Consider the following 56,805-nt stretch of genomic DNA (forward strand, 5'->3'; position numbering starts at 1 on the left):
GGCGTTGCGCGGCATGCCCGCAGTCAGCGGGTGCTCGGCCCGGCTGCGCGCCACGTCCCGCTCGTAGGCGTCGGCCGTGCGGGGCCAGGCGGCGTCGTTGCACAGGGTGGCGGCGCCGACCGCCGTGTAGTTCTGCAGAGCCTCCTCGGGCGGGGACGGCGGCGCCGGCGGCAGCGTGCCCTTGTGGGCCGCCAGGATCAGCTGCGCCAGGGCGGGGAAGTCGTCGGGGTCGTAGAAGCTGTCCAGCATGGTCTGGCGCAGCACGTTGCCGTTCAGCTCCGGCGGGTTGGCGCCCGGCCAGGGGATGGGGTCGCGGTCCAGCCGCGCGGCGAGCCGCAGGAACATCGGCCGCACCTCGGCGGCGGTGCCGGCCAGCCGGTAGGGGTTGCCGGGCGCGGCCGCCCACGCGGCGAACTCGGGGAAGGTGTCCTCGACGCCCCGCTCGAACGCGGCGAGCCAGACGCGCTCCGCCCGCACCGGGTCCGGGTGGTCGTTGCTGTCCAGCACGATCCGGTCGGTGCGGTGGGGGAACATCTCGGCGTAGGCGGCGCCGATGTAGGTGCCGTAGGAGACGCCCCAGGCGGACAGCTTCCGTTCGCCGAGGGCGGCCCGGATGCGGTCGATGTCCCGGGCGTTGTTCTTCGTGCTGATGTGCCGCATCAGCTCGCCGCCGTTGCGCGCGCAGGCGTCCGACACACGGCGCGCGAAAGCCATGTTGGCGGCGACCGACCCGTCTGGGGCGGGCCAGGGGAGCAGCTTGGTCCGGGCGAGGTCGCCGCGGTCCAGCCCGCAGCTCACCGGCGTCGACGGGGCGTTGCCGCGCGGCGCGAAACCGATCAGGTCGTAGGCGTCCCGCACCGACTGCGGCATCCTGCGGCCCCGCTCCGAGGGATCACGCAGGCTGTCGCCGCCGGGACCGCCCGGGATCATCAGCAGGGCGCCCCGGCGGGCCGACGGCTTCTCGCTGGGGATCCGGGAGATCGCGATGTCGACGGTCCGCCCGCCGGGGTCGGCGTAGTCCATCGGCACCTCGACGGTGGCGCACTGCTGGCGGGGGTCGAGACCGCTGCCCTGGCACGCCGTCCAGCGCAGCGCCCCGGCCCCGGCGGAGCCGGATGCGGACGCGGACACGGGCACGGCGAGAGCCAGAGAGGCGGTGGTCGCGGCGAGGAGGGCTGCGCCCTTCGTCATCTGCTTCATACGAGCAGCCTGGCCGCCCCCGACGCACCGTCACATCCGGCTGGCCGCCGGGCCGTTGCGGGGGATTACTCCACCGTCGGGGTACGGTTCACAGCTTGAGCGACATCAGCAGCCGGTCCCCGCTGGGGCCGAAGTACGCCTCGTGTACCTCCCCCTCGGACGTGAACCCCAGCGAGCCGTACAGCGCGATCGCCGCGGTGTTCGCCGGTTCCACGGCCAGGCGGGCCTCCTCGACACCCTCGTCGCGCAGCCGCTCCAGCGCCTTGAGCAGCAGCCGTCGGGCCATCCCGCGGCCACGGTGTCCCTCGGCGACGGCGAGGCTGAGGCCCCAGGCTGCCGAGTTCGTGCGGCTGGTGGCGAACAGGATGTAGCCGATCAGTTCCTCGCCTTCGTAGAGGACGAACATATGGTCGCCGTGTGCGTCGAAAAGCTGACGCAGGACGAAGTACGGATAGGGATCGAAAGAGAAGACCGCGTTGTCGAGGCGGACCACGTCCGGAAGATCTTTTTCGCGGGCCGTGCGGATGAGCGGGGTGGGGCGAAGATCGGGCATTCGACCAGAATTGCCCTCCGGAGCGGGGCAGTTCAAGTCGACAGCCTTTCCGATCTTGGTACGGTGAGGCATGCATCTGGGATCACCCGGGAACGTGTCGCAGTTGAACAGGGAAGCTCCCTGGGACGCCTTCGACCCACAGGCGTACGTCGAGCACAACTACAAGACCGTGATCCAAGAGGACCGGGAGATCGTTTCGATCGTCCGCGCCCACTTCGCCGACCATTTCCGCACCCGTCCCGACCGTCCCGCCCGGGGCATCGACGTCGGGGCCGGGGCCAATCTCTATCCGGCCTTCACGATGCTGCCCTGGTGCGACGAGATCACCCTGCTCGACCGGTCCCCGCGCAATGAGCTCTACCTGCGGGCGCAACAGCAGTCCTACGACCCCGGATGGGACGCGTTCTGGGAACTGCTGTGCGCGGACGCAGCCTACGCCTCGCTTCCGGGTGGGCCGAGGAAGAGGTTCAGCGAGGTCACCCGGGTCAGGCGGGGCGACCTCTTCGCCCTGCGGGACAGGCGGGAACACTGGTCCGTCGGCACCATGTTCTTCGTCGCCGAATCCCTCTCCACGAGCCGCGACGAATTCCAGGAGGCCGTCGAATGCTTCCTGCTCGCCCTCACTCCCGGCGCGCCGTTCGCCGCCGCGTTCATGGAGCACTCCAGCGGGTACGACGTCGGTGCCACACATTTCCCCGCCTGCAATGTCGGCGAGGAGGAGATCGAGGCGGCGATCGCGGTCGACGCCGTGGGGATCTCGATGTTCCGGGTCGGGCAGCCCGACGCCGTACGCCCCGGTTACACGTCCATGATCGTGGCTTGCGGATTCCGCGGCACGGGTAGGTAGACATTCCCGAAGGGGCGATGCGACGCGATCTGTGAGGGGGCGCAGAGATTGCGGATCAAGCCACGCCAGCACCTGCTGGACATCTGGCAGGCGATCGCCCGCCATTCCTTTCACCACGGCCAATGGACGGCAGGCACCTGGGACGGCGAGAACAGCGTCGCCGACGCCGAAGGCCTGCTCTGCCTGCTCTACCCGGCCACGGAGTTACGGGCCTTCCGCCTTGACGACCCCGACAACACGGAGGAAGACGTCCTGCAGGCCCTGCGCAAGGCCGGCGGCCGGCTCGACCTCCCCGCCGGTGTCGTCGACGCCGCCGCCGAGTTCATGCGCACCCACACCGGCGACGACAAGTCACCCACCTTCGCGGGCGGCTACTTCTGCCCAGTCGACGACACGGCCGGGGAGATCACCGAAGCGCAGCGGCGGCTCGGAGTCGTGGACTCCTTCTCCATGTCGGTCACCCTGTGCCTGGCCACGCTCGGCTTCCTCAAGGGTTACGAGGTCAAGACCCGGCGCGACACCGTCCGCGAGACGATCGCCGAACTGCGCGAGGCCGCCAGAGTCCGGCTGACGGCCGCCATGGTGAACCTGCTGCGCTCCTTCACCGTCAGCGTCTTCGACGCCGACTCCGTCCAGGGCCGCACCCTCACCGACCTGCTCGGCGGGGACCGGCTCTCGCAGCGGCACGCGCTGCAGAGGTTCCAGCACCGCTTCGGGCCGCTGCGGGCGACCGTCACCGAAAGCCTCCACCTCGGCATCGACGTGGAGGAAGGGCTGCGGGACGACGACCGGTTCTTCGAGATCGGCTGGGCCTGGAGCGTCGTCCGGGACGCCCCCGCCGTCCAGCTCGACGAGGCGGTCGCCGCACGGCCCTACGGCGTCGCCGAGACGGTCGTCGCCCAGCCCGACGGCGTCGCCGACCCGGTGCCCTCCCTGTACTTCACCGTCGTCGCCCTCGACGGCATCCAGGACCTGTTCTCCGAGCGCACCCTGACCCTGGGCCTGCTCGACGCCCAGCAGCAGCAGCTCGCCGAGGCCCTCCGGCTGCGCTGGGAACTCACCCAGCAGTTCTGGTCCGGCCTCGCCCGCTTCGACCCCGACCGCTGGCCGCTGGAGGACATCCCCTGGCGGGCGACCGGGCAGCGGCTGGAGTCCGAGTACCTCTCCCTGTCCGTCGCCGCCATCCTCGTCCACGACCTGATGCGCCGCCGCGCCACCGACGACGACCTCGTGCGCGCCGTCGGCGTCATGGAACGTCTTGCCGAACGCGGCCGCATTACCAGCCGCATGGCCCACGACGACCCCATGATCCGGCTGCACGATCCCGGCGTCACCGTGCCGCTGCAGGGCAGCGAACGGCTCGGACCGCCCTTGCACTGGCGCGTGAACGACTTCTCGGCCCAGCTGCTGAAGCGGACCGTCCAACTGCGCACGCTCTCCCGCGGCAGCGTCGCGCACGACCGGCTGCTGCGGCTCGCCGAGGACGTCTTCGACCACGTCTGGCGACGCCGTATCCGCGACGGAGAGGGACTCGGCCTGTGGGACAACGTTCAGGCCGTCCACCCCGGCCCGGCCACCGGCGTACCGGCCCCTTCCACATCCCCTCCCGTCTCCTGGAGCATCACCGAGCGCGTCGTCGAGGCGATGGTCCAGGCCCATCACATGTACCGGCAGCCCCCGATCCGCAGCACCGGCGTGGCAGTGCTCGCACAGGCCCTGCTCAGCGAGGCCGCCCAGCTCCTCGGCGCTGAGCAGATGGAACCGGCACCCCGCGACGACGGCAAGCGCGGTCTGCAACTGCGCAGCATCGAGGCCAAACTGGGCCGCGCCCGCGGCCTGCTGGACGCGCAGCCCGGCACCGCGTGCGCGCTCGCCCTCGACGTCCTGGGCCAGCTCGACGCACTCGCCCGGGCCCGCGAGGCCGCCGACAGGGGAGCGTGAACCGTGCTGATCTTCGCCGCCTCCGACAAGGGAGGCACGGGCCGCTCCGTCACCGGCGCCAACCTCGCCTACCGCCGGGCGCTCGCCGGCGACCACGTCTGCTACCTCGACTTCGACTTCGGCTCGCCCACCGCCGCGGCCGTCTTCGACGTGCTCGACGCCCGCGCCGCCGCCGAGGACCGCGGACTGCACGCCTACCTCGCCGGAGAGGCCGGCGAACCGGCCCGCATCGACGTCTGGGCCCGCACCGAGCACCCGGTGCTGCGCGACCTGCCGCCCGGCACCGGCCGCCTCGAACTGTTCCCGGGCGACCTCAGCGGCGGCGAGTTCGCCGCGACCGGCGAGAACCTGCACCGGTGCGTCGACCTGCTGCTCCGGCTCGACGGCGAGTACGACCTGATCCTGGTCGACCTCAGCGCGGGCCGAAGCTACGCCGTCGACATGGTCCTCGCGGCCACCGCCCGGCCCGAGATGCGCGCCGTCGTCAGCCGCTGGCTGGTCTTCCACCGCTGGACCCGCCAGCATGTGACCGCCGCCGCCCACCTCGCCTTCGGCCCGCGCGGCATCGTCGCCGGCGGCGTCGCCCGCGGTCACGACGAGGACGCGCTGCGCGCCGGCGTCCGATTCGTCCGCTCCGGCGTACCCGATCTGGAGTCCCCGCTGTGGTCGCAGGTCACCCCCACCCAGTCCGCGTGGATGCGCAGGACCGACGAAGACCTCCGGCAGCTCGCCTCCGTCCTCGGCGCCGGCCACCGCACGGTGCTCGGCACGGTCCCGCTGGACCCGGTCCTGCAGTGGCGCGAGCAACTGATCACCGATGAGGACGTGGTCGTCAGCCAGATCGCGAACCGGGAGACCTGGGAGGCACTGGGGGAGCTGGCCCACCGCCTCACCGACGACAAGTGCTGGGAGCAGGCGTGAGCGAGGCCGTCTACCGCGAGACCGGCGCGCAGCCGCGCATCCATGCCCTGCCGCTCGCCCACCTCTCCCTGGAGCTGGGCCACCTGTACATGGAGGACTTCGAGGCCGGTCCCGAACGCCTGCGCGCCCACTTCGCCGAAGTGCGGATCTGGGCCGAGGCCGCGCGCGCCGCAGCCGCCCGCCGGATCGGCGAACGCCGCCCCCGCATCAGCACCTGCTTCCTCATCGACGACTACTTCACCCGCTTCTCCACCCCCGCCGAGATCGTTCCCCTCGTCCTCGCCGAGGCGGACCGGGCCGGCCTGGTCATCGACTACCTGGCCCGCGAATCCGGCTGCGCGAGCGCCGACCGGCTGGAACTCGCCGAGTCCGTCAGCCACCGCCTCGTCGAGTCACCGCCGCCCGGCAGCCACGGCGCGCGCCCGCCCGTCAGCCGCACCGGCTGGCTGGCCAACGGGCAGCGCACCCCCACCGCCGCCCGCAGCGCGATGGCGGAACTCGCCGAGTGGCAGCCGCCGCAGGAGACGGCCGCCCGCAACCATTCCGTCTTCGTCGACGTCGAGCTGTGGTCCGACCGGGACGGCGGGCGCCTGTGGTCCTGTCCTTTCCTGGCCGCCGTTTGGCAGCTGGCCCGCCTCGGCCTGCTCCGCCACCTCGGCGAGCCCGTCCTCACTCCGGCCCCCTGGACCGGCCGCGACTTCCCGCACGACTGGGACCGCCTGCCCCCACTGCTCCGGCTCCGCGACTCCGCCGCCCCCTTCAGCGCCTACCGCACCTGCACGCTCCTGCCGAACAGCTTCCTCGCCGTCGAGGACGCCGTCCGCGTCGTCCTCGACCAGGTCGACGTCGATGCCGGCGCGCTCGCACAAGTCGCCGACCGGTCCGCACGCGAGGGCGTCCCCGTGCCGGAACAGATCGCCCAGCGTGCCACGTACGTCTTCTACGAGGACCCCGCCGACCCGCCGCAGGGGAACTGACATGACCGCACCAGAGCCCCCCGCGCGACCGGTCCTCGTGTGTGGCGAGGTGCGCACCGGACTGCTGCCGTCCCTGCACGCACTGGACGTCCGGGCCGCCACCCAGCTGCTCAGGCTGCGCTCCGACGACCACGTCCTCGTCTCCGAGCGGCCCGTCCCGCGCGTCCTGTCACCCGAGATCCTCACCGGCGTGGACTGCCCGCTGCCGGCCGCCGGCGGCGCCAGGAACCGGGCCGTCGGCACGGTCGCCGCCCGCGCCGCCCTGACCTCCGGGCGGGTGCTGCAGACCACCGCGTACGTCTCCCTTCCGGCCACCGGCCCCGACGCGCGCCGCCCCTGGGGGCAGTACCTGGTACGGCCGGGCCTGGCCGAGCCGTTCGGCAGGCTGCCGGTGCGGGCGGTGGCCGAGGGCGTGCTGCGCGGCGCCCGGCGCGGAGAGCTGGACCTCGGGATCATCGCCGAGAACCTGTCGGCCCGGCTCGTGCGTCACCCTCTGCTGGACCACAGGACCCCGTTCAAGTCCCGTCGCACCCGCATGCGCTGGGTCGCGCGGCGGGTGCCCGAGGGCGACAAGGCGGCACTGGAGCGGTTCACCCTGGCCGAGGACGGGCTGCGGACCGTGGAACTACGGCTGCCGGACGGCGTGGCGGCCGCCGCGGCGGCCGGGATGTGCGAGGACCTGGCGCTGCACGACTGGCTGCTGACCACCCTCGCGCACATGCTCGACGACAGCCGGCTCGCCGCGGCGGACGGACCCGCGGCGGTCCTGGCGCTGCGCCCGGCCGTCGACCACCTGCTGCACCTGTGGATGCCCCGAGCCCACGTGGACCGGTCCCTGACCGCTGTCTGGGATGCGCTGGAAGAGGCACCCGGCTTCACCCGCCAGTGGCAGACGCAGGTCCAGCGCATCCGCGACCAACTCGCACTTCAGGCAATCCCGTTGCTGCACCGGGCGCTGTCCCCGAGCTGACCCGGCGACCCGACGAACCCGGAAGAGGCAGGCATGGACGAAGAGCCGGGAACCCCCGGTCCCGCGGCGGGCGGTCTGCGCATACCGCCCGTCGTGCTGAAGATCCTGGTGACGGTGTCCGTGGGCACGCTCACCTATGTCCTCACCAACCTCATCGACCAGTCCCAGGAACAGCTGTGGCAGCTCGCCCTGGCCGTCGTCATCGGTGGCGCCGTGCTGATCGTCCAGTACATGGTCGACTTCGAACAGCGGCTGGGCACGGTCGAGGTGGGGCAACAGCGCAGCGGGCGGCACATGGCGCAGCTGGTCGACCGGGGCTTCAGCCGGGTCAGCGAGGTGACGGAGTTGTTCACGGCGCTGGACGCTGCCGGGATGCCGTCCCACGAGGTCGCCCGGCTCGCAAGGAGCGCCGCGCAGGTGGGGGCTCACGGCGACGGCTTCCTGGAGAAGTTCGTCCAGGCCGAGATCACCCGGCTCGCCCGCATGGTGACGGAGCTCACCTCGCAGAGCGCCGACTGGCCCGGCGAGAACAACGACCTGCTCATCGAACTCACCCGATCCGCCCGCAAAAGCATCCACGCCACCAGCAGCTTCGTCGAGACGGCCTTCTGGGACACCGCGACCGCCGCCTACTACCTGGAGGTGCAGCGCGACGCGATCCAGGAACACGGCGTGGAGATCAAGCGGCTGTTCATGGTGAAGGACCGCGAGGGGCTCAACGACAAGCTGCGGCACATCCTCGAACTCCAGCAGGACGCGGGCATCGAGGTCGGGGTGGTCGTCCTGCCCGAGCTGCCGCCTCGCATCAGCGCGGGTGCGACGCTCGACGTCGTCATCTTCGACGAGGAGCTGTACTACGAGATCACCCACGACGTGCAGGGGCGCAACCCCAGCGCCCGGCTCGACGCCCACGGGGCGCAGGTCGCCCGCCGCATGAGCCGGTTCGGCCGGCTCTGGGACGCCCGCCTGCGGACGGACGCGGACTGACGGGGCAGACCGGCGGCCGAAGCCCGCACACCGCACCCCGCCGTACGGGACAATGGCCCCATGAGTCTGTTCCGCGACGACGGCATCGTGCTGCGCACCCAGAAGCTGGGTGAGGCGGACCGGATCATCACGCTGCTCACGCGGGGGCACGGAAGGGTGCGCGCCGTGGCCCGCGGGGTGCGCCGGACCAAGTCGAAGTTCGGCGCCCGCCTCGAACCGTTCTCCCACGTCGACGTGCAGTTCTTCGCGCGCGGCAGCGAGCTGGTCGGGCGCGGGCTGCCGCTGTGCACGCAGAGCGAGACCATCGCCCCGTACGGCGGCGGCATCGTCACCGACTACGCCCGCTACACCGCCGGGACGGCCATGCTGGAGACGGCCGAGCGGTTCACCGACCACGAGGGGGAGCCCGCCGTGCAGCAGTACCTGCTGCTGGTGGGCGCCCTGCGCACCCTCGCCCGCGGCGAGCACGCCCCGCACCTCGTCCTCGACGCCTTCCTGCTGCGCTCGCTCGCCGTCAACGGCTACGCGCCCAGCTTCAGCGACTGCGCGAAGTGCGGCATGCCGGGCCCGAACCGTTTCTTCTCCGTCGCCTCCGGAGGCTCCCTGTGCGTGGACTGCCGGGTGCCCGGTAGCGTCGTACCGTCGCCGCAGACGCTGGAGCTGCTCGGCGCGCTGCTCACGGGGGACTGGCAGACCGCGGACGCGTGCGAGCCGCGGTACGTCCGGGAGGGGAGCGGGCTGGTGTCCGCCTATCTGCACTGGCACCTGGAGCGCGGGCTGCGGTCGCTCCGGTACGTGGAAAAGTAAGGGAGACGAGAAACACATGGTCGTACGCGGGTTCCTCGGGCGGCAGCGCCGGGAGTACAGGACGCCTGAGCCGCACCCGTCCGGCGCGCGGCCGCCGAAGCTCCCCGGCGAGCTGGTCCCCAACCATGTGGCGATCGTCATGGACGGCAACGGCCGCTGGGCGAAGGAGCGGGGCCTGCCCCGCACCGAGGGGCACAAGGTCGGCGCCGAGCGCGTCCTCGACGTCCTCCAGGGCGCCATCGAGATGGGCGTCGGCGCGATCTCCCTGTACGCGTTCTCCACCGAGAACTGGAAGCGCTCGCCCGACGAGGTGCGCTTCCTGATGAACTTCAACCGCGACTTCATCCGCAAGACCCGCGACCAGCTCGACGAGCTGGGCATCCGGGTGCGCTGGGTGGGGCGGATGCCCAAGCTGTGGAAGTCGGTCGCCAAGGAGCTCCAGATCGCGCAGGAGCAGACCAAGGACAACGACCGGCTCACCCTGTACTTCTGCATGAACTACGGCGGCCGCGCCGAGATCGCCGACGCCGCGCAGGCCCTCGCCGAGGACATCCGCGCCGGCCGTCTCGACCCGTCCAAGGTCAACGAGAAGACGTTCGCGCGGTACCTTTACTACCCGGACATGCCGGACGTCGACCTGTTCCTGCGGCCCAGCGGCGAGCAGCGCACCTCCAACTACCTGCTGTGGCAGAGCGCGTACGCCGAGATGGTCTTCCAGGACGTGCTGTGGCCGGACTTCGACCGCCGCGACCTGTGGCGCGCGTGCCTGGAGTTCGCCTCCCGCGACCGCCGCTTCGGCGGCGCCATCCCCAACGAGGAACTGCTGGCCATGGAGGGCCGCCAGGAGTCCTGACCGGGGCCTTCACGATCCCGCCTCATGGTCGTGGACATGGGGCGGGACCCGGCCGCCGCGAGATGGAGACGTTCCCGGGGCTGCGGGGGAACCGCGCCCCGCCGGCCGCCGGTCTGCTCGCGGTCGCGGTGACGGCGGCCGTCGGCGGGCTGCTGCCGGCGACGGGTACCGACCGGCGGTACACCCCGCCCTGAGCCGCGCCGGACCTTCTCCGCTCGGCTCTTCCTGGCCTCCGCTCGGCCCTCCTGGGCCGGCCGCTCAGTCCTCGGCCGCGGCCGTCGCGCAGTCCGCGCAGGTGCCGAAGATCTCCACCGTGTGGGCCACGTTGACGTAGCCGTGCTCGGCCGCGATGGCCTCGGCCCACTTCTCCACCGCGGGGCCCTCCACCTCGACCGCCTTGCCGCAGGTACGGCAGACGAGGTGGTGGTGGTGTTCGCCGGTGGAGCAGCGGCGGTAGACGGACTCGCCGTCGGAGGTGCGCAGGACGTCGACCTCGCCGGCCTCGGCGAGGGACTGCAGGGTGCGGTAGACCGTGGTGAGCCCGACCGAGTCGCCCTTGTGCTTCAGCATGTCGTGCAGTTCCTGGGCGCTGCGGAACTCGTCGACCTCGTTCAGGGCCGCCGCCACGGCGGCACGCTGCCGAGTGGCGCGGCCCTTCACGGGCGGTCCAGCGGTCGTCACCGATGCCTCCTCACGTCTGCGGCTTGCCGGGCCATTCTGCCAGCCCGGTCTGTGCCCGGTCAGACGCCGAGCTCGTCGCCCGCGCCCCGGCTGGCCGGAATCGCGCACTCCACCGGGTCCCCGGCGGGCCCCGCGGCGGCCGCCGCCCGGGCGCGGCGGCGGGCCAGCGGCGCGGCGAGCGCGGTCAGCACGATGAACGCGGCGATGGTCAGCAGCACGATCGTCGCGCCGGGCGGCACGTCCTGGTAGTACGACGTGACGGTGCCGCCGATGGTCACCGTGACGCCGATCGCCACGGCGATGGCGAAGGTCGCGGCGAAGCTGCGGCTGAGCTGCTGGGCGGCGGCGACGGGGACGACCATGAGCGCGGACACCAGGATCAGGCCCACGACCCGCATGGCCACGGTGACGGTGACGGCCGCGGTGATCGCGGTGAGCAGGTTCAGCGCCCGCACCGGCAGGCCGGTGACCCGCGCGAACTCCTCGTCCAGGCTGACCGCGAACAGCTGCCGCCGCAGGCCCAGGGTGACCACGACGACGAACGCCGCGAGGAGCGAGATCGCCGTCACGTCAGACGGGGAGACCGTCGACAGCGAGCCGAACAGGTACGAGCTGAGGTTGGCGTTGGACCCGCCCGGCGTCAGGTTGACGAACATCACGCCGCCGGCCATGCCACCGTAGAAGAGCATCGCGAGGGCGATGTCGCCGCGGGTCTTGCCGTACCAGCGGATCAGCTCCATGAGGACCGCGCCGAGCGCGGAGACGGCGGTGGCCATCCACACCGGCGAGGCGTTCAGCAGGAAGCCGAGGCCGACGCCGGTCATGGCCACGTGCCCGATGCCGTCGCCCATCAGGGGCTGGCGGCGCTGCACGAGGTAGATACCGATGGCCGGGGCCGTGATGCCCACCAGTACGGCGGCCAGCAGGGCCCGCTGCATGAAGGCGTAGTCGAGGAGTTCCATCAGCTGAGCAGTCCCGTGCGGATCGGTTCGGCGCCCGCCGGAGCGTGCGGGTGGACGTGGTCGTGGCCGGGCAGCGCGTGCTGGCCGACGGCCTTCGGGGGCGGTCCGTCGTGCAGGACGCAGCCGTCGCGCAGGACGACCGCCCGGTCGATGAGGGGCTCAAGCGGGCCCAGTTCGTGCAGGACGAGCAGCACCGTCGCGCCGGCGGCGACCTGCTCGCGCAGGGTCTCGGCGAGCACTTCCTGGCTGGCCAGGTCGACGCCGGCCATCGGCTCGTCCATGATCAGCAGCTCGGGTTCGGAAGCGAGCGCGCGGGCGATGAGCACGCGCTGGTGCTGGCCGCCGGAGAGCGCGTCGACGGAGTCCCTGGCGCGGTCGGCCATGCCGACCAGCTCCAGCGCCCGGCGTACGGCGGCGTGGTCGGCCTTGCGCAGCACGCCGAAGCGGGCGCGGGAGAGCCGCCCGGAGGAGACCACCTCGGTCACCGTGGCGGGGACGCCGCCCGCGGCGGTGGTGCGCTGCGGGACGTACCCGACGCGGGCCCAGTCGCGGAACCGGCGCCGCGGGGTGCCGAACAGCTCGATCTCGCCCGCGCTGACCGGCACCTGGCCGATGACGCTGCGCACGGCGGTGGACTTGCCGGAGCCGTTGGCGCCGAGCAGGGCGACGACCTCGCCGCGGGAGACGGTGAGGTCGATGCCGCGCAGGACGGGCCGTGAGCCCAGCTCGGCGCGGACGCCGCTCAGGCGTATGACGGGCTCGGTCATGCCGTCCTCCACGGGGGTGCTCACTTGGTTCCCAGGGCGGTCCGCAGGGCCTTGAGGTTGGCCCGCATGACCTGGATGTAGTCGTCGCCGCGGGAGTGGTCGGTGATGCCCTCGACCGGGTCGAGGACGTCGGTCTTCAGGCCCGCGTCCTCGGCGATGGTCCTGGCCGTCTTGTCGCTGACGAGCGTCTCGTAGAAGACGGTGGAGACGCCGTCCGCCTTCGCCATCTTCTCCAGGTCCTTCACGCGCGCGGCGCTCGGCTCGGACTCCGGGTCGAGGCCGGAGATGGCCTCCTCGGTGAGGCCGTAGCGCTCGGCGAGGTAGCCGAAGGCGGCGTGGGTGGTGATGAAGGTCCTGGTCTTCGTGTGCGCGAGCCCGTTCTTGAACTCGGTGTTCAGGGCGTCGAGCCGGGCGACCAGGGCGGCGGTGTTCTTCTTGTAGTCGGCGGCGTGGTCGGGGTCGGCCTTCTCGAAGGCCTTGCCGACGCCCTCGGCGACCTCGGCGTACTTCACCGGGTCGAGCCAGATGTGGGGGTCCTTGCCGCCGGCTTCCTCGCCGTGCTCGTCGTCGTGCCCGGCGGCGTGACCGCCGACCTCGTTGCCGTGCTCCTCCAGCGAGGTCAGCCCGGCGGCGTCGATCTTGGTCTTGACCTCGGACTGGTCGACGGCCTTGTCGACGGCGGGCTGCAGGCCCTGGAGCCAGAGGACCGCGTCGGACTCCTGGAGCTGTGCGGTCTGCTTGGCGCTGATCTCCAGGTCGTGCGGCTCCTGGCCGGGCTCGGTGAGGCTGGTGACGTGCACATGGGGGCCGCCGATCTGCTCGGCGAGGTAGGCCATGGGATAGAAGGACGCGACGACGTCGAACTTGTCCGTGTTGCCCGCGGCGGCGCTGCCGGAGCAGGCGGAGAGGGTGGCGAGACCGAGGGCCGTGACCGCGGCCGTGGCCACCGTGGGTATGAGGCGTCGTCGTACGTTCATGACACTCATTTTCAACAAAACTGGAAACCGTTGTCAACAAGGTCTCGGGAGGCCCTTCGGGGCAAGGGGCGATTTGATTGAGGGGCAGCCTGCGCCGGTACCCTGAGGCATTCGCTGTGAAGCGCCTCGCTTCAACGCCCGTCGTCGTAATGAAGAGAGCACCGTGGCCGCCGACAAGATCGACACCATCGTCAGCCTGAGCAAGCGCCGTGGCTTCGTATTCCCCTGCAGTGAGATCTACGGCGGTCAGAAGGCCGCCTGGGACTACGGACCGCTGGGTGTCGAGCTCAAGGAGAACATCAAGCGCCAGTGGTGGCGCTACATGGTGACGTCGCGCGAGGACGTCGTCGGTATCGACTCGTCCGTGATCCTGGCCCCCGAGGTGTGGGTCGCCTCCGGCCACGTCGCCACCTTCACCGACCCGCTCACCGAGTGCACCTCCTGTCACAAGCGGTTCCGCGCGGACCACCTGGAGGAGGCCTACGAGGAGAAGAAGGGCCACGCCCCGGCGAACGGCCTCGCCGACATCAACTGCCCCAACTGCGGCACCAAGGGCCAGTTCACCGAGCCCAAGCAGTTCTCGGGTCTGCTCTCCACCCACCTCGGCCCGACCCAGGACTCCGGCGCCATCGCCTACCTGCGCCCCGAGACCGCCCAGGGCATCTTCACCAACTTCGCCCAGGTGCGGACCGCCTCGCGCCGCAAGCCGCCGTTCGGCATCGCGCAGATGGGCAAGTCCTTCCGCAACGAGATCACGCCGGGCAACTTCATCTTCCGCACCCGCGAGTTCGAGCAGATGGAGATGGAGTTCTTCGTCAAGCCGGGCGAGGACGAGCAGTGGCAGGAATACTGGATGGAGCAGCGCTGGAACTGGTACACCGGCCTGGGTCTCCGTGAGGAGAACATGCGGTGGTACGAGCACCCGAAGGAGAAGCTCTCCCACTACTCCAAGCGCACCGCCGACATCGAGTACCGCTTCCAGTTCGGCGGCAGTGAGTGGGGCGAGCTGGAGGGTGTCGCCAACCGCACTGACTACGACCTGAGCGCGCACTCCAAGGCCTCCGGCCAGGACCTCTCCTACCACGACCAGGAGACCGGCGAGCGCTGGACGCCGTACGTCATCGAGCCCGCGGCGGGTGTGGGCCGCACCATGCTGGCCTTCCTGCTCGACGCCTACGTCGAGGACGAGGCGCCCAACGCCAAGGGCAAGATGGAGAAGCGCACGGTGCTGCGCCTCGACCACCGCCTCGCCCCGGTGAAGGTGGCCGTCCTCCCGCTGTCCCGCAACGCGGAGCTGTCGCCGAAGGCGAAGGGCCTCGCCCAGGCGCTGCGGCAGAACTGGAACATCGAGTTCGACGACGCCGGCGCCATCGGCCGCCGCTACCGCCGCCAGGACGAGATCGGTACGCCGTTCTGTGTCACCGTCGACTTCGACACGCTCGAGGACAACGCGGTGACCGTGCGCGAGCGGGACTCGATGAAGCAGGAGCGCGTGTCGCTGGACCAGGTCGAGGGCTACCTCGCCGCCCGCCTGCTGGGCTGCTGAGACCTGCTGCCGGCGCCGTACCAGGGGGCTCCGCCCCCTGGACCCCCGGCCTGTCGCCCACCCACCACCCGACTCGGTCGGCTGGTGGGTGGGCGTTTTTTCGCCTGCTCTTTGGTCCTCTCAACCGAGCCGCCTTTGGCTCTGTCTCCTGGACCATTCCGCCGCCAGGGTGAGGGCATGAGCCTCGCCTTCCTCCTCACCACCCTGATCGTCGTCGTCACGCCGGGGACCGGCGTAGTCCACACCCTGGCCGCCGGGCTGGCCCACGGGCGCCGGGCCGGTGTCCTCGCGGCCTTCGCGAGCACGCTGGGGATCGTCCCGCACGTGCTGGCCACCGTCACCGGCCTCGCCGCGCTGCTGAACGCGAGCGCGACGGCCTTCCAGGTCCTCAAGTACGCCGGGGTCGCCTACCTCCTCCACATGGCGTGGGCGACGCTGCGGGACAAGGAGGCGATCAGCCTCGACACCTCCGGTGGCCCCGGCTCGGCGGGCCGGGTCATCGTCCGCGGCGTCCTGATCAACCTCCTCAACCCCAAGCTGACGATCTTCTTCGTCGCGTTCCTGCCGCAGTTCGTCGACCCGGCCGAGCCGCACGCCGTGCCCCGCATGCTCGCCCTCAGCGGCGTGTTCATGGCGGCGACGTTCGTGGTGTTCGCCGGGTACGGCGTCCTCGCCGCCGCGGTCCGCGGCCACATCACCTCCCGGCCCCGGGTGATGACCTGGCTGCGGCGCGGCTTCGCGGGGTCGTTCCTGGCGCTCGGCACCAAGCTGGCCCTCACGGCGCCGTGAGGCTCAACGCCCCTGCAGCGCCCTGACGTTGTCGCCGAAGGTCCAGTTCCGCGAGCCGTCCCAGTTGACCGACCAGGTCATCAGGCCCTTGAGGGCGCCGCCGTAGTGCCGCCAGGCCTCGGCGACCTGGGACGGCGCCAGGTAGCCGCCGCCCGCGCCGGACTGCGCGGGCAGGCCGGGCACCTGCTTGTCGTACGGCACCCTGATGGTCGTCCCCTGCACCACCAGGCCCCGGTTCAGGCAGTCTGTCTGGGCCACGAAACCGGCGACGGTGCCGGCGGCGTAGGAGTCGCCGGAGCAGCCGTACATGCTGCCGTTGTAGTACTGCATGTTGAGCCACCACAGGCGGCCGTTGTCGGCGTACTTCTTGATGATCGGCAGGTACGCGCCCCAGATGGAGCCGTAGGTGATGCTGCCGCCGGTCACGTACGCCGTCTCCGGGGCCATGGTGAGGCCGAAGTTCGCGGGCATCCGGGCGAGGACGCCGTCGATGATGCGGATCAGGTTGGCCTGGGACGCGGACAACTGGCCGATGCTGCCGCTGCCGACGAGGCCGGTCTCGATGTCGATGTCGATGCCGTCGAAGTTGTACTTCTGCAGGATCGGCACGATCGTCGCCACGAACCGGTCGGCGACGGCGGTGGAACTGAGGTCGATGCCGGCCGCCGCCCCGCCGATGGACAGCAGGATCGTCTGCCCCGCGGCCTTGGCCGCGCACATCTCCGCCGGGCTCGGCACCTTCACGCCGGTGTCCATGCCGTCCTCCCACAGCGCGGTGCCGTCGGAGCGGATGACGGGGAAGGCCGCGTTGACCACGTTGTAGCCGTGGGCGGCGATGCGGGTGTCGGTGATCGGGGTCCAGCCGAAGGGCGGATGGACGCCGTTGGCGGCGCCGTCCCAGTTCTCCCAGTAGCCCTGGAGGACCTTCCCGGCCGGCTTGGACTTCACCGCGCAGGTGTCGGCGGCGGAGGCCGGGGCGGCGGTGGGGAGCTGGGTGAGACAGGCGGTGGCGAGGGCGGCGGCGAGGAGCCGGAGCACACGGCGGATCATGCGGGCCTCCCGGTGGGGGTGCGGTGAGGTGTCGCAGACATGACACCCCTGAGCGTGACTCTGGTCCAGACCACAGTCAATAGGTCTGGACCAACCCAGCAGGACTAACAAGCATGGACTGACAGATATTGAAATCTGTCATCTGTCATGCCACAGTGGGGGCATGACGATGCACACGCGAACCCTCGGAACCGCCGGCCCCCAGGTCTCCGCCCTCGGCCTCGGCTGCATGGGCATGTCCGGGATGTACGGCGCCGCCGACCGCGACGAGTCGATCGCCACGATCCACGCCGCCCTGGACGCCGGCGTCACCCTGCTCGACACCGGCGACTTCTACGGCATGGGCCACAACGAGCTGCTGATCGCCGAAGCACTCCGTACCGCCCCCGCCGCCCTCCGCGACAACGCCCTGATCAGCGTGAAGTTCGGCGCCCTGCGGGACCCCGACGGCGGCTGGTCCGGCTTCGACGGGCGCCCGGCCGCCGTGAAGAACTTCGCCGCCTACTCGCTCCAGCGCCTCGGCGTCGACCACATCGACGTCTACCGTCCCTCCCGCCTCGACCCGGACGTGCCGATCGAGGAGACCGTCGGCGCGATCGCGGAGCTGGTGGAGAAGGGGTACGTCCGGCACATCGGCCTGAGCGAGGTCGGCGCCGACACGATCCGCCGGGCCGCCGCCACGGCCCCCATCGCCGACCTCCAGATCGAGTACGCGCTGGTCTCCCGCGGCCCCGAGCGGGACATCCTCCCGACCACCCGCGAGCTGGGCATCGCGATCACGGCGTACGGCGTCCTCTCGCGCGGCCTGATCTCCGGCCACTTCACGCCGGACCAGCAGTTCGCCGCGAACGACTTCCGGGCCTACTCGCCCCGCTTCCAGGGCGACAACTACCGGCACAACCTCACCCTCGTCGAGGCCCTGCGCAAGATCGCCGAGCAGAAGGGCGTCACGGTCGCGCAGATCGCCATCGCCTGGGTGCTCTCCCGCGGCGACGACATCGTCCCGCTGGTCGGCGCCCGCACCCGGGAGCGGCTGACCGAGTCCCTGGGCGCGCTGGACGTCACCCTGGACCGGGCCGACCTCGACGCCATCGACGAGGCGGTCCCGGCGGAGGCGGTGGCGGGCACCCGGTACGCCGCCGAGCAGATGGCGATGCTCGACAGCGAACGATGAACACCGCGCCGGGTACGGTCTAGGCCATGGCACCCACCGCTGAGACCCTGACCGCCGAACGCATCCTCGAAGCCACCGAGGAGGTGCTGCGCCGCCACGGCCCCGCGAAGGCGACCGTGGTGGACGTGGCCCGGGCGCTCGGGGTCAGCCACGGTAGTGTCTACCGGCACTTCCGCACGAAGGCCGCGCTGCGGGAGGCGGTGACGAAGCGGTGGCTGGACCGTACGTCGCAGGAGCTGTCCGGCATCGCGACCGACGCCTCGCGCGATCCCGAGACACGCCTGCGGGACTGGCTGGCGACGCTCTTCGCGGCGAAGCGGCGCAAGGCGGGGGATGATCCGGAGCTCTTCGCCACGTACATGGTCCTCACGGACGAGAGCGGCAGCGCGGTCGCCGACCATGTCGCCGACCTGACGGGCCAGCTCGCGCGGATCGTGGAGTCGGGCGTGGAGTCGGGCGCGTTCGCCTCGCCCGACCCGGCGAGGACGGCCCGCGCCCTGTTCCAGACGACGGGCCGCTTCCACGACCCCTGCTACGCGGGCGACTGGACCCGCCCCGACATCGAGACCGACTTCACCGCGGTACTGGACCTGCTGGTGCGAGGCCTGCGGACAAGCTGACCTGAAGGTGCCTGCACCTGGGCACCCGGCGCTGGTGCGGGCCGGGGGTGGGTCGCGCAGCCCGGCGCTTGCGGGGTGCCGCTGCGCCCACCCGTGCCGCCCCAGCGGCACGACTGCCCGCAGCTCAGCCGATGGCGGGCTGCAGTCGCCCACGGCGGGAAGGGGACGTGTCGGGGGGTGTCCGCCCGCAGCGGGCGCCGGAAAGAAGCGGCACAAATTTGACCGTACCCAGCGGCGCACCGAGGACGGATACCCCCCGGCGCGGCCCCGACCCACCCCCCAGCCGTAGGCGCTACACCAGCCACCCACCCACAGAAACGGGCCGCCGCAGGCATTCAGGGGCGCGGGGAACTGCGCGAGCAACCACCCACCCACCCGCACCAGCCGCCGCAGGCAACCGCCTCAGCCCACCACCCGCGGCAACCGCAAGCTCAACACCCCCGTCACCACAACCCCCACCCCCTGCACACCCAACGTCACCAGCAGAGCGTCCCGCATCCCCAGATGCGGGGTCAGCGACAGGAACAGCGTCCCCAGCGTCGCCACCCCCAACGCCAACGACGCCTGCTGCGTCGTCGACATCACGCCGCTGCCCACCCCGGCCCGCCCCGCCGGCACCTCGGACAGCACGACCCGGTAGATGACCGGCAGCTGCAGCGCCTGCCCGGCCCCCGCCACCGCCCCACCCGGCAGCAGCGCCACGACGCCCAGGTCCGGCCAGGACTGCCACGCGGCGAGCCCGATCAGCCCGAGCCCGATCCCCTGCAGCACCGCGCCCGCGCCGACGACCCGCGTCCCGTACCGCGCGACCAGCCGCGGCCCGGCCAGCGAGGTGAAGAAGAAGACCACCGCCAGCGGAGCCAGCGCCAGCCCGGCCGGCACGGGCCCGAGCCCGGCCCCCCGCTGCAGCGCCACGGCCACGACGAACATGAACCCGCTGAACCCGATCGAGAACGGCAGGATCATCACCAGCCCCCGCCGCAACGACACCAGCTCGAACAGACTCGGCGGCACGAGCGGCGTCCGCCCCCGCCGGTCGGCCCGGCGCTCCACCGCGTAGAAGGCACCCGCGGCCAGCGGAAACGCGGCGAGCGACAGCCACGTCCACAGCGGCCACCCCGCCGCCCGCCCCTCGGTCAGCGGCGCCAGCAGGGCGAGCAGCGCCACCGCGAGCAGCACGGTGCCGGGCCCGTCCACGGGTTCCGGCGCCTGCGACCGCGTCTCCGGCACGGTCCGCGCGGCGAGCACCAGCCCGAGCAGCACGACGGGCACGTTGACGAGGAACACCAGCCGCCACCCCGTACCCCACAGGTCCGCGGCGACGAGCAGCCCGCCGAGGATCTGGCCGGCCACCATGGACAGGCCGGCGGTGGCGCCGTACAGGCCCATGGCCTTGGCGCGGCGCGCCCCGGACGTGGCGGCCTGGATCGTGGCCAGCACCTGCGGCAGCATCGCCGCGGACGCGGCACCCTGCGCGACCCGGGCGGCGACGAGGCTCCAGGCGTCCGGCGCGAGCCCGCAGGCCAGCGAGGTCAGGCCGAACGCGGCCATGCCGCCGAGGAAGAACCGGCGCCGCCCGAAGAGGTCGCCGAGCCGCCCGCCGAGGACGAGCAGCACGGCGTAGGCGACGCCGTACCCGGCGACGACGAGTTCCAGGACGGACTCACCGGCGTGCAGGTCCCGGCCGATGGTCGGCAGGGCGACGTTGACGATGAAGAAGTCGACGAGCGGGAGCGCCGCGGCGAGCAGGACGGTGAACAGCCCGGCGCCGCTGAGCGCGGCGGACGGTCCGGGCCGGGAACGGACAGGACGTGAGGCTACGGTTTCGGTCACGCAACCGAGCCTGCGCGGCCGCCCAGCGGGGTACCAGAGTCTCCTTGTCCTGGTACAAGGAGCACCTGGAAACAGGATGCGCCTCCGGGCACCCTGGAACCATGACCACGCTGGCCCAGGAGAGAGAGTCTGCCCCCGCCCCCGAGATCCGCCGCCACGAACTCGCCGCCTTCCTCCGCAGCCGCCGCGAGCGCATCGCGCCCGAGCAGGTCGGCCTGCCCCGCGGCCGCCGGCGCCGTACCCCCGGGCTGCGGCGCGAGGAGGTCGCGCAGCTCTCCGCGGTCGGCGTCACCTGGTACACGTGGCTGGAGCAGGCCCGCGACATCCAGGTCTCGGTGCAGGTGCTGGACTCCCTGGCGCGTGCCCTGATGCTGGACGCGAGCGAGCGCGCGCACCTGTTCCAGCTGGCGGGCGCGGTGGACCCGTCCCCGGCGCAGAGCTGCCCCTCGGTCACACCGTCGGTGCGGGCCCTGCTGGAGCAGCTGGAGCCGGTGCCGGCGTCGGTCCAGAACGACCGGTACGACATCGTCGCCTACAACCGCACCTACGGTCAGCTGCTGTGCGACCTGGACACGGTGCCGCCCGAGGACCGCAACTGCCTGATCCTCTCCCACACCAACGACGACTGGCGCTCCTCGATCGTGCACCTGGAGGAGGCCCAGCGGCTGATGGCGGCCCGCTTCCGCGCGGCGATGGCGTCCCACCTGGGTGAGCCGGCCTGGAAGATGCTGCTGAACAGGCTGCGCGAGGCGTCCGCCGACTTCCGCGAGAACTGGGACCGCCACGAGGTGGTCGCGCACCGCACGAAGCGCAAGGAGTTCGTCAACCGCTACGTCGGCCGCCTAACCGTCGACCACACGGACCTGTGGCTGAACCCGGAGCTGGGGGCGCGGATGGTGACGTACGTGCCGGCGGACGAGGAGACCCGGGAGCGCCTGGAGAGGCTGCACGGGATCGCGCTGGCGAAGGCAGCGGGCGACCTCCCGGCGCCGAGCCCTCTTCAGGTGCCGAGCCCTCTTTAGCGGGGCTCGGTCGCGCCCACGGCCTCCCGGCCGGCGGCACCGCCGCCGGCCCCCTCCCCGTCCCCCAGCCGCGCAGCCGTCCGCTCCGCCGTCCCCCGAGCCCACCGCCCGCTGCTGAGCAGCCCCAGCCCGAGCACGGCCGCGCCGCAGCCCGCGAGGATCCACCAGCCGGGACGGGCGGCCGGGACGAACGTGTCCCGGTACGACGCCGAGGCCACGCCCGACGCCAGGACCGCGCCCACCACCGCGACGCCCAGGGTCTGCCCGAGCTGCCGGCTGGTGGAGGCGACCGCCGCCGCGACGCCCGCCTGGGCGCGGGGCATGCCGGAGACCGCCGTGTTGGTGATCGGCGCGTTGACGAAGCCGAAGCCGATGCCGAACAGGGCGTACCCGGCGAAGAGGGTGACGTTCGACGTCTGCGCCTCGAACGCCGCGAACAGCACCGCGCTCGCGGTCATCGCGACCCCCGCGACCAGCAGCGGCAGCCGCGGCCCCCGGCTGCCGACCAGCCGCCCGGACAGCGGGGCGCACAGGAAGGTCGGTACGGCCATCGGCAGCATCCACAGACCGGCGTGCAGGGCGCTCAGGCCGCGCACGTTCTGCAGGTACAGCGTGGACAGGAACAGGAAGCCGCCGAGCGCGGCGAAGGCGCTGATCGCGATGACGGTGGCGCCGCTGAACGGGGCGGAGCGGAAGAACCGCAGGTCGATGAGGGGCTCGGGGCGCCGGGGCTCGTACACGAGCAGCGCGAGCAGGGCCGCCGCGGCGACCGCCGCGAAGGGCAGGACGTGCGCGGTCCCCGACTCGGGCGCCTCGATGATGGCGTACGTCAGCGCACCGAACAGGGCGATGACGAGGACCTGGCCGACCGGGTCGGGGCGGCGGGCCCGGGGCGCGCGGGACTCGGGGACGAAGCGCAGCGTGAGCACCAGGGCGGCCAGGCCCACGGGCAGGTTGACCCAGAAGATCGAGCGCCAGCCGACGGACTCCACCAGCAGGCCCCCGACGAGCGGGCCCGCGGCCATGGAGATGCCGACGACCGCGCCCCACACGCCGATCGCGCGGGCGCGTTCCCGCGGGTCGGTGAAGGTGTTGGTGATGATCGACATGGCGACCGGGTTCAGCATGGAGCCGCCGACCGCCTGGACCATGCGGAAGGCGACCAGCCAGGACAGGCCGGGTGCGAGGGAGCACAGGACGGAGCCGGCCGTGAAGACGACCAGGCCGGCCATGAACACCCGCTTGCGGCCGACGCGGTCGGCGGTGGAGCCCGCGAGCATCAGCAGCGAGGCGAGCACCAGGGTGTAGGCGTCGATGGTCCACTGCAGCCCGGACGTCGTGGCGTGCAGGTCCTGCTGCATGGACGGCAGGGCGACGTTCAGGACGGTGTTGTCGAGGCTCACGATCAGCAGGCTCATGCAGCAGATCGCGAGGACGAGCAGGCGTCGGCGAGGGCTCAGCTCGGGCATGCGCTCCAGCGTACGCCGATTTCGATAGTGCGGCTAACTAATGGCCGCTGCATGATCGGGGTGCTCCGGAGGGAACACGGTCGAGGCGCCGCGGACCGATGGGTCAGAATGGGGGAATGCCCACGACCGCCACGGCCCTGAAGATCGGCCCGCACACCGTCCAGCCGCCCGTCGTGCTCGCCCCCATGGCGGGTATCACCAACGCGCCCTTCCGCACGCTGTGCCGGGAGTTCAGCGGCGGCAAGGGGCTGTTCGTCAGCGAGATGATCACCACCCGTGCGCTGGTCGAGCGCAACGAGAAGACGATGCAGCTGATCCACTTCGACGCGACGGAGAAGCCGCGCTCGATCCAGCTGTACGGCGTCGACCCGGCCACCGTCGGCAAGGCCGTCCGCATGATCGTCGAGGAGGACCTCGCCGACCACATCGACCTGAACTTCGGCTGCCCGGTCCCCAAGGTGACGCGCAAGGGCGGCGGATCCGCCCTGCCCTACAAGCGGAACCTGCTGCGGGCCATCCTCCGCGAGGCCGTCTCCGGCGCCGGCGACCTGCCGGTGACGATGAAGATGCGCAAGGGCATCGACGACGACCACCTCACCTACCTCGACGCCGGCCGCATCGCCGTCGAGGAGGGCGTCACCGCGATCGCCCTGCACGGCCGCACCACCGCGCAGCACTACGGCGGCACCGCCGACTGGGACGCCATCGCCCGCCTCAAGGAGCACGTCCCGGAGATCCCCGTGCTCGGCAACGGCGACATCTGGTCCGCCGAGGACGCGCTGCGCATGGTCCGCGAGACCGGCTGCGACGGCGTCGTCGTCGGCCGCGGCTGCCTCGGCCGGCCGTGGCTCTTCGCCGACCTGGTCGCCGCGTTCGAGGGCCGGACCGACGACTTCGTACGGCCCACCCTGCGCGAGGTCGCCGACGTCATGGTCCGGCACGCCACCCTGCTCGGCGAGTGGATCGGCGACGAGTCCAAGGGCGTCGTCGACTTCCGCAAGCACGTCGCCTGGTACCTCAAGGGCTTCGCCGTCGGCTCCGAGATGCGCAAGCGGCTCGCGATCACCTCCTCCCTGGAGGAACTGCGCGCCGGGCTCGACGAGCTGGACCTCGACCAGCCCTGGCCGGCCGGCGCCGACGGCCCGCGCGGCCGTACCTCCGGCAACAACCGCGTCGTCCTGCCCGACGGCTGGCTGAAGGACCCCTACGACTGCGCGGGTGTCACCGAGGACGCCGAGCTGGACACCTCCGGCGGCTGACCGGGACGCCGGCCGGCCCAGGTCAGCCGTTGCTGGGGTGCGGGGTGGAGCCGTACGCCGTCAGGAAGCGGTCGCGGAAGGCGTCCATCTTCCACACGGGCGCGTCGTGCGCCGGGCGCAGGCCGTCGCTCCACTTCCAGCCCGCGATCTTCTCCAGCACCTTCGGGTCCTTCGCGACGATCGCGACCGGCACGTCCCGGCTGGCGTGGTTGCCGCTGACCCGGGCGATGGGCTGGTGGTCGCCGAGGAAGACCAGGACGGTGTCGTCGGTGCCGTAGCGGGTGAGCCACTGGGTGAGGCTGGTCACCGAGTACTGGATCGTCTTGCCGTACTCCTCCTTGGAGCGCTGGGAGTCGGTGACGATGTCCCTCGGGTCGTTGCCCGCCTTCTGGATCGGGCCGAAGATCCGGCCGTCGCCCAGCTCGTCCCAGCCGACCAGCTTCGGGATCGGCGCCCACGGCTGGTGGCTGGAGGTCAGGATGATCTCCGACATCAGCGGCTTGTCGCGCTTGCGACCGTGCTCCAGCCGCTGGAACGCCTCCAGCGCGTACTGGTCCGGCATCGTCGACCAGGAGAACTTCGGCCCCCGGTAGCCCAGGTCGAAGGCGTCGTACAGCTTGTCCAGGCCGTAGTACCTCTGCTCCGGCCAGCCCTTCTGCACGCCCGGCATCACACCGACCGTGTCCCAGGCGCCGGTCTTCTGGAACACCTTCGTCAGCGGCAGGTGATCGCCGGAGGTGACGGTGCGGTAGCGGTTCTGGTTGTCGATCCACAGGCCCGACAGGAACGTGGAGTGGCCGAGCCAGCTGTTCCCGCCGTACGTCGCCGACGTCAGCCAGCCGCTCTTTGCGTGGAACCCGGCCTTCGCCAGCGCCTGGGTGCTCGCGTCGAGCGTGCGGTCGACGCCGGGCGCCATGACCGGGTCCTCGACGGCGCTGCGGCCGTAGCTCTCGATGAAGGTGAAGATCATGTCCTTGCCGCGCAGGTCCGGCACGAGCTGGGCGGGCGGCGTCGCGCCGAACGCGTCCGCCTTCGCCTCCTTCGCGAACGCCCGCTCGTCGCGGATGGTGTTCCGCACCGCCTCCTCGCGGTAGCGCACCATCGTGTACGCGTGCTGGGAGGCCACCGGAATGCCCGAGAACTGCACGTCCAGCGTCGAACACGTCATCCACACGGCGCTGAGCAGTAGCAACGCGCGCGTCGAGCGGGCCGGGTGGCGGCCGACGAGCCCGCCGACCCGCAGGGCCGCCCAGACCATCGCCGCCAGCAGTGCGGCGACCAGCGCGATCACGCCGACGGCCGCGAGCAGCGCGGTCGTGCCGCCCAGCGTGTCGGCGAGGTAGGACTGGGCGTCGTCCAGCAGCTGCCAGTCGAGGATCACGTTGAAGCTGCGGCCTAGGTACTCGTTGAAGCCGACGTCCATCAGGTTGAGCACCGTCAGCACACCGAGCCCCAGCCCGGCCACCGCCGCGACCCAGGGCCGCGCCCGGCGCGGCAGCGCGATCAGCACGGCCGCGCCGAGCAGCCCCTCCACCGGTATTCGGGTGAACATCGCCGCCTTGAACTGCTCGCTCTTGTTCGGCAGCAGCAGCGCGGACACCACCAGCGCGAACGCCAGCACGGTGACGGCGACCGACGCCACCTCGACGGTGCGGGGGTGCGCCTCCTTCCACCCCCGCCAGACCCGCAGGGGCCTGCGGACGGCGGTGAGGGTCAGGCGCGCCCGGGTCGTGGAGGTGTTCTCGGCAGCCGGTTCCGTCACCTCGATCGTGCTGGTGTCCTGGGCCACCCCGGGGTCCTTCCATACGCGGCGAGACGAGAGCGGCGGGCCCACGCAGGGAGGAGCAGCGCCCGCCACCCACCCGTACGTCCCGGCCGGGGTACCTGTTCAGCCGCCCCGGCCAGGCACAGGCAAACACCGGGCAAACGCCTGACCAAGGCGTCCGTGGTGCTACGCCCCGCCCACCGCCGTCAGCAGCGCCAGCGGCGCCGCGGCCGACCGCGACTCCCGGACGCACGCGTGCGGGTACGGCACCGGCTCCCCGTGCGTCTCCCGCCCGTACCCCGCGATGACCTCCGGCAGCCGGTGCCCCGCCGCCGTCGCCGCGTCCACCAGCCCGTGGGCCACCGCCCGCGCCTCGTCGTGCAGTCCGTACCGCGCCAGCCCCAGCGTGATCAGCGCGTTGTCGTGCGGCCACACCGACCCCCGGTGGTACGACAGCGGGTGGTACGCCGCCTGCCCCGCGGCCAGCGTCCGCACCCCCCACCCGGAGAAGAAGTCCGGCTCCAGCAGCCGCCGCCCGACCAGCTCGCCGTACTCCTTGTCGAGCAGCCCCGACCACAGCAGGTGCCCGGCGTCCGAGGCGAGCGCGTCGACCTGCCGGCCCTCGCCGTCCAGCGCGAGCGCCGGGAAGTCGTGGTCCGGCATCCAGAAGTCCCGCTGGAAGCGGTCCCGCAGGTCACCGGCGGCCTGCTCCAGCAGCGCCGCGTACGTCGCGTCCTCCCACACCGTCCGCGCCAGCCACGCCGTGCGCCGCAGCGCGTCGTAGGCGTACCCCTGCGCCCCCGCCGCCATCACCGGCCCGGTCGGCCGGGTGCCGTCGGCGGAGCAGATCGCGCCGGGGGAGTCCTTCCAGTTCTGGTTGGCGAGGCCGCCGCGGTCGGCGCGGTAGACGAGGTAGCCGCGGGAGGTCAGGCCCCCGTGGTCGAGCATCCAGCCGATCGCGGCGCGGGCGTGCCGCTCCAGCCGGCGGGCGGTCGCCGTGTCCCCGGTCTGCTCGACGTACGCGCCGAGCAGGACGAGGAAGAGCGGGGTGGCGTCGACGGAGCCGTAGTAGCGGCCGTAGGGCACCTGCCCGAAGTGGGCCAGCTCGCCGTGGCGCACCTCGTGCACGATCTTGCCCGGCTGGGCGACGGAGGCCGGCCCCGACTCGGTCGCCTGGGCCGCCGCCAGCGCCAGCAGGGTGGCGGCGGCCGGCTGGGGGCGGTAGGGGAGGGCGAAGAGGGAGGTGAGGAGGGCGTCGCGGCCCAGCAGGGTGAGGAACCAGGGCGCCCCGGCCGCGGGGACGCGCAGTTCCTCGCCGTCCGGGCCGGTCGCCGGGACCTGGAGCGCCGCGAGGTCGGCGAGGCCCCGCGCGCAGGCCGCGGCCAGCTCCGGCCAGCCGGTCGGGAAGGCCACGCCCTCCACGAACCGCCCCTCCAGCGCGAGGAGCTGCTCGGTGACGGACGCGGGGGAGCGGGGCACGCGCAGCGCCCGCTTCTCGCCGTGCGGCCGGGCCATCACCCGCACCGTCAGCTCCGCGGTGCCGTGCGGTTCCAGGTCGAGGGTCCACACCAGGCGGCGGGCGCCGGTGCCGGTCTCCTCCACGGCGTCCGGGACGGGCTCGGCCGTCACCGTCGTACAGGAACGCCACTCGCCCCGCCGGTAGGTGAACTCCAGCCCGTGGTCGAGGACCTGGCGGGAGCGTACGGCGCCGGACTTGGCGTAGGTGCGGTGGTCGGAGCGCAGCTCGAACTGGTCGGCGAAGTCGGCGTCGGCGGTGATGGCGAGCCGGACCGTGGTGCGCACCGGGCGGTTGCTGGTGACCCGCAGCAGGTCCACGAACGAGCCGTCGCCGACGGCCTGTTCGCGGAAGAGGGTGCAGGAGGGCGGTTCGTTGCGGCCGCCGCGCGGGACGAGCACGCAGCGCGCGATCTCGTCGCCGTCGGCGACGGGCGTCAGCTCCTCCGGCACCGCGCCGTCGACGGTCAGCTGCCAGCGGCTGAGGTGCCGGGCGTCGCGCACGAACAGCCCGTCCGGGAAGCGGCCGCCCCGCGCCCCGCTGATCTCGCCGCCGTCGCCGACGGTCGCGAACGTCCCGCCGTACACGAGCAGATGGTGTCGTTCCGTCATCCCCCATCCCCTCCCCTGACTGCCGGCCGGTCCGCGGCCGGCCTGACGTTGTGGCTGCGGGTGTGCAGCAGATCGAGCGTGAGGGCCGCGGTCCAGCTGAAGCCGGTCGCGCCGCACGCCTCGCCGGTGTACGGGTCGACGTACTCGGCGAAGTCCGAGGTCCCGGCGGTGGCGATGAGCGCGTCGGCGAGCGCGTCGGCCAGGGCCCGCTCGTCGTGCACGCGCAGGCCCCGCTCCACCAGCCAGGCGGTGTTGAACCAGGCCGGCCCCCGCCAGTAGCGGTGCGGGTCGAAGGCCTCGCCGAGCAGGTCGTAGCTGGGGACCAGCCGGGTGGTGGCGCCCAGCCCGAAGTGCGGGCCGGTGAGGGTGCCGACGAGCGCGGCCACCTTCTCGCGCGGCAGCGTCGGCAGCAGCAGCGGCACCAGGCCGGAGACGCCGCGCTCGCGGATCGGTTCGCCGGTGCGCACGTCCCGGCAGAAGAACATGCCCTCGGCCGGGTCCCACAGCCGTTCGACCAGCGCGTGGGTGAGCCGCTCGGCCCGCGCGTGCCGGGCGGTGCCCGGCGCGCCCAGCTCGTGCGCGATCCGCGCGAGCGCGTGCTCGGAGGCGACCAGCAGGGCGTTGAAGGCGGGGTCCTCGACGGCGAAGTCACCGGGGCCGTCGGCGTATCCACGGTCGCGGTAGTCGGCGGCCAGCCGCACGTACCGCCCGTAGTCCAGATCGGTCGGCCGGTCCTCGGCCGCCCCGTGGTCGAGGTCGGCACGCCGGAAGGAACGGGCGGGCGCCGGGGTGATCCGGGACAGGGGAAGATCCCAGCAGGGGCTGTTGTCCATGCCCTGCTCCCACGGGTGTACGACGGACACCAGGCCGCCCCCGCCCAGGTCACGCCGGTGCAGCAGATAGCGGTGCCAGGCCGCGAGCCGTGGGTAGACCCGGGCCAGGAAGCCGCGCGTCCGCGACAGCCACGGGTCGGCGCAGTGCACCAGCCACGCCGCCAGCGCGTGCACCGGTGGCTGCACGATGCCGGACGTCTGTACGGTGCGCGGGGCGCCCGCACCGCGACCGGCGGTGGCGGAGCGCCAGAAGTCGGGGCTGGGGAAGTACGCGTCGAGCGGGACGGAGGGGTTGAAGACGATGTGCGGGACGCGTCCGTCGCCCCACTGCGCCGCCAGCAGCGTCTCCAGTTCCGTCTGGGCCCGTAACGGCGAGCGGTGGCGCAGCCCGATGGCGATGAACGCCGAGTCCCACGACCACTGGTGCGGGTACAGCCCGCGCGAGGGGACCGTGGAGCTGCCCGTCCAGTTCTCCTCCAGCACTCGCCCGGCCCTGAGCTGCAGAGTGTCCGCCGCGGGCGGCGGATCGTATGCGATGTCACGCTCGGTGGGACGGGTGGTGAGCTGGACAGTGCGATCCACTCGGGACTCCCCGAAAGACGTCCGGCCGACGGGTTCGGCCGTGGCCACCGTTGGGTTACGTCTATTTAACACGCAAAACTCACTATGTAATGCAGGCTTGGGAAACACAAGGGGGTGCGCATGACCGGACAGCCCGGCAGGACGGGACGCGGCGGGAGCCAGGCGAGCGCCGGCGATCTGCTCGAACTCGTCCGCAGCGGACGCGCCACGACCCGGGGCGCGCTCCAGCAGGTGACGGGCCTGTCCCGGGCCACCGTCGGCCAGCGTCTGGAGCGGCTGTTCCGCGCGGGCTGGCTGCGCGAGGGCGCGGGCGGCCCGGTCGACTCGCCGCTCGGCGGCCGGCCGTCCATCACCCTGGAGTTCGACGACGAGCACGCCGTCGTCCTCGCCGCCGACCTGGACACCCGGCACGCCCGCGCGGCCCTGCTGACCCTGACCGGCGAGATCCTCGCCGAGCGCTCCGGCACGCTGGTCGTCGAGGACGGCCCCGACGTGGTGCTCGGCGCGCTGGGCGGCTGGTTCGCCGAGTTGCTGGAGCGGGCCGGGCACCGGGCGGGGGAGGTGTGCGGCATCGGCCTCGCGGTGCCGGGTCCGGTCGACAGCGAGACCGGCCGCGTGGTCCAGCCGCCGATCATGCCCGGCTGGGACGGCTACGACATAAGGGGCCGCCTCGCCCGCGCCTTCACCGAGCACACCGGCGCGGGCGCCGTCCCGGTCCTGGTCGACAACGACGCCAACCTGATGGCGTACGGCGAGCAGCGCACGGCGTACCCCGACTGCTCGGCGTTCGTGCTGGTGAAGGTCTCCACCGGCATAGGCGCGGGCGTGGTCGTGGACGGCTCGATCTACCGGGGCATCGACGGCGGCGCCGGGGACATCGGCCACATCCGGGTGCCGGAGGGCGCCGAGACGCTGTGCCGCTGCGGCTCCTACGGCTGTCTCGCCGCCGTGGCCAGCGGCGGCGCCGTGGCCCGGCGGCTGGGGGAGGCGGGTGTGCCGGCGGCGTCCGGCTCGGACGTACGGCGGCTGCTCGCGACCGGGCACCCGGAGGCGACGGGGCTCGCGCGGGAGGCGGGGCGCCGGGTCGGCGAGGTGCTGGCGACGGTGGTGACGCTGCTGAACCCGGGCGTCCTGATGATCGCCGGAGATCTGGCCGGAACACCCTTCGTGACAGGCGTGCGGGAACTGCTGTACCAGCGGGCGCTGCCGCGCTCGACGGCCCACCTGGAGGTGGTCACCTCGCGGCTGGGGGAGCGGGCCGGGCTGGTGGGGGCGGGTGCGCTGGTCGTGGAGTACCTGTACGCGCCGGAGCGGGCGGAGGAGCGGCTGCGGGCGCTCGGGGTGTGAATGGGGCGTTTCGCTCCGGATACTCGTCCGCATGGTGAAATCCGAGCCGGTGTGGCAGCGTGATTCTCGCCACCCCTGATCGGGGTAGCGCTCAGATGAGCGGTTGGTGGGCGACTGCACTTCTGGAAGGGGTGGCACTCAGTGCCACCTCTTGATCGTTCAGCGACTGAATAACAGACGTGCCAAAAGCCGCTCATGTGAGCGCCCGCTGATGTCTACGGGCGTTGATGCCTTCAAGAAGTGAACACAAGGTCCGCCGATCGCTTGCCAAGCCTTGACTTTCGATCCGCTGGCGGACGACCGGTTACGGGCGCATGACGCGCAAGTGGACGTACCCATGAGCCTTCGATCTGGGTATGTTCCTCGACGTCAGGGCAGCCACCGCGTCCTCGAGGAGTCGAGACCCGTGTCGGAAAACAAAGATCACCAGGGACCCGCGTCGGGCAACAGCGTTGAGGGCGTGAAGTTCGTTTACGACTTCACCGAGGGCAACAAGGACCTCAAGGACCTCCTCGGCGGCAAGGGCGCGAACCTCGCCGAGATGACGAACCTGGGCCTCCCCGTACCGCCCGGCTTCACCATCACCACGGAGGCCTGCAAGGTCTACCTGGACAGCGGCGAGGAGCCGGCGGCACTGCGTGACGAGGTGAGTGCGCACCTCGACGCGCTGGAGCAGCGCATGGGCAAGAAGCTCGGCCAGGCCGACAACCCCCTGCTGGTCTCGGTCCGCTCCGGCGCCAAGTTCTCCATGCCCGGCATGATGGACACGGTCCTCAACATCGGCCTGTCCGACAAGTCCGTGAAGGGTCTCGCCGAGCAGGCCGGCGACGAGCGCTTCGCCTGGGACTCCTACCGGCGCCTCATCCAGATGTTCGGCAAGACCGTCCTCGGCGTCGACGGCGACCTCTTCGAGGAGGCCCTCGACAAGGCCAAGGAGACCAAGAAGGTCACGGTCGACACCGACCTGGAGGCCGCCGACCTGAAGAAGCTGGTCACCACCTTCAAGAAGATCGTCAAGAAGGAGACCGGCCGGGACTTCCCGCAGGACCCGCGCGAGCAGATGGACCTCGCCATCCGCGCGGTCTTCGACTCCTGGAACGGCGACCGCGCCAAGCTCTACCGCCGCCAGGAGCGCATCCCCGGCGACCTCGGCACCGCGGTCAACGTCTGCTCGATGGTCTTCGGCAACCTCGGCCCCGACTCCGGCACGGGCGTGGCGTTCACGCGCGACCCCGCCAGCGGCCACCAGGGCGTCTACGGCGACTACCTCCAGAACGCGCAGGGCGAGGACGTGGTGGCGGGCATCCGCAACACGGTCCCGCTCGCGGACCTGGAGAAGATCGACAAGAAGTCGTACGACCAGCTCATGCAGATCATGGAGACCCTTGAGAACCACTACAAGGATCTCTGCGACATCGAGTTCACGATCGAGCGCGGCAAGCTGTGGATGCTGCAGACCCGCGTCGGCAAGCGCACGGCGGGCGCGGCCTTCCGCATCGCCACGCAGCTCGTCGACCAGGGCCTGATCGACGAGGCGGAGGCCCTCCAGCGGGTCACCGGCGCCCAGCTCGCCCAGCTGATGTTCCCCCGCTTCGACGAGGACGCGAAGGTCGAGCAGGTCGCGCGCGGCATCGCCGCCTCGCCGGGCGCCGCGGTCGGCAAGGCGGTCTTCGACTCGTACACCGCCGTCAAGTGGTCCCGCTCGGGCGAGAAGGTCATCCTGGTCCGCCGGGAGACCAACCCCGACGACCTCGACGGCATGATCGCGGCCGAGGGCATCCTGACCTCCCGCGGCGGCAAGACCTCCCACGCGGCCGTGGTCGCGCGCGGCATGGGCAAGACCTGTGTCTGCGGCGCGGAGGAGCTGGAGGTCGACACCAAGCGCCGCCGCATGACGGTCCCCGGCGGCCACGTCGTCGAGGAGGGCGACGTCATCTCCATCGACGGCTCCTCCGGCAAGGTGTACCTGGGCGAGGTCCCGGTGGTCCCCTCCCCGGTGGTGGAGTACTTCGAGGGCCGCATGCACCCGGGCGCCGACGACGCCGACGAGCTGGTCGAGGCCGTCCACCGCATGATGGCCTTCGCCGACCGCAAGCGCCGCCTGCGCGTACGCGCCAACGCCGACAACGCCGAGGACGCGCTGCGCGCCCGCCGCTTCGGTGCCCAGGGCATCGGCCTGTGCCGCACGGAGCACATGTTCCTCGGCGACCGGCGTGAGCTGGTGGAGCGCCTGATCCTGGCGGACACGGAGGAGGAGCGCGAGGCGTCCCTCAAGGCCCTGCTCCCCCTCCAGAAGAAGGACTTCGTCGAACTCTTCGAGGCGATGGACGGCCTCCCGGTCACGATCCGCCTCCTGGACCCCCCGCTGCACGAGTTCCTCCCCGACATCACGGAGCTGTCGGTCCGCGTGGCCCTGGCCGAGTCCCGCCAGGAGCCCCACGAGAACGACCTGCGCCTGCTCCAGGCGGTGCACCGGCTGCACGAGCAGAACCCGATGCTGGGCCTGCGCGGCGTCCGCCTCGGCCTGGTCATCCCCGGCCTGTTCACCATGCAGGTCCGCGCGATCGCGGAGGCCGCGGCCGAGCGCAAGGCGGCCAAGGGCGACCCGCGCGCCGAGATCATGATCCCGCTCGTCGGCACGGTGCAGGAGCTGGAGATCGTCCGCGAGGAGGCCGACAAGGTCATCGCGGAGGTCGAGGCGGCGTCCGGCACGCGGCTGAAGCTGGCGATCGGCACGATGATCGAACTCCCGCGGGCGGCGCTCACGGCCGGCCAGATCGCGGAGGCGGCGGAATTCTTCTCCTTCGGCACGAACGACCTGACCCAGACGGTGTGGGGATTCAGCCGTGACGATGTCGAGGCGTCTTTCTTCACCGCCTACCTGGAAAAGGGAATCTTCGGCGTATCGCCTTTCGAGACGATCGACAAGGACGGCGTCGGTTCCCTGGTGAAATCCGCCGCGGAAGCCGGCCGCCGTACGCGCCCCGATCTGAAACTCGGCGTCTGCGGCGAACACGGCGGTGACCCGGAATCCGTCCACTTCTTCCACGCGGTGGGCCTGGACTACGTCTCCTGCTCCCCCTTCCGCATCCCCGTGGCCCGCCTGGAGGCGGGCCGGGCGGCGACGCAGGCGGAGGGCAGCGACCACCGCTGAATTCCGGCCCGGCATTTATCCCCGGGCCGGCCGATAAACCCCGGGTCCGCTGTCTGTCACCCGACCCTCAACCGATCGACAGCGGCCCCGGACAACGAAGAGGGCGGCACCCTTGTGCGGGGGTGCCGCCCTTTCGGTTTTGCCTTTGGTTACCGGGGGGTTGGCTTGTTTTGGGGACGTTTCTGCAGGGGTGGGGGTCACCTGATGGGATGGCTGCAGCCGACTGATCGTTTCTCCTGGTGATCCTGCCGCTACGGTGCGTGCTCGACGGTGGTCGACGGGGCTACCGACGATTGAGAGGGCATGCATGAAGAAGGCACTGGTCGGGGCTGCGGCTGCTGGGCTGCTGCTGACGGCGTCGGGTACCGCGCTGGCCGCCTGGGCAGGAACGATCCCGAAACTGCACTCCCCAGGTGTCCAGTTCACGAACGGCACGTACAAGTTCAATCCGCCCAGCACCAACCACGGTGCCTTCGAGTGGCAAGGGCGGCTCGTCGACGCTGATGCGAACGACGGCCACAACGTCTACATGCTGGTCCGTATCGAGGCCCACGACTGGGTCCGCTACTACGGAAAGCAGAAGCGTGCGGTGGATATGCACCACTCCAATTGGGATGGGGCGCAGATGTATACCCACAAGGTGAAGCTCAAGGCATGTCGGGACCGGGGATCGCTGCACCCGGACAACTGCTCGCGGGTTCAGGGGTACACCAACCCCCGCGACCCCGGCAACTGAATCCCACCGCTCGCACTTCCCAGGGGAACAAGATCAATACGTCAGAAGTGCTGTCTGCGGAGGGCGTCGAACTGTTCTACGGCGAGACGCCCGCCGTCAGGCATGCGGAACTGCTGCTGCGCCGCGGTGAGGTCGCAGCGATCACCGGGCAGAGCGGCTCCGGTAAGTCCTCCTTGCTCTACTGCCTGGCGGGCGTGGTGCCCGTCGCCGACGGTGAGGTCCGTTTCGAGGGCCGCGTCCTCGGGCGCATGGACGACGAAGACCTCTGCACACTCCGCCGTGAGCGGTTCGGGTTCGTCTTCCAGTACGGCGAGTTGCTTCCGGAGCTGACCATCGAGGAGAACGCGGCTCTGCCGCTGCGCCTTCTCGGCCAGCGCAAGGGGCCGGCGCTGGCTGCCGCAGCTGAGGTCCTGGGCCGGCTCGGTCTCGGCAAGCTGCGCCGCCGTCGACCGTCGCAGCTTTCCGGAGGTCAGTGTCAACGGGTCGCTGTGGCGCGTGCCTTGGTCCACCAACCGGCCGTCGTGTTCGCGGACGAACCGACCGGCTCGCTCGACAGCACCAACGCTGCCGCCGTACTCAACGAGTTCCTGACGCTGGCGCGGTCCATGGGGACGGCCGTGGTGCTCGTCACCCACGACGAACAGGTGGCCGCCCAGGCGGACAGCCTCTACACGATGCGCGACGGAGTGCTCGTCCCCAGGGCTCGGGAGGCGACATGAAGGAGTTCCTTCTGGGGCTGCGCCTGCTGCTGGGGAGCGGCAGGGGCAATCGGGCGCGCTTTCTGCTCATGGTGATGGGCAGTGCAGTCGGTGTCTGCTGTCTGGCGGTCGTCCTCGCGATCCCGGGGCTTCTGGCGGCCCAGGATGCTCGTAAGGCGGCGCGTGAGCCTGACTGCTCGAACGGCCTCGGCGAGTGCACCGCCGAGCACGGAGCCGGGCTCGCGCTGACCAGGCTGGATCCGTACGGTGCGGACCCCCTCACACGGATCTTTGTCGCCCGGGGCGGCAAGCCCATTGCCCCTCCGCCTGGCCTGCGGGCCCTGCCCTTTCCCGGCGAGGTGGTCGTCTCACCACGTCTCCATGACGCACTTCGGCATGACCCCGGCCTGGCCAAGATGCTTCCCGGCCGGGAGGCGGGCATCATCGCCGCCCGTGGACTGGCTCACCCCGACGAGTTGTACGCCTACATCGGTGTCCGTCGAGACCAGATCAAGGGCGGTGGCCATCTCACCGCCTTCGGGGGCAGGCATACGGACTTCCCCACCGTGGAATCCTCCACGCTGGACATCTTGCGTTTCACCCTGTCGGGAATCGTCCTCCTGCCTCTCGCGGTCTATCTCTCGGTGTGCGCCAGGCTGTCCGCAGCCGCACGTGTCAGGCGGCTGGCCGCGCTGCGGCTGCTCGGACTGAGCAGACGGGGCCTGCAACGTGTCAATGCCGCGGAGACGGTCGTTGCAGCGTTCCTGGGGGCAGTCCTGGGGCTCGGTGGGTACTGGGTCGTCAACCAGCTCGTGTCCCGGATCGGCCTGCCAGGCTTCGACTGGTATCCGTCCGACGGGTCGCTTCCTTTCAGGGCCGTCGTTGTCTGTCTTCTCGGTTGCCCGGTGCTGGCCTGGTTCGTGAGCCGGTTCGGAGCAAAGAGGGCGGCGGACAATCCGCTGGCGGTGCGACGCAGTGCGGAGGTGAAGGCGCCCGCACTGTGGGGTTTGGTGCCACTGATCCCGGGGCTGGGCATCATCGTTGGCTACTGCGCGGTCGGAGCTGCCGGCCATGCGCCGAGCGACACCAAGCTCTCTTCCGTCCTCATGCCCGTCGCCGTCGTGCTGGTCGGTGCCGGGCTCGTGCTGACGTTGCCCGCCCTGTCGCGCGCCCTCGCCAGGAAGATCGCCGCAACCACCGGTTCGCTTACCCTCGGCATCGCCATGCGCCGCAACGAGGTGGAGCCCAGCGGAACTCTCCGCGTGGCCACCGGACTAGTGCTCCTCGTCTACGCCGCTTCGCTCACCCAGGGCGTCCTCATCGAACTGGACCAGGTGTCGAAGAACACCGCCCCGGTCCAGGCGTACAGCATCCAGCTTTCGGAGCTGACCGACGACAAACGACGAGCAGTCGGTGAAGTTCCCGGTGTCCGCACTCATATGGTCGAGGCCACGTCCTGGTCGGACAGCGATGCACCTGGTCCATTCCCTGCCATCCAGGCGGTCATCGCCACCTGCGGCCAACTGCGGGGCATGGCCTCGGTGCTGAAGGGGTGCGTGGAAGGCCGCCCGGCCCGGCTGATGGTTCCCGGCGACACCTACGACGACGCCAGCCGCCCGGGCGCCCGATTTCCGTTCCGCCTCGTCGACGATGACGGACGGCACAGGACCCTGACGGTCCAGGTGCCTCAGCAGACGGTCCACTACCAGGACGACGCCGTCACCCACACCGTCAGCAGCGGCACGGTGCTCATCCCGCCGTCCCTCCTCCCCGAAGGATTCCGCCCTGATTACGGGAGTCTGACGCTGCTCAGCGACTCGGCACCCCAGGTTGTGCGTTCGGTTCTCCAGGGCATCGCGGCCGTCGACCCCACCCTAGAAGTGGAGACTGAGGGCGTGGACATCGCCGCACTGCGACAGATCAGCGTCATCAAAACACTGCTCGGCGTCGGCATGGTCCTCGGCCTCGTCATCGGTGTCGCCGCCTATCTCGTCGCCGCCACCGACCGGGCCATGGAACGGAAGTCGCAGGTCACCGCTTTGTCCCTGCTCGGGGCCAGGCGGCGCACCCTCCGGGCCGTGCAAGTTGCTCAAGTGGTGTTGCCTCTTGTCGTCGGGCTGTTGCTTGCCGTCGTCACCGGTAAGGCCGCCGAGTCCAGTTATCTCGTCACCGGGGGCGGGAGCGTCTTCTGGGACGGGGACGGGGTGCCCTTGTTGTTGGCCAGTGCTGTGGGGGCCGTTGTCGTGGCCGCGCTCGGGGCCCTGCCGTTGATCGGGCGGCGGATCGATCCCGAGTTGATCCGGCGGGACTGAGGCGCGGCGCTACTCGCAGGCCACCCCGTCGCCGTCCCGGTCCAGTTGGCGGCTGTAGCCGGGGTCGCCCGCGTAGAGCGGGGTGGCGCCGGCGGCGCGGGCCTCCGAGCAGTTGGCGTAGGAGACCGAACCCCCGCTGCCGCCGCCGGTGGTGCCCGAGTACGAGTCGTCCGCCGCCGCGTCCGCCGTCACCGTCGTCGTGACCCGCACCGTCTCCGTGGCCGTCACCGTCGTCGCCGGTGCCGGCTTCGCCGACGCGGTCGCCGTCTGCGTCGCGGTGGTGGTCGCGGTCGTCGTCACCGTGACCGTCGGACGCGGGGACGCCGCCGCCGGCTTGGCGTCGTCCGTCGTCTTGCCGGCGCCGGAGCCGTCGTCGGAGGCGCCGATGCCCACCCCGAGGAAGAGGGTGACGGCCAGGGCCGGCAGGACGTAGCGCTTTCGCGCCCAGCGAGGGGTGGGGGTAGGGACCGGCGTGGTGTATGGGTTTGTCATGGTGGAGGTTCCCCCTTTGTGTGGTGCTTGAAGGGTGAACCTGAACCTAGACGGCCGGCTCCAGCCTTGTGCCGGTGTGATGGTTCTGTGATGAAGCTGACCATGCGTCAGGGCCCGGTCGGTGTCGTGCGTCAGTCCGACCGGGCCCCTGCGTGCTCGCTCAGGCGGTGCGTACCTCGTACGCCGTCACCCGTACCGCCTCGTCGTCCAGGCACTGCCCGGACGCCAGGTCGAAGCGCTGCTTGAGCAGCGGGCTGGCGACGAAGGGGCGGCCCTGGTGGGTGCCGGTCAGGCCGCGGGAGAGGACCGCCGCGCCCGTGAAGGGGTCACGGTTGTCGATGGCGTACAGCTCGCCCGCACGGTCGCGGAACAGGGCGACCTGGCGGCCGTCCGGCAGCAGGGCGGCCACGCCCCGGCCGGGGAGCAGATGGCTCAGGTCGCAGACCGTGAACCAGTCGTCGTCCAGGCGCAGCTGGACCTTCAGGTCGGTCGTCTCGAGTGCCAGGGTCATCGCTGGGCGCTTCCTTCCAGGACTTCTTCGGCAGGCCGCAGGCCGATGGTCAGCAGCGGCAGGTCGGGCTTGATCTGGTCGCGCTCGGGGACGAAGCCCACGACCGGGTCGGGGGTGTCGGGGGCGTTGATGAAGGACACGAAGCGGGCGAGCTTCTCGGGGTCGTTGATGGTCTCGGCCCACTCGTCGCGGTAGTGCGCGACGTGGGCCTGCATCAGCTGCTCCAGCTCGTCGCAGATGCCGAGGGAGTCGTGGACCACCACGTCCCGTACGTGGTCCAGGCCGCCCGGGATCCGCTCCAGCCAGGTCGAGGTGCGCTCCAGGCGGTCGGCCGTGCGGATGTAGAACATCAGGAAGCGGTCGATCAGGCGGATCAGTTCGGCGTCCGAGAGGTCCTGGGCCAGGAGATCGGCGTGACGGGGAGTCGCGCCGCCGTTGCCGCCGACGTACAGGTTCCAGCCGTTCGCCGTGGCGATGACGCCGAAGTCCTTCGACTGGGCCTCGGCGCACTCGCGCTGGCAGCCGGAGACCGCCGACTTCAGCTTGTGCGGGGAGCGCAGCCCCCGGTAGCGCAGCTCCAGGTCGATCGCCATGCGGACGGAGTCCTGCACGCCGTAGCGGCACCAGGTGGAGCCCACGCAGGACTTCACCGTGCGCAGCGCCTTGCCGTACGCGTGGCCGGACTCGAAGCCGGCGTCCACCAGGCGCGCCCAGATCAGCGGGAGTTGCTCGACGCGGGCGCCGAACATGTCGATGCGCTGGCCGCCGGTGATCTTCGTGTAGAGCCCGAAGTCGCGGGCGATCTCGCCGATCACGATCAGCTTCTCCGGGGTGATCTCACCGCCGGGGATGCGCGGGACGACGGAGTACGAGCCGTTCTTCTGCAGGTTGGCCAGGAAGTGGTCGTTGGTCTCCTGCAGGGCGGCCTGCTCGCCGTCGAGGACGTAGCCGCTCGCGCCGATCGCCGGGGCGAGGGAGGCGATGATCGAGGCGACGGCCGGCTTGCAGACGTCGCAGCCGTCGGTGCCGCGGGCGCTCTCGCGGCCGTAGCGGTCCAGCAGGTCCTGGTAGGAGTTGATGCGCAGGGCGAGGACGATCTCGTACAGCTCCTCGCGGGTCTGCGAGAAGCAGGCGCACAGGCCCTTGTCGACCTCCATGCCGGACGCCTCCAGCTCCGCGGTGACCAGCTGGCCCAGCACCTTCACGCAACTGCCGCAGCCGGTACCGGCCTTGGTGCACTTCTTCACCTCGGGCACGGTGGTGCACTGGTGGTCGGTCACCGCGCCGCGGATCGTGCCCTTGCTGACGTTGTGGCAGGAGCAGATGATCGCGTCGTCCGGCAGCGCGGACGGGCCGAGCTGGGCCGGGGCCCCCGCGCCGGCGGGCAGCACCAGCGCCTCCGGGGAGATCGGCGGGACCGAGCCGGTCAGCGCGCGCAGCGTGCCGTACGCCTCCGCGTCGCCGACCAGGATGCCGCCGAGCAGCGTGCCGTCTCGGCCGATGACCAGCTTCTTGTACAGGCCGGCACGGGAGTCGGAGTAGACGACGTCCAGGCAGTCCTCGGTGGTGCCGTGCGCGTCACCGAAGGACGCCACGTCCACGCCGAGCAGCTTCAGCTTCGTCGACAGGTCGGCGCCGGTGAAGGACGCCTCGTCGGCGGCGATGGTCGCGGCGGCCGTCGCGGCCTGCTCATAGCCGGGGGCGACCAGGCCGTACACCCGGCCGTCCGCGGCGAGCGCGCACTCGCCGATCGCGAAGACGTGCGGGTCGGTGACGGTGCGGCACTGCTCGTCGACCGCGATGCCGCCGCGCTCGCCGACCGCCAGGCCGCAGTCGCGGGCGAGCTGGTCGCGGGGGCGGACACCGGCGCTGAACACCACCATGCCGGCGCTCAGTTCGCTGCCGTCGGACAGCTTCATGCCGGTGACGGCGCCGTCCTCGCCGACCACGATCTCCTGCGTGCCCACCCCGGTGTGCACGCTCAGGCCCATGTCCTCGATGGTGCGCAGCAGCGCGGCGCCGCCGCCCTCGTCGACCTGCACCGGCATCAGCCGCGGCGCGAACTCCACGATGTGCGTCTCGATGCCGAGGCCCTTGAGCGCGCCGGCCGCCTCCAGGCCGAGCAGACCGCCGCCGACGACCGCGCCGACCTCGACCTTCTTGGCGTACTCCTCGATCGCGAGGAGGTCCTCGATCGTGCGGTACACGAAGCAGCCGTCGGCGTCCTTGTTCGGCACGGGCGGCACGAACGGGTAGGAGCCGGTGGCGAGGACGAGGGTGTCGTACGTGAAGACCTGCCCGGAGCGGGCCGTGACCGTCCTCGCCTCCCGGTCGACGCTCTCGGCCGGGTCGCCGACGTACAGCTCGATGCCGTGGTCCTTGATGAACTCCCTGTCCGTCAGGGACAGGTCCTCCGGGGTCTTGCCGGAGAAGTACGAGGTGAGCTGGACGCGGTCGTAGGCGGGACGCGGCTCCTCGCACAGCACGACCACGCGGTGCGTGGCGGTCAGGCCGCGCTCGGCGAGCGCTTCGAGGAAGCGCTGGCCGACCATGCCGTGGCCGACGAGCACGATCGTGGGGGTGGCCCCCAGGGTGGCGGTCATTCAGGAGCCTCCATCGTTGGTGAGCAGGTGGAGCAGAGGGCCGCCGTCGGAGGGGAGCGGCTCTGCTCCCTCCCAGGCGCGGGCGAGCGCGCCGACGGTGCCGAGTTCGCCGACGAGGACCCCGCCGACCAGGCGGTCGTCGCGGACGACGACCTTGCGGTAGGTGCCGCGGGTGTGGTCGGTGAGCTGCACGACGTCGTCGCCCGGCTGCGGGACGGTCTCGCCGAACGCGGCGAGGTCCAGGGAGTCCTGCCCGGTCAGCGTGAGCCGGGTCAGGGCGCGGGTGCCGGCGTAACGGGCGGAGGTGTTCCCCGCCAGCAGATCGGCGAGCACGTCGGCCTGTTCCAGCGCGGGTGCCGCCAGGCCGTAGACCGTGCCGTCGTGCTGGGCGCAGTCGCCGATGGCCCGGATGTGCGGGTCGGAGGTGCGCAGCTCGTCGTCGACGAGGACGCCCTTGTGCACGGCGAGCCCCGCCTCCTTGGCGAGACCGGCCCGCGGGTGCACCCCGCAGGCCAGCACGACGAGGTCGGCGTCGAGGGCGTAGCCGTCGGCCATCTCGACCGAGCGGACCGCGCCGCCGACGCAGCGCACGTCCCGTACCCGGCACTCGGTGTGGACCTCGACGCCGAGGTCGGTCAGGTGCCGCTTGACCAGCCGCGAGGCGCTCGGGTCCAGCTGACGCTCCATCAGCCGCTCGGACTGCTGGGCGAGCACGACCTGGGCGCCGCGCTGGGCGAGCGCGCGGGCGGCGGACACCCCGAGCAGTCCGCCGCCGATCACCACGGCCTTGGTGCCGGGCCGTACGGCCTTCGACAGGCCCAGGCAGTCGTCCATCGTGCGGAACGCGTGCACGCCCTCGGGCAGCACGTGGTCCGGCGTGAACAGGCCGCGCAGCGGCGGCAGGACCGGGTTGGAGCCGGTGGCCAGGACCAGCGTGCCGTAGGCGATCCGTGAACCGTCGGCGCAGCTCACGGTCCGCTCCACGCGGTCGATCCCGGTCACCCGGGCCCGGGTCAGCGCGGCCGGCGCGGGGAGGGCGATCACGTCCGGGCTGTAGCGTCCGGCCAGCACCTCGGCGAGCAGGACCCGGTTGTACGGCCGGTGCTCCTCCTCGCCGACGAGCAGCGCGGGCACGCCCAGCTCACCGAGTCGCCTGGCGAGCCGGACGCCCGCGAGGCCGGCGCCGATCACCACCACACGCGTATTCGAGGTCATGTCCAGGAGCCTGCGGTGCGGGTGTTTCCCGGTGGCATCGCATCTGTTTCCCGTGAGGAACGCTGCCCTCAGCGGGGTCGACAGGGGGGTGTGAGGGTTCGGGACGGGTGGCGGGAGGTGTCTGTGAGGTGGGGCGGCCCCCGGTGCGGGGTGGGGTTACCCGAACCCTTGGGATCCGTGGCGGCACCATCGTGTACGACGGGCGGGGCCGGGAGGCTGGGGGAACAGCCCACTTCCGACCAGGGGGAACAGCCATGGCCACCACTCACCTGTCCCGTCCCGCGAACGCCGCCCTCCTCGCCGTACGGCGGATCGTGCGGGAGCCGTTCACGGCCGCCGCGTGGCGGCGCACCGCCTACGCCGTCCTGGCCCTGCCGGCGGGCTTCGTCCCGGTGGGCCGGTGGCAGCGCGCGCTGCTGCGGAGGCTGCTCGGCGTCCGGGTGCCGGCCGGCGGCCGGGGCCGGCCGCTGCTGCACACGCTGGCCGCCACCCCGTTCAACCTGGTCGTCGCCGCCGTCACCCTGTACGGCTGGTCGCTGGTGCCGATGAACCTGGGCTGGCCGCTGCGCGTGGGCGACGACTACGCGTCCGCGTGGGGCGGGCCCACCTTCGCCGGGGCGTGGGCGTTCCACGCGGTGGTCGGGGGGCTCGGGTTCCTGCTGCTGATGCCGTGGCTGGTGCGGGGGATGACCGCCGTGCAGGCCCGGCTGGCGACCCGTGTCCTCGGCCGGGGCGGCAACCGGACCGGCGGGGGCCGGGCCTGACCGACGACGCACCCCCTAGGTTGACCGTCATGAGCCGCTCAGAGGCCCTGCCCGGCCGTCACCTCACCGCGCTGCCCGCCCTGCGCTCCCTCGCCGCCGCCCCCTTCGGCCGCCGGGCCCTCGCCGCCCTCCTCTACGCCCTCCTCGCCCTCCCGCTCGCCCTCGCCGGTTTCCTGCTGACGCTGGCCGGGCTGGCGGTGGGCGGTGTGCTGTCCGTGACCACGCTGGGCCTGTGGCTGCTGGCGGGGACGGTCCGCGGCGCTCAGGCGCTGGGCGCGGTGCAGCGGGCCCTGGCCCGGCGGCTGCTCGGCGTGGAGATCGACGCGCCGGTGCCGCCGCGAGCCCAGGGCCTCCTCGGCCGGCGGCGCGCGGCGCTCGCCGACCGGGCGGCCTGGCGGGCGGCCGGCTGCGCCCTGCTGACCCCGTTCACCGCCGTCCTCGGGTACGTCGCCGTCGTCCTCGGATACGTCTACGGCGTCCTGCTCACCCTCCACCCCCTGCTCGCCCCCGTGAACTACCGCACGGTCCACGAGCCCGACGGCACCACCCGGCACGTCTCCCTGGAGTTCTTCGGCCACCAGGTCGACACCTGGCCCCGCTGGCTGCTCCCGGTCGCCCTCGGCCTGCTGCTGCTCGCCGTCGCGCCCCACCTCGTCCGGCACGCGCTCACCCCGCACCGGGCCCTGCTGGCCGCGCTGCTCGGGCCGAGCGCCGCCGAGCGCCGTATCCGCGCGCTGGAGGAGACCCGGGCGCACGCCGTCGAGGACGCCGCCGCCACCCTGCGCCGGATCGAACGCGATCTGCACGACGGCACCCAGGCCCGTCTCGTCGGCCTCGCCATGCACCTCACCCTCATCCGCGAACTGGTCGGCGCCGGGGCCGAGCGCGAGCGCGTCCTGGCCGCCGTGGACACCGCGCGGGGCAACGCCACCCAGGCCATCGCCGACCTGCGCCACCTGGTCAAGGGCATCCACCCGCCCGTCCTCGACGAGGGGCTCCCCGCCGCCCTGGCCACCCTCACCGCCGACAGCGCGCTGCCCGCCACCCTCACCACCGACCTCCCGGCCCGCCCGAGCCCGGCCGTGGAGTCCATCGCCTACTTCTGCGCCGCCGAACTGCTCGCCAACGCGGTCAAGCACAGCGGCGCCGGGTCCGTCGGCATCTCGGTCACCGCCCGCGAGGGGCGGCTGCGGCTGACCGTCGCCGACGACGGCCACGGCGGCGCGGTGATCGGCGGCGGCTCCGGGCTCACCGGCCTGCTGGCCCGGATCCGCACCGTCGACGGCACACTGAGCTGCGACAGCCCGCCCGGAGGACCTACGGTGATCACCGTCGAACTGCCCACCACCTGACGTCGGGAGCCGTATGCGGGTCGTCATCGCCGAGGACTCGGCCATCCTGCGCGACGGGCTGGTCCAGCTGCTCCAGCTGCGGGAGGTGGAGGTGGCCGCGGCCGTCGCGGACGCCGACGCGCTGCTCGCCGCCGTCGCCGAGCACGCGCCCGACGTGGCCGTGGTCGACATCCGGCTGCCGCCCACCCAGACCGACGAGGGCGTCCGGGCGGCGGTCCGGCTGCGGGAGGACCACCCACGGACCGGAGTGCTCCTCTTCTCCCAGTACGTCGAGACGACCCACGCCTCCCGGCTGCTCGGGAACCCGGCCGGGTTCGGCTACCTGCTGAAGGAACGGGTCGTCGACATCGGGGAGTTCGTGGGCGCGCTGGAGCGGATCGCGGCCGGCGGCACCGCGCTCGACCCCGAGGTGGTCGCCCAGCTGTTCGGGGCGAGCCGGCGCCGCAGCGCGCTGGACGGGCTCACGCCCCGGGAGCGGGAGGTGCTGGCGCTGATGGCGGAGGGCCGCACCAACCACGCGATCGCGTCGGCGTTCACCGTCTCCGAACGCGCGGTGGAGAAACACATCGCCAACATCTTCACCAAGCTCGACCTGCCGCCCTCGGAGACCGGCCACCGGCGGGTGCTGGCGGTGCTGCGGTATCTGGAGAGCACCTAGGGACGCATCATGCCCGGCCCTCTTACCGGACCGGCAGTGCGGGCAGTGGGTGGGCGTTCTGGCGGACCAGCAGCTCCACCATCCCCGCCGTGTCCTCCTCCGCATGCCCGTCCGCCGCCCGGCGGCGCAGCAGGTCCAGGTACGGCAGCAGCAGCTCCGGGCTCACGCCCTGTTCCTGCGCCGTGCGCAAGAAGGCGGGGACGCCCGCCGCCTGCATGCCCACGCTGGAGAGGACGTTCTTCGTGTAGTCGCCGCTCTCCAGCCGCTCGGCGGTCGCGTGGGCCGCCGGGGCCATCGCGCCGAGCCACGACACCAGCCGCGGGGCGAGGTCGCGCGGGGCGACGTCCGTGCCGCGCAGCAGGGCGAAGGCGTGCAGGAGCCCGGCGAACATGCCGTTCATGGCGCTGAGCAGCGCCACGTCGTGCAGCGCGGCCAGACCGGGGTCTGTACCGACGTACTCGGTGCCGGCCACCGTGGCCAGCGCCGGCCGGTGCTCGTCGAACAGCTCGGCCGAGCCGCTGTAGAAGACGTACGCGCCGCTGTCCGGGTGACCGATCATCGGCGGTACGGCCATGATGCCGCCGTCGAGGAAACGGGCGCCGCGCGCGGTCGCCCAGCCGGCTCGGGAGCGCGCGTCACCCGGGGTGCCGGTGGTGAGGTTCACGAGGTCGCGGCCGGTCAGGTCGGCCCCGTCCAGTGCCGCGCCGACCGAGGGGTCGTCCAGCAGGCAGACGACGACGAGCCGGTTCGCCGAGACGGCGTCCGCGGCGCTCGGGGCGATCACCGCGCCGTCGGCGGCGAGCGGTTCGGCGCGGGAGGGGGTGCGGTTCCAGACGGTCACGGCGTGGCCGGCGGCCAGCCAGGCGCGGGCGAGGGCGGTGCCCATGGCGCCGGTGCCGAGGACGGTGAGCGGGGAAGGAGTGGTGGCGGTCATGGCGTTCACCCTCGTGGAGGGCGGATCACCTGCTCAAGTACGTACTTTCGAGTGGGTGGTTACCGCGACGGAAGCATCCAGGTGAGGGAGTGGGGCATGCCGATCGGGCGACGGGCAGGGGCGTACGTCTGCGGGATCGACGCGGCGATGGACGTCATCGGCGGGAAGTGGAAGGGGCTGATCCTGTGGGAGCTGGCGGCGCGGCCGTACCGGTTCGGTGAGCTGCGGCGCGCGGTGCCGGGCGTCACGGAGAAGGTGCTCGCCTCGCACCTGCGGGAGCTGGAGGCCGACGGCATCGTGCACCGCGAGGAGTACGACGCCGTGCCCCCGCACGTCGAGTACTCCCTCACCCCGCTCGGCGAGGACCTGAACCGGGCGCTCGCCCCGCTCGGGGAGTGGGGGCGGGTGAACCTGCTGGGCGGGGGGTCAGCGCCGGGCGCCGGTGAGGTGGGCGAAGACGACGACGTTGCCCTGGTAGCCGGTTGACCGGGAGTAGCCGCCGCCGCAGGTGATGACGCGCAACTCGGGGCGGTCGGCGGCGCCGTAGACCTTCTCGTCGGGGAAGTCCCGCGCCTCGTAGACCTCCACCGCGTCCACGGTGAACACGGCCGTGCCGCCGTCGCGCCGGTCGACCTCGATCGCGGCGCCCTTCTTCAGCGCGCCGAGGGAGTAGAACACGGCGGGGCCGTCGGCGTTGTCGACGTGCCCGGCGACGATCGCGGTGCCGCGCTCGCCGGGCGTGGTGCCGGCCTCGTACCAGCCGGCGAGGTTCTTCTTCTCCGCGGGCGGCACGTCGAGGCTGCCGGTGGGGGTGAGGCCGAGGCCGGTCAGGGGGGCGTTCACGCGGATCGCCGGGATGCGGATGCGGTCGGGCGGGGAGGGCGGCAGCGCGGGCGCCGACCGGCCGGTCCCGCCGGCGCCGCCCGTGCCGCCGGAGCGGTCCGTACGGGCCTCGGCGGGCGAGGGCTGCGGCGGGGCGTGCGTGTCCGTGGCGTTGTGCAGGAGCCAGGCGCCGGCGCACAGGGCGGTGAGCGTGACGGCCGCTATCGCGGTGTTGCCGGCCCGACCGGCACGACCGGCGAGACCGGCCCGACCGGCGAGACCGGCCCGCCCTGCCTGCGCGGCCCGCCCTACCCGCCCGGCCCGGCCCGCGCCACGCGTCCCGCGGGGTGCGCCCGCGCCGTGGCTGCGGCCGTTCTTCCCTGTCCCGCGCATGCGAACCCCTTCCCAGGCGGTGGTACCCCGTGCCCCCCTCCGGGCCGCGAGGGGCGTCGGACCCGGAGGGGGAGGGGACATGCGGTACCGGCGGACGGACAGCGGAGGGTGTCCGTCAGATCCCGTCGCCTCTCGCCCGGCGATGCAGGAGCCAGGTACCGCCCGCGGCGGCGACGGCGAGAGCCGCCACACCGGCCGCGGTCTGCACGGGGTCGGGGCCCAGAGCGCCGCCGACCCCCGTCTTCACACTTCCGCGCGGATAGATCTGCGCGCGGGTCGCCGAGGAGAGCGCCACGACCAGGTCGCCGTGCACCTCCCGGTCACCGTCGGCGCAGTCCGCGATGATCTCGTACGTCCCCGGCTGCGCGCTCGGCGGCACCCGGAACCGCCCGGCCGCCTCGCCCCCGCTTCCGGTCGGCGCCAGCGTGAACCGGCCGGCGCCGACCGCGCCGGCGTCGCCCGTGGCCGAGCCGCCGTCGCCGCAGGCCTCCGTGGTCACCGTGACGTCGGTGCCCGGCACGACGGTGGAGGGGGACACCTCCAGACCGCCGGTGTCCGCGCCGTACGCGGGCGCCGCGAGGCCGGCCGCGGCGGTGACGGCGAGCGCGGTACCGGTCAGCAGACGGACGGTACGTCGCATGGTGCTGCTCCCCAGAGTTCCTCGGTCTTGCCCCTGTCCCTACCGAGGTAAGTGGCAGCACGCCCCGACCGCTTGCTGAGGAACCGTCAGAAATGGGGTGAACGGGTGGCGACACACCCCCGCGGGACCGTGTTTGGGCAGGTCAGCGCCGCTGGCCAAGAGCACCGGGGAAGAGCACCCGAAGGGCGCAAGACGGCCGGTGAACGGGTGATCCCTCTACGCTCGGGCCGAGGGCGCGTCGGAAGGGGAGCTGTCGTGGCGTCGATCGAGGAGGCCGTCTGCTGGAGCGGTCCGGCGGTCTTCGTGCTCTGCACGCTGGGCCGGGCCGAAGCGCGCCTGGCCAAGGGCGCGTTCGACGTGTCCGGGATGCGGCCCGACCGGGTCGAGGTCTTCCGGCTCGCGTCGGACTGCTGGGCGCCGGGAGTCGTCGTGTGGGAGTACGACCTCGGCTTCGACGACGCCGGCCAGGGTTTCGTCCCGTACCTGACGCAGTGCCTGCGGACGGCGTCCCTCGGCGCGGAGGGCATCGCGTGGCTGGCCTTCGAGGGCACTTTCCACTTCGACCACCTCTTCACGGAGGACGTGGCCGAGCACATCTACGGCTACTGCGTGCCGGGAGGTGAGCCGCGGGTCACCTGGGACCACGACGTGCTGAAGGGCGAGGGGTGGAGGCGTGCCGTCGCAGAGGTGCGGGCGGTTCTGGAGGACGCCTTCCCGGCGGCCGGGCCGCAGTGAGGCAGGCGCAGTGAGGCAGGCCACGCAGTGAGGCCGGCCGCCCCGGTCGGTCGGGGCCGGGGCGGCCGGTCGTTCGGGCGGGCTCAGCCCACGTTCACCGCGCTCCAGGCCGCCGCGACCGCGTTGTACTCGGTGCTGCCGGTGCCGTAGAGGTCCTTCGCGGCGTTGAGGGTGGCCGTGCGGGCGGCCGCGTAGTTGGTGCCCGACGTCATGTAGACCGTCAGGGCGCGGTACCAGATCCGGCCGACCTTGTCCCGGCCGATGCCCGTGACCGTGGAGCCGTTGGCGGTCGGGGAGTCGTAGGCGACGCCGTTGATGGTCTTCGGGCCGCTGCCCTCGGCGAGCAGGTAGGCGAAGTGGTTGGCGACGCCGGAGGAGTAGTGGACGTCCAGGTTGCCGACCGTGCTGCTCCAGTAGTCGGCGGACTTGCCGTCCTTGGAGGGCTTGTCCATGAAGCGCAGGGCGGCCTTGCCGAAGCCGGGCTTCACGATCTTCTCGCCGATGAGGTAGTCCCCGGCGTCGGAAGCGCTGTTGGCGTACCACTCGACCATCGTGCCGAGGATGTCGGAGGTGGCCTCGTTCAGGCCGCCGGACTCGCCGGAGTACGTCAGCGCCGCCGTCTTCGACGTCACGCCGTGGGACATCTCGTGCCCGGCGACGTCGAGCGCGACCAGCGGGCCGAACGTCGTGCCGTCACCGTCGCCGTACGTCATGCAGAAGCAACTGTCGTCCCAGAAGGCGTTGTTGTAGTTGCTGCCGTAGTGCACGCGGTTGTACGAGCCCTTGCCGTCCCCGGCGATGCCGTTGCGGCCATGGACGTTCTTGTAGTAGTCCCAGGTCACGTTCGTGCCGTACTGCGCGTCGACGGCGGCGCTCGCCCGGTCGGACGTGGTGCCCGTGCCCCAGTGGTTGTCCGCGTCGGTGAAGACCGTCGAGGGGGCCCGGCTGAAGCAGATCCCGAGGAAGCACAGGTCCGTCTTGTTCGCCGCGTCGCCGGTGTAGGTGTTGCCCCGGGTCGGGTCCTTCAGCTGGTACGACGAGCCCGACAGGGTCGTCTCCAGCGGCACCGTGCCGCTGTACAGGGACGCGCCGTCGCCCGACGCCGACTCCAGGCTGTCCCAGGCGTCGATCTGCGCGCCGGACGCGGCGTCGGTGAGGACCGTGCGGGCCACCGGGTTGCCCTGCTCGTCCTGGGCGACGGCGTTGGTGCGCCAGGCCAGCCTCGGCGTGCCGTGCAGGGCGTCGACGATCAGCTCCGGCTTGGCGGTCAGCCTGCGCAGGGTCTCGCCGAGGTTCACCGCGCGCAGCGCGTTCGTCGCGAGGTCGGCGGCCCTCGGGGCGGAGACGGCCGGCGTGGTGGTCGCCAGGGAGATCGCGGCGCGGGTGGCGCGGGAGGCGCTGCGGTAGCTGCCGTCGGGCGCCAGGTGGACGACGAAGTCGCCGCCCAGGACGGGGAGTCGGTGGTAGGTGCGGTCGTAGCGGACGTGCTGGGTGCCGTCCGGGTCGACGATCACGTCCCGGACCTTCGTCTCCTGGCCGGCCGTCAGGCCGAGGGCACTCGCCCGGTCCTTCAGGACGTCCGTGGCGTTCTCGACCGCGGTGGCCCGGGTCGGTCTGTCGGCCGCGCCGGCGGTGGGGGAGAGCGCGGCGGCCAGCAGGGTGGCGGCGGTGGCCGCCACACCGGCGGTGGCGAGGCGGCGGGGGGTGCGGGAGGCGCGGGCCTGGTGGGGGGCGGAGGCGTGCGGCCGTATCCGAGTCATCGGTCTCCTCGGGGGAGGCGCCCTGGGGTGGGCGCGTGGGGGCGGCGCTGAGGTTGACTCAGATTTAAGAGGCCATGACATGTCATGTCCATAGCGCAAACGAGGAGGTGTGTGAGGGGCCAGAATCGGTTCTGTGAGACTCCCGTTCTTCGTCTACGGCACCCTGCGCCCCGGCGAGCCCAACCACGACGCCTTCCTGCGCGGCCGCACCCGCGCCGAGGAACCCGCCCTGCTCCGGGGCGCGGTGCTGTACGACGGCCCCGGCTACCCCTACGCCGTCGAGGAACCCGGCGGAACCGTCCGCGGCGAGCTGGTCACCGCCGTACCGGAGGCGTACGACGAACTCCTCACCGCGCTGGACCGGTTGGAGGAGTGCACGCCCGGCGGCGATCCGCGCGACCTGTACGCGCGCGTGCGCCGCGATGTCGTCCGCGCCGGCGACGGCACGCCCGTACCGGCCTGGGTGTACGTCGCCGCCCCCGCCGTCGCGGCCCGGCTGCGGGCGCACGGCAAGCTGATCGAGGGCGGGGACTGGGCCGCCCGCGGATGACCCCGCCGGGCCGGTTCCCTACTGCTGCGCCCGCACCGTCTCCACCCGCACCGCGCACACCTTGAACTCCGGCATCCGCGACGTCGGGTCCAGCGCCGGGTTGGTCAGGGTGTTGGCACGGCCCTCGCCCGGCCAGTGGAACGGCATGAACACCGTGTCGGGGCGGATCGCCGTGGTGATGCGGGCCGGCGCCACCGCGCGGCCCCGCCGGGACTGAACCGCCAGCAGGTCGCCCTCCGCCGCGCCCAGCCGGGCCGCGAGCCTCGGGTGCAGCTCGACGAAGGGGCCCGGCGCGGCCTTGTTCAGCTCGGCCACCCGGCGGGTCTGGGCGCCCGACTGGTACTGCGAGACCACCCGGCCCGTCGTCAGCAGCACCGGGTAGTCGTCGTCCGGCTCCTCGGCGGACGGGCGGTGCGCGACCGGGACGAAACGAGCCCGGCCGTCGGGGGTGGCGAAGCGGTCGAGGAAGAGACGGGGGGTGCCCGGGTGCGGCGCGGGGATCTCCTCTGCGAGGGCCTCGGAAGGCAGCGCGGATTCCTCCCGCGCGGGATCGTCGGAGGGCAGCGCGGCGTCCTCCCGCGCCGGGTCGTCGTCCGGCAGCACGGCGTCCAGCGCCGCGTCCTCGCCGTCGTACTCCCCGGCCGGAGCGGTCCCCTCCTCGCCCGCTCCAGGGTCCGGCGCCGGACACGGCCAGAACACCCCGTTCTCCTCCGCGAGCCGCCGGTACGTGATCCCGGAGTAGTCCGCCGCCCCGCCCGCGCTCGCCCGGCGCAGCTCCTCGAAGACCTCCTCGGCGTCGGTCGGGAAGCCCTTCTCCACGCCGAGGCGCGCCGCCAGCTCGTGCAGCACGTACAGGTCGCTGCGCACGCCCTCCGGCGGGGTGATCGCCTGCCGGCGCAGCAGCACCCGGCCCTCCAGGTTGGTCGTGGTGCCCGTCTCCTCCGCCCACTGCGTCACCGGCAGCACCACGTCCGCCAGCTCCGCCGTCTCCGACAGGACCACGTCGCACACCGCCAGGAAGTCCAGCGACCGCAGCCGCTCCTCGATGTGCGCGGCGCGCGGCGCCGACACCACCGGGTTGGACCCCATCAGCAGCAGCGCCTTCACGTCCCGGCCCAGCGCGTCCAGCAGCTCGTACGCGCTGCGCCCCGGCCCCGGCAGCGCATCCGGGTCGACGCCCCACACCTCGGCCACGTGCCGCCGCGCCTCGGGGTCGTCCAGCTTGCGGTAGCCGGGCAGCTGGTCGGCCTTCTGGCCGTGCTCGCGCCCACCCTGCCCGTTGCCCTGCCCGGTCAGGCAGCCGTACCCGGACAGCGGGCGGCCCGCCCGGCCGGTCGCCAGGCACAGGTTGATCCACGCGCCGACCGTGTCGGTGCCCTTGGCCTGCTGCTCGGGGCCGCGCGCGGTCAGCACCATCGCGGCCTCCGGCTCGCAGAACAGGCGCACCGCCTCCCGCAGCTCGGGAACGGACACCCCCGTGATCCGCTCCACGTACTCCGGCCAGTGCGCCATCGCCGCCGCCCGCGCCTCCTCCCAGCCGGACGTGCGCTCCTCGACGTAGGCCTGGTCGACCCGCCCCTCGGCCACCACCAGGTGCAGCATGCCGAGCGCGAGCGCGAGGTCGGTACCGGGGCGCGGGGCCAGGTGCAGGTCGGCCTGCTCGGCCGTCTTCGTGCGGCGCGGGTCGATGACGATCAGCGTGCCGCCGTTCTCGCGCAGCTCGGTGAAGTAGCGCAGCGACGGCGGCATCGTCTCGGCCGGGTTGGAGCCGACGAGGATCACACACCCCGTCCGCGGGATGTCCTTTAGCGGGAACGGCAGCCCCCGGTCCAGCCCGAACGCCTTCACCCCGGCCGCCGCCGCGGACGACATGCAGAACCGCCCGTTGTAGTCGATCTGCGAGGTGCCGAGCACCACCCGCGCGAACTTGCCCAGCGAGTACGCCTTCTCGTTGGTCAGCCCGCCGCCGCCGAACACACCCAGCGCGTCCGGACCGTGCTCCTCGCGCACCGACCCCAGCGCCCCGGCGATCCGGTCCAGCGCCTCCGGCCAGGTCGCGGGCACCAGCCGGCCCCCGGTGCGCACCAGCGGCGAGGTCAGGCGGACGCCCGACGACAGGACCTCCGGCGCGGTGCGGCCCTTCCCGCACAGCGCGCCCCGGTTCACCGGGAAGTCCGCGCGCTCCGTCAGCACCACCGTCCCGGCGGGGCCGTCGGCGGCGGGCGTCAGGTTCATCCCGCACTGCAGGGCGCAGTACGGGCAGTGCGTGGGCGTCGCGGTGTTCTGCATGCCCTTCAGCGTGCTTCGGCCGTGTTACGTGCCAGGACGGCCCCTGTTACGCGGCCGGGACACTGACCTCCCCGGCCCGCCGGCACCACGGTGAGGAGCCGGTCACCCGCCTGCCCCGCAGGTCACCCGGCCTCCGCGAGCGCCCGTTCCACCCCGGGCTCGTGCGGCCCGAGGAAGCGCGGGTCCGGCCGGAACAGGGCGTCCAGCGCCGCCTTGCCCGCCGCGAACACCTCCCGCGTGCCGCCGTAGTACCAGGTGGTGTCGTGCGTCTCGTCGACGCCCACGCCGTACGACGCGACACCCGCCGCCTCGCACAGCGCCACCGCCCGCCGGATGTGGAAGCCCTGGCTGATCAGCACCGCCCGGTCCACGCCGAAGATCTTCTTCGCCCGCACACAGGAGTCCCAGGTGTCGAAGCCCGCGTAGTCGCTCACGATCCGCCGGTCCGGCACACCGTGCCGGGTCAGATACGCCCGCATCGCGTCCGGCTCGTCGTAGTCCTCCCGGCTGTTGTCACCGGTCACCAGCACCACCTCGACCCGGCCCGCCCGGTACAGCGCGGCCGCCGCGTCCAGCCGGTGCGCGAGATACGGCGACGGCTCGCCCTGCCACAGACCCGCGCCGAAGACGACCGCCACCGCGGTGCGCGGCACGTCGGCGACGGTGCGCAGCCGGTCCCCGGTGGACAGCCGCAGCCAGGTCGCCGGCAGCAGCGCCAGCACGCACACCCCCATCACCGCCCGCACCAGCCGGCGCCGGCCGGCCCGGGTACGCGGCAGACGCGGTCGCCGTATCCTCACGCGGCCCCCTCCTCGAACGGTCCCGAACGTTCAGGACGCGCACGGAGAAGATCCGGTTCGCTCACACCGGCCGGAGCCCCGCCGTGAAGCCCCGGAAAATACCCGTCACGGCCAGGCAACGAGGGTGCAACCTGCCCCGGCCAGGATCGTCACATGAACCGGATCAGCACCCAGCCCGCCGACCGGCTCCGCCTGGTCCCCCCGGACGGCGGGCGCCGCCCCGGCCCTCCCGCGCTCGTCCTCGTCGCGCACGGCAGCCGCGACCCGCGCGCCCTGCACACGGTCCGCGCGCTGCTCGACGAGGTGCGCGCGCTGCGCCCCGCGCTGCCGGTGCACCTCGGCCACATCGAGCTGAACGCCCCGCTGCTCCCGGACACCCTCGCCGCCCTCGGCGACACCCCCTCCGTCCTGGTGCCGCTGCTGCTCGGCCGCGGCTACCACGTCAAGCAGGACATCCCCGAGATGGCCGCCGCCGCCCCCGGCCACGCGCGCGTGGCGGCCCCGCTCGGCCCGCACCCGCTGCTCGTGGACACCCTGTACGACCGCCTCACCGAGGCCGGCTGGCCCCCCGCCCCGAGCGAGGCCGAGCGCCGCACGAGCGCCGTCGTCCTCGCCGCGGCCGGCTCCCGCGACCCCGACTCCGCCGTCGACACCCGCCGCACGGCCCACCTCCTCGCCGACCGCCTCGGCGTGCCGGTGATCCCCGCGTACGCCTCCGCGGCGACCCCGACGGTGGACACCGCCGTACGCGCCCTGACGGCCAGGGGCCGCCACCGGATCGCCGTCGCCTCGTACTTCACGGCCCCCGGCCGCTTCGCCACGGAGTGCGCAGCGAAGTCCCCGTGGCTCGCGTCGGCCCCCCTGGGAGCACACCCGGCGATGGCCCGCCTGATCGTCCACAGATACGACCAGGTGCTTTCGATGCCGGTGAGGTCAGTGGCCTAAGGGGCGCGGGGAACTGCGCGAACAACCACATGCGGCCTTGAGTCGCGCGACAAGAGCACCCGGCGGACGAGCAGGCGTCCCGATTGTCACCCCCGCCCCGTACTGTCGAGACATGGCAGGCACCCCCTACGACGAGTACGGCGACGCAGACATCGAACGATGGGCCCCCGAACCCGACAAACGCCCCGGCCGCACCGCCTTCCAGCGCGACCGCGCCCGCATCCTGCACAGCGCGGCGCTCAGGAGGCTCGCCGGCAAGACCCAGGTCGTCGCCCCCGGCACCGTGAACCAGATGTGGGACGCCAGCCCCCGCACCCGCCTCACCCACTCCCTGGAATGCGCCCAGGTGGGACGCGAACTGGGCGCGGCCCTCGGCTGCGACCCCGATCTCGTCGAGGCGGCCTGCCTCTCCCACGACCTCGGCCACCCCCCGTTCGGCCACAACGGCGAGTCCGCGCTGAACGAGTTCGCGCAGGACTGCGGCGGCTTCGAGGGCAACGCCCAGTCACTGAGGCTGCTCACCCGCATCGAGCCCAAGCGGTTCACCCCGGAGGGCTCCGTCGGCCTCAACCTCACCCGCGCCGCCCTCGACGCGGCGACGAAGTACCCCTGGCCGCGCGGCGGCCACCCCACCGACCCGGCGTCGAGGAAGTTCGGGGTGTACGAGGACGACCGGCCCGTCTTCGACTGGGTCCGCAAGACCGCCCCCGGCACGCGCGCGTGCTTCGAGGCGCAGGTCATGGACTGGTCGGACGACGTGGCGTACTCGGTGCACGACGTGGAGGACGGCCTGCACGCGGGCCACATCGACCCCAACTGCCTGCACGCCGAGCCGGAGCGGCAGGAGATCTTCGCCGTCGCGGTCGGCCGGTACGTGCCGGCGGGCACCGACCCCGCCGAGCTGTCCGCCGCGCTCGACCGCCTCCAGGACCAGGAGTGGTGGCCGCACGGCTACGACGGCAGCGCGGTCGCCCAGGCCCGCCTGAAGGACGCCACCAGCCAGCTCATCGGCCGCTTCTGCCTGGCCGCCGAAGGCGCCACCCGCGCCGCGTACGGCACCGGGCGCCTGACCCGGTACGGCGCTGAACTCGTCGTGCCGTGGGAGACCCGCCTGGAGTGCGCCGTACTGAAGGCCGTCGCCGACCGGTACGTCATGCAGCGCGCCGAGCAGGAGCGGGTCCGCGCCGACCAGCGGATCGTCGTCGCCGAACTGGCCGAGGCGCTCACCGCCCGCGCACCCGACGGACTCGACCCGCAGTTCCGCACCCTGTTCGAACAGGCCGCCGACGACCGGGCCCGCAAACGGGTGATCGTCGACCAGATCGCCTCCCTCACCGACACGTCGGCGCGCTCGCTTCACGCGCGTCTGACGGGGCAGGGGAGAGACTGAACGGCACGTGTGCCGTTCGCCGGACGTCCGCCGGAAGGGAATGTGACCCTGCGTGGCCTGATCGGGCCACTCCCTCTTCCCCCCTCACGCTGCGTGCGGGACGCTCCCATGTGGCGGCACCCTTACGAGGAGGCATCAAGTGGTCGACGCGGATCAGACATTCGTCATCGTCGGAGGCGGCCTGGCCGGCGCG

At 72.3% G+C, this 56,805-nt stretch carries 51 protein-coding genes (2 of these 51 running past the window's edge); 29 read left to right on the plus strand and 22 right to left on the minus strand.

What is annotated here, in order from left to right; translation table 11 throughout:
• Together IE308_RS21760 and IE308_RS21765 are read right to left on the minus strand one after the other, a co-directional pair.
• A protein-coding gene (locus IE308_RS21760; protein WP_373314565.1) for an alpha/beta hydrolase crosses the window boundary here: on the minus strand, window positions 1–1,191 show its 5' portion. 285 nt of this gene lie to the left of the window's left edge; only the first 1,191 of its 1,476 coding nucleotides appear in the window; it begins with the start codon at window positions 1,189–1,191; its stop codon lies off the left edge, out of view.
• 97 nt (window positions 1,192–1,288) lie between these two features.
• Complete coding sequence (locus IE308_RS21765) at window positions 1,289–1,753, minus strand: GNAT family N-acetyltransferase (protein WP_190219205.1); 465 nt, start codon at window positions 1,751–1,753, stop codon at window positions 1,289–1,291.
• A gap of 94 nt (window positions 1,754–1,847) precedes the next feature.
• Here IE308_RS21765 and IE308_RS21770 point away from each other — a divergent pair, with 94 nt between their 5' ends.
• From IE308_RS21770 to IE308_RS37260, 9 genes are all read left to right on the plus strand, one after another.
• Window positions 1,848–2,600 (plus strand): SCO2525 family SAM-dependent methyltransferase, encoded by a 753-nt coding sequence (locus IE308_RS21770; protein ID WP_308440121.1) that lies wholly within the window; start codon window positions 1,848–1,850, stop codon window positions 2,598–2,600.
• 48 nt (window positions 2,601–2,648) lie between these two features.
• Window positions 2,649–4,541, plus strand: a complete 1,893-nt coding sequence (locus IE308_RS21775; RefSeq protein ID WP_190219207.1) for an SCO2524 family protein — start codon at window positions 2,649–2,651, stop codon at window positions 4,539–4,541.
• A gap of 3 nt (window positions 4,542–4,544) precedes the next feature.
• Complete coding sequence (locus tag IE308_RS21780) at window positions 4,545–5,462, plus strand: SCO2523 family variant P-loop protein (RefSeq protein ID WP_190219208.1); 918 nt, start codon at window positions 4,545–4,547, stop codon at window positions 5,460–5,462.
• Window positions 5,459–6,439, plus strand: coding sequence for an SCO2522 family protein (locus IE308_RS21785; protein ID WP_190219209.1), 981 nt, complete (start codon window positions 5,459–5,461; stop codon window positions 6,437–6,439). Before IE308_RS21780 ends, IE308_RS21785 begins: the two co-directional genes overlap by 4 nt.
• Before the next feature lies 1 nt (window position 6,440).
• Window positions 6,441–7,409: an SCO2521 family protein gene (locus IE308_RS21790; protein WP_190219210.1), complete on the plus strand. Its 969-nt coding sequence runs from the start codon at window positions 6,441–6,443 to the stop codon at window positions 7,407–7,409.
• A gap of 33 nt (window positions 7,410–7,442) precedes the next feature.
• The gene (locus tag IE308_RS21795; RefSeq protein ID WP_190219211.1) at window positions 7,443–8,396 is read left to right on the plus strand and encodes a hypothetical protein; all 954 of its coding nucleotides are present in this window, start codon (window positions 7,443–7,445) and stop codon (window positions 8,394–8,396) included.
• A 60-nt stretch (window positions 8,397–8,456) separates the two neighbouring features.
• Window positions 8,457–9,203 (plus strand): DNA repair protein RecO, encoded by a 747-nt coding sequence (gene recO / locus IE308_RS21800; RefSeq protein WP_110628053.1) that lies wholly within the window; start codon window positions 8,457–8,459, stop codon window positions 9,201–9,203.
• Window positions 9,204–9,219: 16 nt separating this feature from the next.
• Entirely contained in the window at window positions 9,220–10,056 is an 837-nt protein-coding gene (locus IE308_RS21805; protein WP_110628052.1) for an isoprenyl transferase, read from the plus strand.
• Between the two features lie 62 nt (window positions 10,057–10,118).
• A complete protein-coding gene (locus IE308_RS37260; protein ID WP_268256489.1) occupies window positions 10,119–10,250 on the plus strand; it encodes a hypothetical protein in 132 nt (43 codons plus the stop codon).
• Between the two features lie 64 nt (window positions 10,251–10,314).
• Here the strand turns inward: IE308_RS37260 and IE308_RS21810 are convergent, their stop codons facing one another.
• The 4 genes from IE308_RS21810 to IE308_RS21825 are packed head-to-tail and all read right to left on the minus strand — an operon-like array spanning window position 10,315 to window position 13,443.
• A complete protein-coding gene (locus tag IE308_RS21810) occupies window positions 10,315–10,737 on the minus strand; it encodes a Fur family transcriptional regulator (RefSeq protein WP_190219212.1) in 423 nt (140 codons plus the stop codon).
• Between the two features lie 59 nt (window positions 10,738–10,796).
• Complete coding sequence (locus IE308_RS21815; RefSeq protein WP_190219213.1) at window positions 10,797–11,699, minus strand: metal ABC transporter permease; 903 nt, start codon at window positions 11,697–11,699, stop codon at window positions 10,797–10,799.
• Complete coding sequence (locus IE308_RS21820; protein WP_190219214.1) at window positions 11,699–12,466, minus strand: metal ABC transporter ATP-binding protein; 768 nt, start codon at window positions 12,464–12,466, stop codon at window positions 11,699–11,701. The genes IE308_RS21815 and IE308_RS21820 overlap by 1 nt, the downstream gene beginning before the upstream one ends.
• 20 nt (window positions 12,467–12,486) lie before the next feature.
• Window positions 12,487–13,443, minus strand: coding sequence for a metal ABC transporter substrate-binding protein (locus tag IE308_RS21825; RefSeq protein WP_190219215.1), 957 nt, complete (start codon window positions 13,441–13,443; stop codon window positions 12,487–12,489).
• Window positions 13,444–13,606: 163 nt separating this feature from the next.
• Between IE308_RS21825 and IE308_RS21830 the strand changes: the two genes are divergently transcribed.
• Complete coding sequence (locus IE308_RS21830; protein ID WP_110628047.1) at window positions 13,607–14,989, plus strand: glycine--tRNA ligase; 1,383 nt, start codon at window positions 13,607–13,609, stop codon at window positions 14,987–14,989.
• Between the two features lie 177 nt (window positions 14,990–15,166).
• Window positions 15,167–15,778, plus strand: coding sequence for a LysE family translocator (locus tag IE308_RS21835; protein WP_190219216.1), 612 nt, complete (start codon window positions 15,167–15,169; stop codon window positions 15,776–15,778).
• A gap of 3 nt (window positions 15,779–15,781) precedes the next feature.
• Here the strand turns inward: IE308_RS21835 and IE308_RS21840 are convergent, their stop codons facing one another.
• Window positions 15,782–16,828: a chitinase gene (locus IE308_RS21840; RefSeq protein WP_190219217.1), complete on the minus strand. Its 1,047-nt coding sequence runs from the start codon at window positions 16,826–16,828 to the stop codon at window positions 15,782–15,784.
• A gap of 163 nt (window positions 16,829–16,991) precedes the next feature.
• Between IE308_RS21840 and IE308_RS21845 the strand changes: the two genes are divergently transcribed.
• Together IE308_RS21845 and IE308_RS21850 are read left to right on the plus strand one after the other, a co-directional pair.
• A complete protein-coding gene (locus tag IE308_RS21845; protein ID WP_190219218.1) occupies window positions 16,992–18,002 on the plus strand; it encodes an aldo/keto reductase in 1,011 nt (336 codons plus the stop codon).
• Window positions 18,003–18,028: 26 nt separating this feature from the next.
• Window positions 18,029–18,622, plus strand: coding sequence for a TetR/AcrR family transcriptional regulator (locus tag IE308_RS21850; protein WP_190219219.1), 594 nt, complete (start codon window positions 18,029–18,031; stop codon window positions 18,620–18,622).
• A 402-nt stretch (window positions 18,623–19,024) separates the two neighbouring features.
• Here the strand turns inward: IE308_RS21850 and IE308_RS21855 are convergent, their stop codons facing one another.
• Entirely contained in the window at window positions 19,025–20,455 is a 1,431-nt protein-coding gene (locus IE308_RS21855) for an MFS transporter (RefSeq protein WP_190219220.1), read from the minus strand.
• A 101-nt stretch (window positions 20,456–20,556) separates the two neighbouring features.
• Here IE308_RS21855 and IE308_RS21860 point away from each other — a divergent pair, with 101 nt between their 5' ends.
• A complete protein-coding gene (locus tag IE308_RS21860) occupies window positions 20,557–21,477 on the plus strand; it encodes a helix-turn-helix transcriptional regulator (RefSeq protein ID WP_190219221.1) in 921 nt (306 codons plus the stop codon).
• Here IE308_RS21860 and IE308_RS21865 read toward each other — a convergent pair.
• The gene (locus IE308_RS21865; RefSeq protein WP_110628040.1) at window positions 21,474–22,946 is read right to left on the minus strand and encodes an MFS transporter; all 1,473 of its coding nucleotides are present in this window, start codon (window positions 22,944–22,946) and stop codon (window positions 21,474–21,476) included. The two genes, IE308_RS21860 and IE308_RS21865, sit on opposite strands and share 4 nt — an antisense overlap.
• Window positions 22,947–23,044: 98 nt before the next feature.
• Between IE308_RS21865 and dusB the strand changes: the two genes are divergently transcribed.
• Complete coding sequence (dusB, locus tag IE308_RS21870) at window positions 23,045–24,205, plus strand: tRNA dihydrouridine synthase DusB (protein WP_373314550.1); 1,161 nt, start codon at window positions 23,045–23,047, stop codon at window positions 24,203–24,205.
• Between the two features lie 22 nt (window positions 24,206–24,227).
• Here the strand turns inward: dusB and IE308_RS21875 are convergent, their stop codons facing one another.
• The 3 genes from IE308_RS21875 to IE308_RS21885 form a co-directional block, all read right to left on the minus strand.
• The gene (locus IE308_RS21875) at window positions 24,228–25,994 is read right to left on the minus strand and encodes an LTA synthase family protein (RefSeq protein ID WP_190219222.1); all 1,767 of its coding nucleotides are present in this window, start codon (window positions 25,992–25,994) and stop codon (window positions 24,228–24,230) included.
• 162 nt (window positions 25,995–26,156) lie between these two features.
• Window positions 26,157–28,097, minus strand: coding sequence for an amylo-alpha-1,6-glucosidase (locus IE308_RS21880; RefSeq protein WP_190219223.1), 1,941 nt, complete (start codon window positions 28,095–28,097; stop codon window positions 26,157–26,159).
• A complete protein-coding gene (locus IE308_RS21885; protein WP_110628037.1) occupies window positions 28,094–29,512 on the minus strand; it encodes an MGH1-like glycoside hydrolase domain-containing protein in 1,419 nt (472 codons plus the stop codon). Before IE308_RS21885 ends, IE308_RS21880 begins: the two co-directional genes overlap by 4 nt.
• A 120-nt stretch (window positions 29,513–29,632) precedes the next feature.
• Here IE308_RS21885 and IE308_RS21890 point away from each other — a divergent pair, with 120 nt between their 5' ends.
• From IE308_RS21890 to IE308_RS21910, 5 genes are all read left to right on the plus strand, one after another.
• The gene (locus IE308_RS21890) at window positions 29,633–30,859 is read left to right on the plus strand and encodes an ROK family protein (RefSeq protein WP_190219224.1); all 1,227 of its coding nucleotides are present in this window, start codon (window positions 29,633–29,635) and stop codon (window positions 30,857–30,859) included.
• Window positions 30,860–31,265: 406 nt separating this feature from the next.
• Window positions 31,266–34,013, plus strand: a complete 2,748-nt coding sequence (gene ppdK / locus IE308_RS21895; RefSeq protein ID WP_373314551.1) for a pyruvate, phosphate dikinase — start codon at window positions 31,266–31,268, stop codon at window positions 34,011–34,013.
• A 307-nt stretch (window positions 34,014–34,320) separates the two neighbouring features.
• The gene (locus tag IE308_RS21900) at window positions 34,321–34,749 is read left to right on the plus strand and encodes a hypothetical protein (RefSeq protein ID WP_190219226.1); all 429 of its coding nucleotides are present in this window, start codon (window positions 34,321–34,323) and stop codon (window positions 34,747–34,749) included.
• A gap of 47 nt (window positions 34,750–34,796) precedes the next feature.
• Complete coding sequence (locus IE308_RS21905; protein WP_229908987.1) at window positions 34,797–35,468, plus strand: ABC transporter ATP-binding protein; 672 nt, start codon at window positions 34,797–34,799, stop codon at window positions 35,466–35,468.
• Window positions 35,465–37,759: an FtsX-like permease family protein gene (locus IE308_RS21910; protein WP_190219228.1), complete on the plus strand. Its 2,295-nt coding sequence runs from the start codon at window positions 35,465–35,467 to the stop codon at window positions 37,757–37,759. The genes IE308_RS21905 and IE308_RS21910 overlap by 4 nt, the downstream gene beginning before the upstream one ends.
• Window positions 37,760–37,768: 9 nt before the next feature.
• On the opposite strand, the gene IE308_RS21915 is transcribed toward IE308_RS21910, so the two are convergent.
• The 4 genes from IE308_RS21915 to IE308_RS21930 form a co-directional block, all read right to left on the minus strand.
• Window positions 37,769–38,251, minus strand: coding sequence for an excalibur calcium-binding domain-containing protein (locus tag IE308_RS21915; protein ID WP_190219229.1), 483 nt, complete (start codon window positions 38,249–38,251; stop codon window positions 37,769–37,771).
• 160 nt (window positions 38,252–38,411) lie between these two features.
• Window positions 38,412–38,762 (minus strand): nitrite reductase small subunit NirD, encoded by a 351-nt coding sequence (gene nirD / locus IE308_RS21920; protein WP_110628030.1) that lies wholly within the window; start codon window positions 38,760–38,762, stop codon window positions 38,412–38,414.
• Window positions 38,759–41,365 (minus strand): nitrite reductase large subunit NirB, encoded by a 2,607-nt coding sequence (gene nirB, locus IE308_RS21925; protein ID WP_190219230.1) that lies wholly within the window; start codon window positions 41,363–41,365, stop codon window positions 38,759–38,761. The genes nirD and nirB overlap by 4 nt, the downstream gene beginning before the upstream one ends.
• Window positions 41,366–42,580: an NAD(P)/FAD-dependent oxidoreductase gene (locus IE308_RS21930; RefSeq protein WP_190219231.1), complete on the minus strand. Its 1,215-nt coding sequence runs from the start codon at window positions 42,578–42,580 to the stop codon at window positions 41,366–41,368. It abuts the gene before it with no gap.
• Between the two features lie 254 nt (window positions 42,581–42,834).
• Here IE308_RS21930 and IE308_RS21935 point away from each other — a divergent pair, with 254 nt between their 5' ends.
• From IE308_RS21935 to IE308_RS21945, 3 genes are read left to right on the plus strand one after another with little or no spacing between them, the layout of a single operon-like run.
• A complete protein-coding gene (locus IE308_RS21935) occupies window positions 42,835–43,344 on the plus strand; it encodes a hypothetical protein (RefSeq protein ID WP_190219232.1) in 510 nt (169 codons plus the stop codon).
• A gap of 29 nt (window positions 43,345–43,373) precedes the next feature.
• Window positions 43,374–44,696, plus strand: a complete 1,323-nt coding sequence (locus tag IE308_RS21940) for a sensor histidine kinase (RefSeq protein WP_229908988.1) — start codon at window positions 43,374–43,376, stop codon at window positions 44,694–44,696.
• A gap of 13 nt (window positions 44,697–44,709) precedes the next feature.
• Window positions 44,710–45,354 (plus strand): LuxR C-terminal-related transcriptional regulator, encoded by a 645-nt coding sequence (locus IE308_RS21945; protein WP_190219233.1) that lies wholly within the window; start codon window positions 44,710–44,712, stop codon window positions 45,352–45,354.
• A 22-nt stretch (window positions 45,355–45,376) separates the two neighbouring features.
• Here IE308_RS21945 and IE308_RS21950 read toward each other — a convergent pair whose 3' ends face one another.
• Entirely contained in the window at window positions 45,377–46,288 is a 912-nt protein-coding gene (locus IE308_RS21950) for an NAD(P)-dependent oxidoreductase (protein WP_190219234.1), read from the minus strand.
• A 96-nt stretch (window positions 46,289–46,384) separates the two neighbouring features.
• Between IE308_RS21950 and IE308_RS21955 the strand changes: the two genes are divergently transcribed.
• A complete protein-coding gene (locus tag IE308_RS21955; RefSeq protein ID WP_190219235.1) occupies window positions 46,385–46,774 on the plus strand; it encodes a winged helix-turn-helix transcriptional regulator in 390 nt (129 codons plus the stop codon).
• Here IE308_RS21955 and IE308_RS21960 read toward each other — a convergent pair.
• Complete coding sequence (locus IE308_RS21960) at window positions 46,715–47,503, minus strand: class F sortase (protein WP_190219236.1); 789 nt, start codon at window positions 47,501–47,503, stop codon at window positions 46,715–46,717. The two genes, IE308_RS21955 and IE308_RS21960, sit on opposite strands and share 60 nt — an antisense overlap.
• Before the next feature lie 115 nt (window positions 47,504–47,618).
• Entirely contained in the window at window positions 47,619–48,143 is a 525-nt protein-coding gene (locus IE308_RS21965; protein WP_190219237.1) for a GVDTG sorting domain-containing protein, read from the minus strand.
• A 255-nt stretch (window positions 48,144–48,398) separates the two neighbouring features.
• On the opposite strand from IE308_RS21965, the gene IE308_RS21970 reads away from it, so the two are divergent.
• Complete coding sequence (locus IE308_RS21970) at window positions 48,399–48,878, plus strand: hypothetical protein (protein ID WP_190219238.1); 480 nt, start codon at window positions 48,399–48,401, stop codon at window positions 48,876–48,878.
• An 83-nt stretch (window positions 48,879–48,961) separates the two neighbouring features.
• On the opposite strand, the gene IE308_RS21975 is transcribed toward IE308_RS21970, so the two are convergent.
• Window positions 48,962–50,638, minus strand: a complete 1,677-nt coding sequence (locus tag IE308_RS21975) for a M4 family metallopeptidase (RefSeq protein ID WP_190219239.1) — start codon at window positions 50,636–50,638, stop codon at window positions 48,962–48,964.
• A 133-nt stretch (window positions 50,639–50,771) separates the two neighbouring features.
• On the opposite strand from IE308_RS21975, the gene IE308_RS21980 reads away from it, so the two are divergent.
• Complete coding sequence (locus IE308_RS21980) at window positions 50,772–51,188, plus strand: gamma-glutamylcyclotransferase family protein (RefSeq protein WP_190219240.1); 417 nt, start codon at window positions 50,772–50,774, stop codon at window positions 51,186–51,188.
• Window positions 51,189–51,206: 18 nt separating this feature from the next.
• Here the strand turns inward: IE308_RS21980 and IE308_RS21985 are convergent, their stop codons facing one another.
• Together IE308_RS21985 and IE308_RS21990 are read right to left on the minus strand one after the other, a co-directional pair.
• Window positions 51,207–53,477, minus strand: coding sequence for a molybdopterin oxidoreductase family protein (locus tag IE308_RS21985; RefSeq protein WP_190219241.1), 2,271 nt, complete (start codon window positions 53,475–53,477; stop codon window positions 51,207–51,209).
• Between the two features lie 122 nt (window positions 53,478–53,599).
• Window positions 53,600–54,271 (minus strand): SanA/YdcF family protein, encoded by a 672-nt coding sequence (locus IE308_RS21990; RefSeq protein ID WP_190219398.1) that lies wholly within the window; start codon window positions 54,269–54,271, stop codon window positions 53,600–53,602.
• 159 nt (window positions 54,272–54,430) lie between these two features.
• Here IE308_RS21990 and IE308_RS21995 point away from each other — a divergent pair, with 159 nt between their 5' ends.
• From IE308_RS21995 to IE308_RS22005, 3 genes are all read left to right on the plus strand, one after another.
• Window positions 54,431–55,222, plus strand: coding sequence for a sirohydrochlorin chelatase (locus tag IE308_RS21995; protein ID WP_190219242.1), 792 nt, complete (start codon window positions 54,431–54,433; stop codon window positions 55,220–55,222).
• A 112-nt stretch (window positions 55,223–55,334) separates the two neighbouring features.
• Window positions 55,335–56,612, plus strand: a complete 1,278-nt coding sequence (locus IE308_RS22000) for a deoxyguanosinetriphosphate triphosphohydrolase (RefSeq protein ID WP_190219243.1) — start codon at window positions 55,335–55,337, stop codon at window positions 56,610–56,612.
• A 139-nt stretch (window positions 56,613–56,751) separates the two neighbouring features.
• Window positions 56,752–56,805: the 5' end (the start) of an NAD(P)/FAD-dependent oxidoreductase gene (locus tag IE308_RS22005; protein WP_110628014.1), read on the plus strand. It continues 1,212 nt past the right edge of the window; 54 of the gene's 1,266 nt are visible here — the first part of the coding sequence; it begins with the start codon at window positions 56,752–56,754; its stop codon lies off the right edge, out of view.

Source organism: Streptomyces griseosporeus (assembly GCF_014656055.1).
Lineage (GTDB): Bacteria > Actinomycetota > Actinomycetes > Streptomycetales > Streptomycetaceae > Streptomyces > Streptomyces griseosporeus.

Excerpts from the sequence above, each read along its gene's own strand:
- IE308_RS22000 (WP_190219243.1), top strand. The coding sequence starts at position 55,335 with ATGGCAGGCACCCCCTACGACGAGTACGGCGACGCAGACATCGAACGA.
- nirD (WP_110628030.1), bottom strand. The coding sequence starts at position 38,762 with ATGACCCTGGCACTCGAGACGACCGACCTGAAGGTCCAGCTGCGCCTG.
- IE308_RS21880 (WP_190219223.1), bottom strand. The coding sequence starts at position 28,097 with ATGACGGAACGACACCATCTGCTCGTGTACGGCGGGACGTTCGCGACC.
- IE308_RS21790 (WP_190219210.1), top strand. The coding sequence starts at position 6,441 with ATGACCGCACCAGAGCCCCCCGCGCGACCGGTCCTCGTGTGTGGCGAG.
- IE308_RS21890 (WP_190219224.1), top strand. The coding sequence starts at position 29,633 with ATGACCGGACAGCCCGGCAGGACGGGACGCGGCGGGAGCCAGGCGAGC.
- nirB (WP_190219230.1), bottom strand. The coding sequence starts at position 41,365 with ATGACCGCCACCCTGGGGGCCACCCCCACGATCGTGCTCGTCGGCCAC.
- IE308_RS21935 (WP_190219232.1), top strand. The coding sequence starts at position 42,835 with ATGGCCACCACTCACCTGTCCCGTCCCGCGAACGCCGCCCTCCTCGCC.
- dusB (WP_373314550.1), top strand. The coding sequence starts at position 23,045 with ATGGGTCAGAATGGGGGAATGCCCACGACCGCCACGGCCCTGAAGATC.
- IE308_RS21965 (WP_190219237.1), bottom strand. The coding sequence starts at position 48,143 with ATGCGACGTACCGTCCGTCTGCTGACCGGTACCGCGCTCGCCGTCACC.
- IE308_RS21860 (WP_190219221.1), top strand. The coding sequence starts at position 20,557 with ATGACCACGCTGGCCCAGGAGAGAGAGTCTGCCCCCGCCCCCGAGATC.
- IE308_RS21975 (WP_190219239.1), bottom strand. The coding sequence starts at position 50,638 with ATGACTCGGATACGGCCGCACGCCTCCGCCCCCCACCAGGCCCGCGCC.
- IE308_RS21820 (WP_190219214.1), bottom strand. The coding sequence starts at position 12,466 with ATGACCGAGCCCGTCATACGCCTGAGCGGCGTCCGCGCCGAGCTGGGC.
- IE308_RS21940 (WP_229908988.1), top strand. The coding sequence starts at position 43,374 with ATGAGCCGCTCAGAGGCCCTGCCCGGCCGTCACCTCACCGCGCTGCCC.
- IE308_RS21805 (WP_110628052.1), top strand. The coding sequence starts at position 9,220 with ATGGTCGTACGCGGGTTCCTCGGGCGGCAGCGCCGGGAGTACAGGACG.
- IE308_RS21845 (WP_190219218.1), top strand. The coding sequence starts at position 16,992 with ATGACGATGCACACGCGAACCCTCGGAACCGCCGGCCCCCAGGTCTCC.
- IE308_RS21765 (WP_190219205.1), bottom strand. The coding sequence starts at position 1,753 with ATGCCCGATCTTCGCCCCACCCCGCTCATCCGCACGGCCCGCGAAAAA.
- IE308_RS21960 (WP_190219236.1), bottom strand. The coding sequence starts at position 47,503 with ATGCGCGGGACAGGGAAGAACGGCCGCAGCCACGGCGCGGGCGCACCC.
- IE308_RS21985 (WP_190219241.1), bottom strand. The coding sequence starts at position 53,477 with ATGCAGAACACCGCGACGCCCACGCACTGCCCGTACTGCGCCCTGCAG.
- recO (WP_110628053.1), top strand. The coding sequence starts at position 8,457 with ATGAGTCTGTTCCGCGACGACGGCATCGTGCTGCGCACCCAGAAGCTG.
- IE308_RS21915 (WP_190219229.1), bottom strand. The coding sequence starts at position 38,251 with ATGACAAACCCATACACCACGCCGGTCCCTACCCCCACCCCTCGCTGG.
- IE308_RS21900 (WP_190219226.1), top strand. The coding sequence starts at position 34,321 with ATGAAGAAGGCACTGGTCGGGGCTGCGGCTGCTGGGCTGCTGCTGACG.
- IE308_RS21955 (WP_190219235.1), top strand. The coding sequence starts at position 46,385 with ATGCCGATCGGGCGACGGGCAGGGGCGTACGTCTGCGGGATCGACGCG.
- IE308_RS21825 (WP_190219215.1), bottom strand. The coding sequence starts at position 13,443 with ATGAACGTACGACGACGCCTCATACCCACGGTGGCCACGGCCGCGGTC.
- IE308_RS21850 (WP_190219219.1), top strand. The coding sequence starts at position 18,029 with ATGGCACCCACCGCTGAGACCCTGACCGCCGAACGCATCCTCGAAGCC.
- IE308_RS21865 (WP_110628040.1), bottom strand. The coding sequence starts at position 22,946 with ATGCCCGAGCTGAGCCCTCGCCGACGCCTGCTCGTCCTCGCGATCTGC.
- IE308_RS21950 (WP_190219234.1), bottom strand. The coding sequence starts at position 46,288 with ATGACCGCCACCACTCCTTCCCCGCTCACCGTCCTCGGCACCGGCGCC.
- IE308_RS21840 (WP_190219217.1), bottom strand. The coding sequence starts at position 16,828 with ATGATCCGCCGTGTGCTCCGGCTCCTCGCCGCCGCCCTCGCCACCGCC.
- IE308_RS21995 (WP_190219242.1), top strand. The coding sequence starts at position 54,431 with ATGAACCGGATCAGCACCCAGCCCGCCGACCGGCTCCGCCTGGTCCCC.
- IE308_RS21795 (WP_190219211.1), top strand. The coding sequence starts at position 7,443 with ATGGACGAAGAGCCGGGAACCCCCGGTCCCGCGGCGGGCGGTCTGCGC.
- IE308_RS21945 (WP_190219233.1), top strand. The coding sequence starts at position 44,710 with ATGCGGGTCGTCATCGCCGAGGACTCGGCCATCCTGCGCGACGGGCTG.
- IE308_RS21835 (WP_190219216.1), top strand. The coding sequence starts at position 15,167 with ATGAGCCTCGCCTTCCTCCTCACCACCCTGATCGTCGTCGTCACGCCG.
- IE308_RS21815 (WP_190219213.1), bottom strand. The coding sequence starts at position 11,699 with ATGGAACTCCTCGACTACGCCTTCATGCAGCGGGCCCTGCTGGCCGCC.
- IE308_RS37260 (WP_268256489.1), top strand. The coding sequence starts at position 10,119 with ATGGAGACGTTCCCGGGGCTGCGGGGGAACCGCGCCCCGCCGGCCGCC.
- IE308_RS21910 (WP_190219228.1), top strand. The coding sequence starts at position 35,465 with ATGAAGGAGTTCCTTCTGGGGCTGCGCCTGCTGCTGGGGAGCGGCAGG.
- IE308_RS21930 (WP_190219231.1), bottom strand. The coding sequence starts at position 42,580 with ATGACCTCGAATACGCGTGTGGTGGTGATCGGCGCCGGCCTCGCGGGC.